We start from the raw sequence: 57,671 nt of genomic DNA on the forward strand, positions 1-57,671 counted from the left end.
ACATATAAACCTTCTAATTCGTCGCCCGCTTCATTTGTTAATAAGATACACACCTATAATATCCCGCTCCCTTATACCGCCATCCCCACTTTCTAAAACCTGCTGGCGGCCGCCGCTTTCGGCGGCGGCCGGTCCGAGAAGCAGAGCTATGCTTTCTGCGCCCAGGTCCTGCGCGATTGCGAGCTCTCCGACAAGGCCAATGTCTCGGCCGGCGCTCTCACTCTGCTCGATCGCAAGCGGCTGGAGTTGGCGCGCGCGCTGGCGTCGGATCCGAAGCTGCTGCTGCTGGACGAGATCGCGGGTGGGCTGACCGACGATGAATCGAAGGCGCTGGTAGCGCTGGTGCGCCGCATCCGCGACCGTGGCATCACCATCGTGTGGATCGAGCATGTGTTGCACGCGCTGCTGGCGGTGGCCGACCGGTTGTTGGTGCTGAACTTCGGCGAGAAGATCGCTGAAGGCGTGCCCGCCGAAGTGATTGCGCTGCCCGAGGTCCAACGCGTCTACATGGGGATCGAGGCATGACGGCCGTTCTTTCCACCCACGGGCTATTGGCCCGCTATGGCGATTTCCAGGCGCTCTACGGCGTCGACATCGAGCTGCACCAGGGTGAGGCCGTGGCCTTGATCGGCGCCAACGGGGCAGGAAAATCTACACTCCTGCGTTCGATCATGGGCCTGCTCCCGGTCCGGCGCGAGATGGTGCTGCTGCACGGGGAGGCCGTTGGCGGCACCACCACCGACCGCATGGTGCAGAAGGGTGTCGCCATCGTGCCGGAGGGCCGCCGGCTCTTCACCGGCATGTCGGTCGAGGACAATCTGCGCGTCGCCATCGACCAGGCCGCGCGCATAGGCGCCAAGGGCGGATGGACGCTGCCGCGGTTGCATCAGCTGTTCCCGATCCTCAAGGAGAAGGCCCGCACGCAGGTCCAGAGCCTCTCGGGCGGGCAGCAACAGATGGTGGCGATCGGCCGCGCGCTGCTCTGCCAGCCGCGCGTGCTGCTCTGCGACGAATCAGCCTTGGTCTTGCGCCGAAGGTGATCCGCGAGATCTATGCCGCCTTGCCCGAAATCCGCGCCACGGGAACGGCGATGATCGTGGTCGAACAGGATGTCGGCCTCGCCCGGTCCGCCTCGGACCGCCTCTACTGCATGCTCGAGGGGCGCGTGACCCTGACCGGCAGGTCCGCCGAAATCACGCGCGAACAAATCGGCAAAGCCTATTTTGGAGCAGGCCATGGAGTGGTTTGACGCCTTGGTGCAAGGGATCCTGCTGGGCGGCATGTATGCCCAGTATGCGCTCGGCATGGCGCTCATGTTCGGCGTCATGCGGATCGTCAACATCAGCCATGGCGATCTTGTGATCCTTTTGTCGCTGATCGGCATCTCGATCGCCACGGCCTGGGGTCTGGGGCCGCTGCCTGTGCTGATCGTACTGGTGCCGCTCGCGGTGCTGATGGGCTGGGTGCTGCAGAAGGCCGTGCTGAACCGGGTGGTAGGGAGCGATCCGCTGCCCTCGCTGATCGCGACCTTCGGACTGTCGATCGCGCTGCAGAACCTGATGCTGCAGATATGGTCCGCGAACAGCCGATCGTTGCCCGGCCATGGAATCGAGAGTCAATCCATCGAGATCGGCGGTATCTATGTCGGCCTCCTGCCGCTGATCGTGCTGGCCGTCGCCACGGGGTTGACAGGAGGCCTCGACCTGACGCTGAAGCGCACGCGCTTCGGCCGGGCGCTCCGCGCCGCGTCGGCGGATGTCGAGGCAGCGGCAATGACCGGCATCAATCCGCGCGCCGTCTATGCGATGGCGACAGCGGCAGCGGTCGGCATCCTCGGTTTTGCAGCCGTCTTCCAGGCGTTGCGGTCGACCGTCGCGCCGGCCGACGGACCTGCCCAACTGATCTACGCCTTCGAAGCGGTGATCATCGGCGGCATGGGGACGGTATGGGGCGCCTTCGCCGGCTCGATGGTCCTCGGCATCTCGCAGGCCGTCGGCTTCCGCATCGATCCGGGCTTCGGCGTGCTCGCCGGACACATCGTCTTCCTGATCGTGCTGGCGACCCGCCCGCAGGGCCTGTTTGGAAAGGCATTGTCATGAGTGCGATCCCCTATGTGGCAACCGAGGTGCCTGAGGTCCTGGTCCAGCGCCAGACCCGGTCCGGTCGCATCGCGATGACGCTGGCTGTGCTGGCGCTGATCGGTGTCGCCGCCATGCCGTGGTGGGCCTCGACCGGCACGATCCGGTCGATTCTGGTGCTGTGCTGCTACATCGCCGTCGCGCAGATGTGGAACCTGCTAGCCGGCTATGCCGGCCTCGTCTCGGTGGGCCAGCACGCCTTCATGGGTGCTGCCGGCTATGCGCTTTTCGTGCTGGCGCAGACTTACGGCATCAATCCGTTTGTGGCGGTCTTCCTTTCGCTGCTGGCGCCGGCCGCGCTGGCCGTGCCGATCTACCTGCTGCTGCATCGCCTGGATGGCCCCTATTTTTCGATCGGCACATGGGTGGTGGCCGAGGTATTCCGGCTGGCCGCCTCGAATCTCCCGCTCGTCAATTCCGGCGCGGGGATGTCGCTTCGCGTGATGAAGGACTATTCGGCCTTCGAGCGGAATGTCGCCATGTCGCTGCTCTGCGCGGGGATGCTGCTCGTCACGCTGGGCGGCAGCTATTGGCTGCTTCGCTCGCGCTTCGGCCTTGCGCTGATCGCCATGCGCGACAATCCGGTCGCGGCCGCGAGCCAGGGCGTGAATGTCGTCAAGCTGCGCTTCCTGATCTACGTCGCGTCGGCGGTCGGCTGCGGCCTTGCGGGCGCCATCTATTTCATGGCGCAACTGCGCATCACCCCGGGTTCGGCCTTTGATCCGATGTGGGCGAACGTCGCGATCTTCATCGTCATGGTCGGCGGGATAGGGTCCATCGAGGGCGTTCTGATCGGATCCCTGATTTTCTTCATCGCGGACCGCTGGTTCGGTGAATACGGCGCGAGCTATTTCGTCGTCCTCGGCCTGATGACGCTGCTGGTGGCGCTCTACGCCCGCACCGGCATCTGGGGCCTGATCTCGAAACGGTGGGATGCGCCATGGTTCCCGATCCGACGCAGGCTCGTCGATCCGAACCGCTGAGAGGGAGGGTTTTTATGAAAGCAGCCATCTTCGATACGGTCGGCAGTCCGCTGCGGATCGGCACGGTGCCGGATCCGACGCCGGCGCCGGATGAGGTCGTCTTGCGCATCGCAGCCTGCGGCATCTGCGGCAGCGACCTGCATATCACCGAGGATCCGGTGCCTTTCGGCATCGGTGGAGGTTTCGTTCTTGGCCATGAATTCGCCGGCGACATCATCGCGCTGGGATCACGGGTGGCGAGCCTTCGGATCGGTGAGCGTGTGGCCGTCGTGCCGATGCACGGCTGCGGGCACTGCCAGGCCTGCAGGCGCGGCGATCCAGGCCGCTGTCCCGACATGGTGCTGATTGGTGGCGGCTATGCGCAATACGCGGCCGTCGCCGCGCGCCAGTGCCATGTCTTGCCCGACGACGTTGCGCTGGAGGATGGCGCGCTGGCCGAACCGCTCTCGGTCGCGCTGCATTGCATCATCCGCTCGGGTATGAAACCGGGAGACCGGGTCGCCATCCTGGGCGCCGGGCCGATCGGCCTGCTCGTCGCCTTCTGGGCGCGGCGGCTGGGAGCGTCGTGTGTGGTCGTGGCCGATATCCACAGCCATCAGCGTGACCGTGCGCTTGCGCTTGGCGCGACCGGTTTCGCGCTATCGGGCAACAGGCTGGCGGAGAACCTTGCCGATCTCTGCGGCGGTGCAACCGATATCGTCTTCGAATGCGTCGGCAAGCGCGGCCTCATCGACGCAGCGGTCAAGGCGGTCCGGTTGCAGGGCACGGTGGTCGGCGTCGGCCTGTGTATCGGCGGCGACGAATGGGATCCGTTCGTCGCGCTGACCAAGGAAGTGAACCTGCTCTTCTCGGTCTTCTTCCATCAGCGCAACGAATTCGGCGTCGCCCTCGATGCGCTGCGCGGCGGACCTTTCGCACCGCAGGCGCTGATCACCGATCGGATCGACCTCTCGCCGGTTCCGCAGATATTCGAGAGCCTTCGCCGCCGCACCACGCAATGCAAAGTGCTGATCCAGCCGGACCTTGTTTGAGGAGAGTGAATATGGCCGTTCAATTCGAAACGCTCGAATACGATGTCGGTGGCACGAAAACGGTGGTGAAGGCCATCGGTCAGGGCAAGCCCGTGCTGTTCCTGCACGGCGCCTCGACGCTTGAAGGTTTCGACTTCGCCGAAGGCCTCGCCGACCGTTTCCGCGTGCTTTGCGCGAGCCATCCGGGCTTCGGCTTTTCGGGCGCTGCGCCGCATGTGACCGGGATGTCCGACATGGTTCTGCACTACCTGAACCTGCTCGATGTTCTGAACCTGCCGGAGAAGCCTCATCTCATCGGCTTTTCCATGGGCGGCTGGATGGCGACGGAGCTCGCCGGCCTTGCGCGCGAGCGTTTCGACAAGGTGGTGCTGATCGCGCCGGCAGGGCTCAACGACCCCGCGCATCCGGCCACCGATCTGGGCGCGGTCGCGCCGCAGGAGCTGCCGGCCTATCTGGCGCATGACGTCTCGGTGGCGCTGCGCTATTTCCCGGACGGCTCGGATCCCGCCTTTGCGGAGGCCTTCGGCGCCGATCGCGCCCGCGAAGGAGAGACGCTCGGCCGGTTGCTGGCGCCGTTCGGCATGGGCCATCCGAACCTGCGGCGCTTCCTGGCGCGCATCGCCAATCCGACGCTGGTCGTCTGGGGCACCAGGGACCGTCTGCTGCCAGCTGGCCAGGCGCCGCTCTTCGTCGAAGCCCTGCCCGACGCACGCCTGATCCTGGTCGAGGATGCCGGCCATTTCGTCATGCTGGAGAAACCCGAAACACTCAGGAAGATCGGCGATTTCCTCGCCGGCTGACCGCATTTGAAAAGGAGGAGAAGACAATGAACAAACCCATCAAGCACGGCTCGTGGGGGACGACCACCGACTATCGCGACTTGCTCAGCAAGATCGCGGAGATCGGGCCGGCCCTGGAAGCCAACGCCACCACCGATGAGGAGAATGGCGAACTGACTGCGGCCACGTTCGAGCTGCTGAAGCCGCTGCGCATGTCGCATATCTTCGCCGCGGAGAGCCTCGGCGGTGCGCAGCTGCGACCCACCCAGGGTCTCGAACTGCTGGCGGCGATCACCTGGCACTCCGGGGCGGCTGGTTGGGTTTCCATGGTGCATTGCTGCATCGGTGCGATGTCGGCTGCCTTTCTGCCGGACAGCGCAGTCGAGCGGCTTTTCGCGCCGGGCACCGAAAACCGGTTCTCGGGGCAGGGCGCGCCGCTCGGTATGCTGAAGAAAGTCGATGGCGGCTACCGGCTGAATGGCAAGTGGAGCTATGGCAGCGGCTTCAGCCACGCCACCTACAGCCACAGTGCCGCCTTTGTCGACGACGGCACCGGCAAGCCCGCCAAGGACGAGAAGGGCAACTTGATCATCATGTGCGCCCATGCCCCGATCTCTCAGCACAAGCAGCTCGGCAATTGGGACGTTCTGGGCCTCGGTGGCACCGGCAGCATCGACTATGCGGCCGAGGACGTCTTCATCGCCGACGATCTCGTTTTCCCGATCCTGACCGCACCGCCGCTGCGTCAGAAGGAGTTCTTCAGTCTCGGTGTCGTCGGCCTCGCCGCAATCGGGCATACCGGTTGGGCTCTCGGCACTGGGCGGCGGATGCTGGACGAGATCGCCAAGTTCGCCCGCACGAAGTCAGGCCGCGCTGGGCTGATCGGCGAGAGCGAGAAGTTCTGGCACGACTATGGCCGCGCCGAAGCCCGCTATCGCGCTGCCCGCGCCTTTGTCTTCGAAGTCTGGCGCGACATCGAGGCGACGGTCGAAGCCGGCAACAGCGTATCGACGCGGCAGATCAGCCTTGTCCATCTGGCCAAATCCGAGATTCACGAGGTTGGCGTCGATATCTGCAACTTCGCCTACCGCGCCGGCGGCGGCGCGTCGCTGCGCGCCGGCGTGATCCAGCGCACCTTCCGCGAGATGATGGTGGCGGCCAACCATTTCACGATCGCGCCGTCGATCGTCACCTCGGCCGGTCGCGACATCGGCGGCCTGTGGAGCGATCGCACCTGGCAGTTCTACGACCTGATCGAGAAGAAGTAGTCCGCAAGGGCCGGACGGCGGACGCCGTCCGGCCCTTATTCACGCTGCAGAAGAGAGACGTCGATGAGCTTCCCGCATCCGATGACCAACGCCTTCCGCGAAGCCTTTCGCCACCATCCGGCCGGTGTTGCCGTGATCACGGCCGATCCCGGCGACAGACCGGTGGCGATGACCGTATCCTCGCTGATCTCGGTAAGTGCTGCGCCGCCGGTCGTCGCTTTCTCGCTGTCGATGAAATCGACTTCGTCAGAGCCCTTGCTACGGGCCGAGACCATGGTGATCCACCTGCTGCGCTTCACCGATATCGACCTGGCGCAGCTCTGCGCGTCGAGCGGCGCGGAACGTTTCCCGCCGGGAGGCGCCTGGGCGCGGCTGCCTACGGGCGAACCGCGCTATACCGGCGTTTCGACCTGGTTCCGCGCCCGTCGGCTCGGCATCCTGCCGATCGAGGGCGCGACGCTGGTCGCGGCCGAACTCCTTGACGGCGAGGTGCAGCCGGACGAGGTCCCCCCGGGGGCGCATTCGCTTGTTTATCTCGACCGTCGCTGGCATCGCCTGCACAAGGAACTGGACGGGGTGGCTGAGCTTCTTGAGTCGTCGCGTTTTCTTTGAACGGCGCCGAAGCGCGGGTTGTCCGGTCGTTGCGCACGGGACTTGCAAAGCCAGTCGAAGCGCGTTCGGCGTCAGTCGTACCGCGCTCCCTGGCTCGCCGCGCAGGGTTGAGGGTCATCCGGTCAGTTGGGCATTGGCCGGAACTTCGTCCCGCATCGGATGCGGTACGAGTGGATGGCAATTTTTGTCGCAGATGACGTCAGACTTTTCCGCAAAAATATCTCACATGTTGACGTTAACTTAACATGCTATTATGGTCTGTTTACCGCGTCGGATGCGTCGCTTTTGTATCACCGTTGCTCGTTGATTGTCGTCATGTCTGTCATCCCTATCCCAACCTGCAGGTTAGCCTTGCAGCGCCCTTCACCAGTTGCTGAAAGCGGCGGCGCCCATGCCCAGTCTGCTCGGAATCGATAACGGTCTCACGGTCACCAAGGCGGTGATCTTCGACGCCGATGGCACGCAGTTGTCCGTGGCGCGCCGGCGGGTGCCGCAGTCGATGCCCCATGCGCGGTGGGTGGAGCGCGACATGGCCGGCCTCTGGCAAGCGACCGCCGACGCGATCAAGGAGGCGATCGCGCTGTCCGGCCGCCCGGCGGACGACATCAGGGCGGTGGCGGCAACCGCGCATGGCGACGGTCTCTATTTGCTCGACAAAGATCGTCGGCCGCTAGGCCCCGGAATCCTGTCGCTCGACAGCCGCGCCGGCGAGATTGTCGAACGATGGTCGGCGGATCGGGTCTTCGAAGACGCCTTGGCGCGCACGGGCCAGACGCCGCACGTGTCCGCGCCGTCGGCGCTGCTGGCCTGGATCAGGAAGAACCAACCCGACCGCTATGGGCGCATCGGGCATATACTGGCCTGCAAGGACTGGCTGCGCTTTTGCCTGTCGGGCACGATCGGTACCGACCGTACCGAGGCCAGCACCTCATTCACGGATTTCCGCACGCAAGCTTTCGCGCCGGAAGCGATGCGCATCTTCGGACTGGACGATCTATTTGACGCGCTGCCGCCGGTGGCGCATTCGGCTGAAATCGTCGGTCACGTTATCGCCGAGGCCGCCGAAATGACCGGCCTTGCCGTGGGAACACCGGTCGCGTGCGGGCTGCATGACGTGACCGCCTCGGCGCTTGGTATGGGCGGCCATGAGGAGGGCGTGCTCGCCATCGTCGCCGGGACCTATTCCATCAACGAAGTCGTTTCGTCAGAGCCGCGCGTCGACCCGCGCTGGTTCTGCCGCAACGCCATCGACGCAGGCCGTTGGAACAACATGGCGATCTCGCCCGCCTCGACCGCAAACTACGACTGGTTTCTGGACACGTTCTGCCGTTCTGAGCAGGACAAGACAGGTGCCGATGGAGGCTCCGTCCACGACTTGCTGGCCGCGGAGATCGACGCGGCGCTGAAGAAGCCCTCGACCATCCTGTTTCATCCCTATCTGTTCGGCTCCCCCTTTGGCGACGTCGCCAGCGGCAGCTTTGTCGGCCTTCATGGCTGGCACAATCGCGGCGATATGCTCAAGGCGGTTCTGGAGGGCATTGCTTTCAATCATCGCACCCATGTCGAAGCCTTGCGCGAGGGCTTTGCCATCAGCAAAATCCGCCTCACCGGCGGCGGCTCGCGCAATCCGGCCTTCGTCCAGATGTTTGCCGATGTGCTGAACGCCCCGGTCACCGTCACCTCGGCCGACGAGGCCGCGGCCTTTGGCGCTGCCCTTTGCGCGGGTGCCGCGGTTGGCATCTTCGCGACGCCGCAACAAGGCGCCAGACAGGTCGGCATGACGGCACGCCAATACGAGCCTGTGCCGGCCTCAAGTGCTGTGTTCAACGAGCGTTTTTCCCTCTATGGCCGCATTGCCGGTGCGCTGGAACCGCATTGGCCGGAGATCGAGAAGCTGGCGCGGCAAGACATTGGGGTAAGCGCATGATCAAGGCCGACGAACGGCGCGAAGAGATCGCCGACTATGTGATCAAGCTCGGCCAGGTGCGCATCGACGATCTCGTCGAGCATTTCGGCGTATCGCGCATGACCATCCATAGGCACATCGACCGGCTGGCGCAGCAGGGCGTGCTGCGCAAACTGCACGGTGCGGTGACGGTTCAGCCTTCCGGCCTCTACGAAAGCGCCTTTCGCTACCGGGTGACGGTCAACCGGGCCGAGAAGGATGCGCTGGCGCGAGCAGCACTCGATTATGTCGAAGCCGGCCAGGTGGTGATGCTGGACGATTCCTCGACGGCAAACGCCGTCGCCACGCTGCTGCTCGACGTCAAGCCGCTGACCGTCATCACCAACTCAGTGGCGACGGCTGCACTGCTGACCAATGTCGACGAACTCGACTTCATCTGTCTCGGCGGCCAGTACCACAACACCTACAACGCCTATATCGGCATCGTCTGCGAGAACGCCGTGGCGCAGCTGCGCGCCAATGTGCTGATCTGTTCGGCTTCGGCCATCACCGGAACCACGGCCTTCATCCAGGATCCCAATGTCGTGCGGGTCAAGCAGGCGATGATGGCCGCATCGGTCAAGCGCATCCTTCTGATCGACCATGCCAAGTTCGACAGGATCGCACTGCACGTCTTCGACGATCTGACCAGCTTCGACGTCGTACTGGCAACCGAAGGCCTGGGCGATGTGCGGGCGCAAGCCCTAGAACGGGCCGGCGTGAAGCTGCGCATCGTCAAGACGAAAGCGCCATGAGCTCAAGCGAAGGAACACGTACGGAAAACCCCGCCGGGGGTTTGGCCGCCATGGCCGGGACCGGCGAGGTCGACGTCGTCATCCTTGGCGCCGGCATCAACGGAGCAGGGCTGTTTCGCGACCTGTGCGCGCAGGGCGTGAACTGCCTGATCGTCGACAAGGCGGATTTCGGCTCCGGCACCAGCGCCGCGCCATCGCGGCTCATTCATGGCGGTCTGAAATATCTCGAAACCGGCGAGTTCGGGCTGGTGGCGCAGTCGACGCTCGAACGCAATTTGCTTCTGAAAAACGCGCCGCACTATGTCAGCCCGCTGCCGACCGTCATCCCGATCTTCTCCTGGAGCAAGGGCATGCTGGCGGCGCTGCGGACGCTGTTCGGCTCGACCAGCGCGCCGCGTAGCCGCGGCGCCATCCTGATCAAGATCGGCTTGATGATCTATGATTTCTATGGCTCGCGAAACCAGGTCATGCCGCGCCACCGCATGGTCGGGCGGCGGCAGGCGCTCAGTGAGATGCCAGCACTCAATCCCTCGATCGTCGCTACCGGCACCTACTACGACGCCAAGATAAGCCGCCCCGAAAGGCTGGTGCTCGAACTGATCCTCGATGGGCTGCAGTCAAACGCGGCCTCGGCCAGCGCGAACTACACGGCGCTGGTGAAGTCCGCCAATGGCGTGCTGACCTTCCAGCCGGAAAACGGCGCGGTCTTTTCGGTGCGGCCGAAGCTGGTGGTCAATGCCGCCGGTCCCTGGATCGATGCCGTCAACGATCTGCTTGGCGCGCCGTCGAAGATGATCGGCGGCACCAAGGGCTCGCACATCCTGTTGAAGCACGACGAACTGGTCAAAGGCCTTGCCGGGCGCATGCTTTATTTCGAAGCTGATGACGGCCGCATCTGCCTTGTCTATGACTATCTCGGCCTGGCGCTGGTCGGCTCCACCGACATCAAGGCCGACAATCCCGACGAGGTGCGCTGCGAGCCTGACGAAGTCGAATACCTGCTCGACAGCGTGCGGACGCTACTGCCGGGGATGGCGTTCGAGCACGACCAGATCGTCTATGCTTATAGCGGCATCAGGCCGCTGCCAGCCTCGGATGCATCGCTGCCCGGCTTGATCAGCCGCGATCACTCGGCGCCGGTCGCCGAGCCAGCTCCCAGCAGACCCTTCGCGGTCATCTCGCTGGTCGGCGGCAAATGGACAACCTTTCGTGGCTTTGCCGAGGAAGTCGCCGACACCGTGCTCGGTCGTCTGCAGCGCAGCCGCAAGGTATCAACGCAAGCCATGCCGATCGGCGGCGGCAAGGATTTTCCTGCCGATGCCGCAGCGCGAGCAAATTGGCTAGCGCAGGCTCACTCGGAGACGGGCGCTGAGGAACGACGTCTCGATGAGCTGCTGTCGCGATATGGCACCAGAGCCACGCAGGTCGCCACGCATGGGCCGGATGACGAGCATCGACTGCCGGATTCAGCAAGCTACAGCCGGTCGGAAATTGATTACATCGTTCGCAACGAGTTCGTCGAACATCTGGCTGATATCGTCATGCGCCGCAGCACCCTGGCGATATCAGGTTCTCTGACAGGCCGGGATCTGCAGCAGATTGCCGCGATTACCGGACGGGCTCTGGGCTGGAGCGCCGGGCGTCTTGCAGAGGAAGTCAAGGCCGCAATTGTGGAACTCAAGGGCCGGAACCTGATGCGGCTGGACTGATCACTCCGTCGCCGCTGCTCTTCCCAAGGCAATCCGGTTGGTTGCCCACGGAAGCTCCGCATGCGCAAAATCGCCCAACTCACAGGCAGATTGGGAATTTGCTGATACCAGGTATTATACATTAAAAACAAATAGTTAATGAAAAATTGTATGGCCAATGGCTGTGCAATACTGCTGGTTCCGGTAAGAGATAACACAGATTGACGTTAAATTAACACAGTCGTATGATCGGATAACATGCGTACCTCCTAATGGGTCGATATTGCCTGCCGAAACGCCGGCAGACCGGCGTTTCGGGAAGAAGCGAGACTGTGAATTCCCCGCATGCGAATGCGCCAAACTCGACGAGGGATTGACAGCGATGCCGGGATGTGAAAATTTTTGCACACAGAGATAATAATATCATCCTGGGGAGGAGATGGCTTGAAATCCGGCGGAACCGCTAACCGCGACCATGAGTCCAGCCTCGCCACGCGCGCGGCCTGGCTTCACTATGCCGGGGGGCTCACACAGGCCCAGGTGGCCAAGCGGCTCGGCCTGACCAGCCTCAAGGCGCATCGGCTCATCACACGGGCCACCCAGGATGGCCTTGTCAGAGTGATCATCGACGGCGACGTCGGCGAATGCATCGACCTCGAGCAGCAGCTGATCGATGCTTACGGGCTCGACTATTGTGAGGTCGTTCCTGATCTCGATCAGGACGAATTGCCGCTGAAGGCGCTTGGCATCGCTGGCGCTCAGTTTCTGAAGCGGGAGATCGATCGCGGCGAGGATATGCTGATCGGCGTCGGCCATGGCCGTACCCTTGCCGCAAGTGTCGAGTATCTGACGCGCACAGCCGCCGCCCATATCCGTTTCGTCTCGCTGCTTGGCGGCGTGACGCGCAAATTCGCGGCCAACCCGCACGACGTCATGCATCGTCTGGCCGAGCGGACTGGCGCGCAGGCCTATGTGATGCCGGTGCCTTTCGTCGCCAACACCGCCGAGGACCGTGAGGTGCTGCTTGGCCAGCGCGGCATCAGCGACGTCTTCGATCTGGCAAGCCGGTCCGACCTGATGTTCGTCGGGATAGGGACCGCCGAGCGGGAAGCCTCGCTGGTCGCCACCGGTATGATCGAGCATTCCGAAATCGATGAGGTCAAACGCGATGGCGGCGTCGGCGAGCTGCTCGCCCACTTCTTCGATGATAAGGGGCGCCCGGTGGAAACAGCGCTTTCGGAAAGAATTCTGGCGCTTCCGCGGGGCCAGTTGAAAGGCCGCAGGATCGTCGCCGTCGCCGGCGGCAAGATCAAAGTGCGTGCCATCAAGGCGGTGCTCGAAAGCCGTTACCTGAGCGGCCTGATCACCGATGAAAGCACTGCCCGTGCCCTTGTCGAACAGAACCAATCCAATGGTGCCAAGCGCCATGTGAACGGAGGATCGTCAAATGCGTGACAAGCGCAGATCAGCTTTGCCGGCGGTTGCGTCATGAGTGCGAAGGCTGCCACCGCACCAACCAGGCCGGCTTCGCCCGGCTTGCGCCGGGCAATTGCCGGCGCCGCGGTTGTCGTCCTGCTCGGCGCGATGGCGCTCGACACCAAGGTGGTCAGGATCGGATCCGCCGGCGACGTTCGCAGCGCCGTCTTTTCCGCGGCCGACTACGGCAAGTCGGAGTTTCCCAAGGTGCAGGCCGATGTCGAAGCGCGTGCCGCAGACGCGGTGACGGTGGCGACGGCGATCGCCAAGGACAGGGCGACGGCAGAGAAGGAATACGGCGTGCCTGCGGGTGTCGGGCCTGTCATTTCCGTCAAGTTCAGCGGCGTCGTCGGCGAAGGAAAATCGGGCATCTACAAGGTCGCCGTCGAGGGCGTGCCGGATACGCTGATGATCCGCGTGCAGACCGGGCCGGCGATCAACGGAACGGAGCTGCGCGACGCCACCGGCAAGATCACATTCGGCCAGTTCACCAACCAGATCGAGTATCAGGACGCCGGCTCGGCGCTGAACAACGAGATGAAGAAGGAAGTCTTGGCAAAGCTCGATACGAGCGCCTTGACCGGCAAGACGATATCGGTGGTCGGCGCGTTCAAGCTGGTCAATCCGAAGAGCTGGCTGGTCACTCCGGTGAGGCTGGAGGTCAAATGAGCGCGGCTGCCGACACCGGACCCGCGAATGGCGACGCCGTGCTTTCGGCGCGCAACATCGTCATGTCGTATGGCGGCGTCCATGCACTCAAGGGCGTCAATTTCGACATCCATCGCGGCAAGGTCACCACGCTGTTCGGAGAAAATGGCGCCGGCAAGTCGACGCTGATGAAGATCCTCTCCGGCGTGGTCACGCCGACATCCGGCGACATCGTGCTCGACGGCAATCTCGTCAGTTTTTCCTCATCCTCGGACGCACGCGATCGCGGCATCTCGATCATTCACCAGGAACTGAGCCTGGCGCCCAATCTCAGCGTTCGCGACAACATCTTCATGGGCCGCGAACTGCGCACCAGGACCGGCCTCGACTTCGCCGAAGAATCGCGCCAGGCGCGCGCGCTGATGGCTGATCTCGAAGAGGACATCGACCCGATGACCCTGGTCGAGGATCTGCGCCTGGGCCAACAGCAGATCGTCGAGATCGCGCGGGCGCTGTCGGTCGATTCGCGCATCCTGATCATGGACGAGCCGACCTCGGCGCTCAGCGCCACAGAGGTGGAGGTGCTGTTCAAGGTGATCCGCGATTTGACCAGCCGCGGCGTTTCCATCGTCTACATCTCACATCACCTCGAAGAGGCGCTGCAGATCACCGACTACGCCGTTGTCCTGCGCGACGGGGCGATAACGGCGACGGCTGAAGCCAGAAACATCGACCTCGAGTGGATCGTCCGCAACATGGTCGGCGAGAACTTCGATCTCGGCTCGCCGCCGACCGGCCATGCGTTCGGTGAGGTCGCCCTGTCGATCGAGGATGTCAGCGTCGTCGACACTTCGGGCTCGGGCTATTCCGTCGTCGACCACCTGTCGCTGGATGTCCGGGCAGGCGAGATCGTCTGCATCTATGGGCTGATGGGCGCCGGGCGCACGGAATTGCTGGAAGCCGTCGCCGGACGGGTGCCGATGGCGGGCGGCCGCGCGCTTCTGGAAGGCGAGGACGTTTCGGGACTGAGCATTGCCCAGCGCATCTCCAGAGGTCTTGTGCTGGTCCCCGAGGACCGCCAGCGCGACGGGCTGGTGCAGACGATGACCGTCGGCCGCAATCTCTCGCTGGCCAGCATCGAGGCGTTCGCCAAGGGGCTGTTTCTGTCCCGTTCCAAGGAGCGTGGGCTGGTCGAGGATTCGATCCGCAAGGTGACCATAAAGACCGCAGGCGGCAATGCCATGATCGGATCGCTGTCGGGCGGCAATCAGCAGAAGGTCGTCATCGGCAAGATGCTGACGACCAACCCAAAAGTCATCCTTCTCGACGAACCGAGCCGTGGCATCGATGTCGGCGCCAAGGCCGAGGTCTTCCGCTTGCTGAGCGAACGCGCCGCGCAAGGGCTTGCGGTCGTCTTCTCGACCTCTGAGGTCAACGAATGCCTCAGCATTGCCCACCGCATCGTCGTCATGCGGCGTGGCAGGATTTCAGCTGAATTCGGCGCCAACGCCACCAAAGAGCAGATCATGGCCGCCTCTGGCGAAGCCGTGGTCGCCTGATCACCAGAATTTCGGAGCCCAGACCAATGACCGACGTCAGCCAGGCCAGAAAACAGTCCAGTCCAAGCGCGGGCGGCGAAGGCTTCGATCTCGCCAAGCTGCTGCTCGAGGGTCGCGCTTTCTTTGCCCTGATCGTCATCATCGTCGTGTTCTCGATCCTGTCGCCCTACTATCTCTCGGTGGCGAATTTCCTGACCATGGCCTCGCATGTCGCCATCTTCGGAATCCTCGCGATCGGCATGCTGCTCGTCATCCTCAATGGCGGTATCGACCTGTCGGTGGGGTCGACGCTGGGCTTGGCCGGTGTCGTTGCCGGGTTCCTGATGCAAGGCGTGACGCTGACCTGGCTGGGTGTCGTTCTCTATCCGCCGGTCTGGGTGGTCGCGGTGTTGGCCTGCATGCTCGGCGCCGTCGTCGGACTGATCAACGGCGTGCTCATCGCGCGCTTCAAGGTTCCGGCTTTCGTCGCCACGCTCGGCGTCATGTACATGGCACGCGGCCTGGCGCTGCTGATGACCAGCGGCCTGACCTATAACAATCTCGGCGGCAAGCCCGAGCTCGGAAACACCGGCTTCGATGCGCTTGGCTTCAACCGCCTGTTCGGCGTGCCGACGGGCGTCGTGGTTCTCGTGGTCATCGCGCTCATTGGCAGCATCGTCTTGAACCGCACCGCTTTCGGGCGCTGGCTCTACGCCTCGGGCGGCAACGAGCGCGCGGCCGAACTCTCCGGCGTTCCGGTCAAGACGGTGCAGATTTCCGTCTATGTGCTGTCGGGCATCTGTGCCGCCATCGCCGGCCTGATCCTGTCCTCGCAGTTGACGTCGGCTGGACCGACCGCCGGCACCACCTACGAACTGACGGCCATCGCGGCCGTCGTCATCGGCGGCGCGGCACTGACCGGCGGGCGCGGCAACATCCGCGGAACCCTGCTTGGGGCCTTCGTCATCGGCTTCCTGTCCGACGGTCTGGTGATCATCGGCATCTCATCCTACTGGCAGACAGTGTTCACGGGCGCGGTCATCGTGCTCGCCGTGCTCCTCAATGCCGTTCAGTATCGCCGCCGTAGCAAGCTCCCAAGCGCGTCAGGTGGCCAACCGACTTCTCAGAAACGGGGGAAGGCCGAACCGGCCAATCCTGCCCAAGGGAAGACTGCCAGGTGAACTGGCAGCAACACCGCGTAATCATTGGAGGAATGTACATGAAAACCATGCTGAAAAGTCTGCTCGCCGCCGCGATGGTCGTCGGGTTCACGGCCGCCGCGTCAGCCGCGGGCCTGATCTCGATCATCGTCAACGATCCGGCCAACCCCTACTGGCTGACCGAGGGCAACGTCGCCAAGGCCGAGGCTGAAAAGCTTGGCTATACGGCCAATGTCGGTGCCCACAAGGGCGATACCAATACCGAAAGCAATTTGATCGACACCGCCATCACCAACAAGTCGGTGGCGATCATCCTCGATCCGGCCAACGCCGACGGCTCTGTCGGTGCGGTGAAGAAGGCGATTGCAGCCAACATCCCGGTGTTCCTCGTCAATGCCGAGATCAATCAGGAAGGCCTCGCCAAGGGTCAGCTCGTTTCCAATAACGCGCAGGGTGCTGCTCTCGGTGCCCAGCAGTGGGTGCAGGCCGTCGGCGAAAAGGGCAAATATGTCGAACTGCTCGGCGCCCCGTCTGACAACAACGCCGCCACGCGCTCGAACGGGTACGCGACTGTGCTGAGCCAGTACCCGGATCTCGAAAAGGCTGCTTCGCAGGTCGCCAACTGGGATCGTACCCAGGGCCACGACAAGATGCAGAGCATGCTGCAGGCCAATCCCGACATCATCGCCGTGATCAGCGGCAATGACGAGATGGCGCTTGGCGCGGTTGCGGCGCTGAAGGAAGCCGGCAAGCTCGCCGGCATCAAGGTCGGTGGCTTCGACGGCTCCCCGGATGCGGTTGCGGCGATCAAGTCCGGCGAACTGCAGTACACCGTGCTTCAGCCGGTCGCCATCTTCTCGGCCAAGGCCGTGCAGCAGGCGGATTCGTTTATCAAGACGGGTGCCACCGGTGCGGCGACCGAGAAGCAGCTGTTCGATTGCCTTCTCATCACCAAGGACAATGTCGACAAGTACACCGCACCCTTCGTGTTGTCTGAGTAATACCTGTACAGGGGGTGTCCTTGCGGACACTCCCTGCCTCTTCTACGAAATGACTGCCCTCGTGAACCGCCTTCGCAACCAACCGGAATTTGCGGCATGAAAGACCTGCTGATCGGCATCGACGCGGGAACGTCGGTGATCAAATCGATCGCTTTCGACCTGTCCGGGCGGCAGCTCGCCATGACGTCGGTGCCCAATAGCTTCGTCACGCTGGAAGGCGGCGGCGCCGAGCAGGACCTCGACCAGACCTGGCGCGACATGGCGCGGACCGTTCGCGATCTCGCGGCCAAGGTTCCCGACCTCGCGCAACGAACCGCGGCGGTGGCCATCACCGGGCAGGGCGACGGAACCTGGCTGATCGATGGCGACGGCTTGCCTGTCTCGCGCGCCTGGCTGTGGCTTGATGCCCGAGCTGGACATCTGGTGGACGAGATGCGCGCCGATCCCCGGGATCGCAGGCGGTTCGAGCTGACCGGCACGGGGCTGAATTCCTGCCAGCAAGGCGCCCAGCTTGCCTTCATGAAAAAGAACCATCCCGACATGCTGGAGCGGGCGGCGACCGCACTGCATTGCAAGGATTGGCTCTACTTCAAGATGACGGGCGAACGCGCCACGGATCCCTCCGAGGGAACCTTCACCTTCGGCGATTTTCGGTCGCGCAGCTATTCCGACGAAGCCCTCGACATCCTGGATCTGACGACGCATCGCCGCCTGGTGCCTCCCATGCTCGAAGGCACCACCGACCATCATCCGCTGTCGCGATCGGCGGCGGCAGAGACTGGCCTGCTCGAAGGCACGCCGGTGGTGCTGGGTTACGTCGATATGGTCATGACGGCGCTCGGAGCCGGCCTCTATGATCCCTCGGGCAATGTCGGCTGCACGGTCATCGGCTCGACCGGCATACACACACGCTTTGCCGCCACTCCCGACGATGTCGTGCTGAACGACGATGGCTCCGGCTACACGATCGCCATGCCTATTCCAGGCGCCTTTGCACAATTGCAATCCAACATGGCGGCGACGCTCAACATAGACTGGGTGCTTGGCCTTGCGCGCGACGTGCTCGCGACGGCTGGCGGCAAGCCTTCTCATGACGAGTTGCTGAAGGCCCTCGACGCTTGGGTGGAAGCATCGGAGCCTGGTTCGCTGATCTACCAGCCCTATATATCGCTGGCCGGTGAAAGAGGACCGTTCGTCGATCCTGACGCACGCGCTGGCTTCATCGGCCTTTCGGTCAAGCACGGCTTTGGCGATCTGGCACGCGGCGTCCTCGAGGGACTGGCCTTCGCCGCACGCGATTGCTACCAGGCGATGGGCGCCGTGCCGAGCGAGATCCGCCTGTCGGGCGGCGCCGCGCGCAGCCCCTCCCTACGCCGCATCATCGCGGCGGCGACCCGGGCGCAGGTGCGCACCAGCAGTCGCCAGGAAGCCGGCGCGGCAGGCGCCGCGATGATGGCGGCCGTCGGCCTCGGCGTCTATGGCTCGATGGAAGACTGCGCCGCCGAATGGGTGACGCCGCTTCTCGGCGACTGCGATGCCTATGACGAGGCGCTTTCGCATACCTACGATGCCCTCTTTCCTTCCTTCGTTGCAGCGCGTCAGGCGCTTCGGCCGGTGTGGAAGGGCATGGCGCACCGCACAGGAGCAAGATCTTGAGCAATACAACAGATGTCGTCGATCTCTTCGTGATCGGCGGCGGCGTCAATGGAGCCGGCATAGCGCGTGATGCGGCAGGTCGCGGGCTGTCCGTCATCCTGTGCGAAAAGGACGATCTCGCGCAAGGCACGAGCTCGCGCTCCGGCAAGCTGGTGCATGGCGGCCTGCGCTACCTCGAATATTATGAATTCCGGCTGGTTCGCGAAGCACTGATCGAACGCGAGGTGCTGCTCGAGGCAGCGCCGCACATCATCTGGCCGATGCGCTTCGTTCTTCCGCACAGCCCGCAAGACAGGCCGGCATGGCTGGTCCGGCTCGGGCTGTTTCTCTACGACCACCTTGGCGGCCGTAAACGCCTGCCGGGGACACGAACACTGAACCTCAGGACTGCGCCGGAAGGCGCGCCGATCAAGGACGAATTCAAGCGCGGTTTCGAATATTCCGACTGCTGGGTCGACGATGCGCGCCTGGTGCTGCTCAACGCCCTGGATGCCAGGCAGCGCGGTGCCAGAGTGCTCACGCGCACCGCCTGTGTCGCGGCCCGCCGCGAAAACGGACTATGGTCGATCGACATGCAGGATGGTCGCACGGGTGCGGTGACGAAGGTCCGGGCGCGGGCGCTGGTCAACGCGGCCGGGCCGTGGGTCAACGACATTGTCAGCCGAGTCGCCGGGCAGAACTCCACCCGCAATGTTCGCCTGGTGAAAGGCAGTCATATCGTCGTGCCCAAATTCTGGGAGGGGCGGCAGGCCTATCTCATCCAGAACAACGACAAGCGAGTGATCTTCGTCAACCCCTACGAGAACGATCTGGCGCTGATCGGCACGACCGACATTCCCTACGAAGGCAGGCCCGAGGAAGTGGTCGCCGAGGCAAGCGAAGTCGATTACCTGATCAAGGTGGTCAATCGCTATTTCAAGCGACAGCTGACGTCACAGGACGTGGTCCATAGTTTCTCAGGCGTGCGTCCGCTCTATGACGACAATGCCGACAATCCAAGCGCGGTGACGCGCGACTATATTTTCGAACTCGACGCCTCCAATGGCAACGCGCCGCTGCTGTCGGTGTTCGGCGGCAAGATCACCACCTTCCGCAAGCTGTCGGAACATGCGCTGGAAAAGATCCAGCCGTTTTTTCCGATGATGAAGAAAGCCTGGACGGCCAAAATCCCCTTGCCGGGAGGCGACCTGCCCAATGCGGACTTCGAGCAGTTCCTGAGCGATCTGCATTCCGAGTTTTTATGGCTCAGCCCGTCGCTGGTGAAGCACTACGCTCGAAGCTACGGCACCCGTGCCAGGCAATTGCTCGCCGGCGCACAGCGCGAGGCGGATCTCGGCCGCCGCTTCGGTCCCGACCTGTATGAGCGGGAGGCAAGGTTCCTGGCCGAGACCGAATGGGCCGGCACATCAGCCGATATTCTGGAACGCCGCACCAAACATGGCCTGCATCTCAATGCGGCCGAGCGGAAAGCATTCGAAGACTGGTTCGATAACATCATGGCGACGGCAGACTGATGGCCTTCACGCTTTCCCTCAACACCAATCCGCTGGTCAACCGTTTCGCCGATCCGGACGATTTGATCGACGCGATTGCCTATGGCATCGGTATCCGCGACGTGCAGCTGACGCATGAATTCGTCAATCCGGGCTGGCCGGCGGCAACGATTGCCAAATTCCTGCGCCTGTTCGACAGGGCGCTTTCGCGGACCGGCGTGCGGATCACCTCCGGCATGACCGGACCTTATGGCCGGCTCAATCACTTCGGCCATCCGGACGCGGATGTCCGGCGCTACTATGTCGACTGGTTCAAGACCTTCGCCGATATTTCCGCGGAACTCGGTGCGTCGGGCATGGGCACGCAGTTCGCCATCTTCACCCACAAGGACTTTGACGATCCGCAACGGCGGGCAGTGCTTCTCGATATCGCCCTCGAATGCTGGCGCGAGGTGGCCGAACACGCCAAGGCGGCGGGTCTGACATACCTGTTCTGGGAGCCGATGTCGGTCGGCCGCGAGTTCGGCCACACGATCGAAAGCTGCGCCACGCTGCAAGGCGCCATCGACGCGGCGAAGCTGCCCATACCGATGAAAATGATGGTCGACATCGACCATGGCGACGTCACTTCGCCCAACCCTGCCGACACCGATCCCTATGCCTGGGCGAAAGCGTTTCCCTTGCAATCGCCGATCATCCACATCAAGCAGTCGTCGATGAATAAGGGCGGGCACTGGCCGTTCACGGCCGCCTACAACAAGGATGGCCGCATAGTGCCGCAGAAGTTGCTGGACGCGGTTCGGCAGGGCGGTGGAACCGACAATGAAATTTGCCTTGAACTTTCCTTCAGGGAGAGGGAACCAGTCGACCATCAGGTTATCGAGATGATCCGCGAGTCGGTGGATTTCTGGGCGCCTCATATCGACAGCGGTCGCGACAGTCTCAAGCCTCGGGCTTGAGTGAAATGCTGGCTAGACGCCGGCACCGATGGTGGCCAGGAAAAACGCGCGTTGAAGGAGAAAAGAATGACCCCATATTGGGTCGGCACGAGCTGGAAGATGAACAAGACGCTTGCCGAGGCGCTGCAGTTCGCCGATGCGTTGGCGGCCTTCGTGCCTGACTTCGATCAGGCGATACAGCCTTTCGTCATTCCGCCGTTCACCGCCGCGCGCCAGGTCAAAGCGGCGCTGGCCAACACCCGCGTGAAAGTCGGCGCCCAGAACATGCATTGGGCCGACGCCGGTGCCTGGACGGGAGAGATCTCGCCAGTGATGCTGAAAGACTGTGGGCTGGATGTGATCGAACTCGGCCATAGCGAGCGTCGCGAGCATTTCGGCGAAACGGACGCGACTGTGGGACTGAAAACGGCGGCCGCTGTCAGGCACGGGTTCGTGCCGCTGATTTGCGTCGGCGAGACGCTGGCTGAGCGTGAATCAGGCCGCGCCGAGGCGGTGTTGACGGCACAGGTTCTCGGCGCGCTGCAAGAGCTGAGCGGCGATCAACTGAAGGCTGAAATCCTCTTTGCCTACGAGCCCGTCTGGGCGATCGGCGAGAAGGGCATTCCCGCCAGCGCCGACTATGCCGACAGGCAGCAGGCGCTGATCAAGCAGGTTGCCGCCGACCGGCTGCCGGCTGCCCCGCCTGTGCTTTACGGCGGCAGCGTCAATCCCGGCAACGCGGCCGAACTCATCGGCCAGCCGCATATCGATGGCCTGTTCATCGGCCGCTCGGCGTGGCAAGCGGAAGGCTATATCGACATTCTGAAAAAGGCGTCGGCCGCCATCGCGCGCTGACCGCTAAAAGACCAAGCAAAGGAGCTCATCATCATGAAGATCGCACTCGGAGCCGACAGCGCCGGCAAGCCGTTGCTCGACGTCATCGCCAAGCATCTCGCCACCAAGCCGGAACTGCAGGTCGTCGACCTAAGCCAGGCCGGATTCTACGCCGATATCGCCGCCTCGGTCGGCCACGAAATTCTCGACGGCAATTACGACCGGGCCATCCTGTTTTGCGGCACCGGCATCGGCGTCAGCATCTCCGCCAACAAGGTCCCGGGCATTCGCGCCGCATTGACCCACGACACCTATTCCGCTGAGCGCGCCGCCAAGTCCAATAACGCCCAGATCATCACCATGGGCGCCCGCGTCATCGGTCCCGAACTGGCGAAATCGATCGCCGACGCATGGTTGGCCTCGGAGTTCGATCCGAATGGCCCCTCCGCCACAAACGTGCAGGCCATCGACAAGCTCGACGCCAAGCGCTGAGGCGCGGAAGGCCCGTTACTGATCAGGTGGTCAAGGCGACCCGCATCGCCTCGATCACGGTCACGGCGGAGGCGGCGCCCGGGTCCATGTGGCCAAGCGAGCGTTCGCCGAGGCGCGATGCCCGGCCCTTGGTGGCGACCATCGACTTGGTCGCCTCCGCGCCGGCGTTTGCCGCTTGTGCAGCAGCTTCGAGACTGCCCGCCAGATCCTTGCCGGAGGTCAGCGCTTCGCCCGCCGCCTGCGCAGCCGGCGCCCATGCATCGATCATCGTCTTTTCGCCTGGCTCGGCCTTGCCGCGATCCTGAATGCCTTTGGCCATCGCCTGGAACAGAGTGACCACGTCCGCGTCGTCGAGCGTCGTCTTGCCCTTGACGGCTGCCGCGGCGCGCATGAACGCGGTCGCATAGAGCGGACCGGAGGAGGCGCCAACCGCATTCAGGAACGACTTTGCCGCCGTGTTCAGCAAGGTGGTCGGATCAGTGGCCTCGGTGTCCAGTGCGGCGACTGCATCGCGTGCCGCGGAAAATCCAAGCTCCATCGCGATGCCGTGGTCGGCGTCGCCGATAACTCCGTCAAGCGCGCATAGTCGGTCCCTGTCGGCCGACATGGCGGTTGCGATCGCCGCGAACATCGCGACAAGGCGGGCGGTGTCGATTGTCGTCATGTCTTAGTCCTTGCCACAGAAGTGGGTTTAGCCGGCGCGAAACATGGCGCAGTCGCAGGGGTGGTCCAGCATCGTCTGCAACTCGCCGTCCAGCCGATGCAGAGTGATCGAGGCCCCGGCCATTTCGAGCGAGGTGCAGTAATTGCCGACCCAGCTTGCGTGTATGGACACACCGATCTCATCGAGCCTCTGCTTCACGCGCCGGTTCATGATGTAGAGTTCCATCAGCGGCGTCGAGCCCAGCGAATTGACGAGCACCGCGACCTTGTCGCCGCGCGCCGGCGCCATCTCGTCGAGAATCCTGTCCAGCATCTCGTCGGTGATCTCGTCGGCTGTTTTCAACTTTTCGCGCGCGATGCCGGGCTCGCCGTGGATGCCCATGCCGATCTCCATCTCGTCCGGGCCGATCTCGAAATTCGGCCGGCGGGTCTGCGGCAGCGAACAGGGCGACAGCGCCACGCCCATGGTGAAGGTATGGTCGTTGGCCTTGCCGGCGACGCGCTCGCATTCGTCGAAGGACAACATCCGGTCGCAGGCGGCGCCGGCCGCCTTGAAGATGAAGAAATTGCCGGCGACGCCGCGCCTCTTGTGCCGCTGGTCGCGCGGTGCCGAGGCGACGTCGTCGGTGCTCAGCACCGTGCGCACCTCGATGTCGTCCATGGCGGCCATCTCGGCCGCCATGTCGAAATTCATCACGTCGCCGGCATAATTGCCGTACATGAAGAGCACGCCGGCGCCGCCGCTGACTGCCTTGGCGCATTCGAGGATCGGGTCCGGCGGCGGCGAGGCAAAGACATTGCCGATGGCCGCAGCGTCAGCCAATCCCTTGCCGACAAAGCCGAGAAAGCTCGGCTCGTGGCCCGAACCGCCGCCAATCACGAGGCCCACCTTGCCCTGGCGCGGTCCGTCGCGGGCGATGATGGAGCGTGGACTGCCGTCCACGCTTTTGAGATGGCGGGGATGCGCTGCCAGGATGCCTTCCAGCATCTCGTCAACGGCGCGGTTGCCATCGTTGATGATCTTCTTGGTCTGCACCCGACGTCCTCCCGATTTCGGCATTTTCGCAGATAGTACCGGGTGTTACCGGGATTTCCACCCGGCAAGGCGCATTTCGCGTGTTGAAGTGCTCTCGCACAGCGGCTCCTGAAATCCAGGTGTCGGCTGGTTCAAGTGCCGAGGCCGTCGCGGATGGCTGAGAAATAGCGATCGGTTCCGACCTGGCCGCCCTTGAGCGCGACCTCCAAGCCGTCGATCGCCTTGACGCGCGAGTGGGCAACGCAGAGCGGCGAGCCAGGCGAAGCGGGCAGCGGCATGCGAATTGTCAGGGCATCGACACCCATCTCGCCGAGTGCGTGGCTCGACGTGTCGCCGCCGGCAATGACCACGCGCCGCAAATTCTGTTCGATCGTCAGGCTGCGAAGGATTTCTCCAAGGCCGCGGCCAAGCCTGTGGCGGGCGCCTTCCTGCCGGTCGATTTCGGCGCCCCTGTCGGCATCGGGGCCAAGCGCGGTGTAGAGGATGACGCTGCGCCCGGCTTGCAGACTGGCACGGCCGCTTGCCGTTGCGCGCGCGATCGCCTGCTGCGAAGACTCCGAAACCAGCTCGACGGGATCGACCTCGATGCCGTCGAAACCGTCGGTCAGGGCATGCCGGATCTGCCGCTCGGTGGTCGGCGAACAACTGCCCGACACGACGGCTATCCGCTCGGCTGCGCCCGGCGGCGTAAAACCTTGTCCAGCGCCGACAATGTCATTCGACGCCCATTCGGCCAGCAATGCATACTCGACCCCGGACGAGCCGACGACAAAAGAACCGCCTGGCTTGCGAACGCGCCAGATCTCCTTGCCGGCCAGAGCCTGCGTTTCCAGATTGTCGACATCGAGAAGCACGATGGGGGTGCCGTTTCCGGTCAGGCGATCGAACGCGGCCGATCGCGACGCGGACTGCAGCGTTGCAAGGTCGATCAGCCCGGAGCTCAGCGCCGTCTGCCGCGACAGATGGATCAGGAGATCGGCCTCATCCATCGGCGTCGTCGGATGGCGGCTCATCACAGGGTGGCGATCGATGCGGAAATATTGGTCGCGATAGGCGGCGAATAGATGGCCGAAGGCGGTGTAGCGCTTGAGCTGCGGCGCGCCGACCAGCAGCGGCACACTATCCTGCGCGAACACCGAGCGGCCGACCTCGATGGCCCGGCCGATGCTGCCGACCGTTGGGCTGGAATCGAAGGTCGAGCAAACCTTGTAGTGGCAGATCGCGGCGTTGAGTGTCTTCAGCCAGGCAAAGGCATCGCGCAGATGCATGTCCATCCACTGCGGCGTCTCGCTGCGGCTGGTGCCGGCGAGGCCGATCGCCCGGCAATGGGCAAACCGCGAAAGCAAGGCATCGTCCGGCTGGCGCATGAACAGCACGGTCGGCACGCCGCCGAGCTCAAGCGCCTCCATGACATCGGTCGAGCCGGTCAGGTCGTCGCCATAATAGCTGAGAAGCAGGTTCTGCATGGCTTCAGGCTGCCTTGCCGTCGCCGAATTTTTCGATCGACCGCGCCAGTTCAGGGTGGTTCAGGGCGAAGTCGGCAAGCGGAATGCCGTCGACCGCCGCCTGCCAGGCTTGCTGCACGGCACGCACGCCGGCGCCCGGCCCGTCCGGATGGCTGACGATGCCACCGCCGCAGAGATAGAGAAGATCGACGGTCCGGCCGGTCCGCGCATATGTCTCGGGCGCCTGCCCGCCCCACTGGCCGGAGCCGGCGACCGGCAAGGCGCAGTCCTCAGGTGAGAAGATCGGCGTCGTCACCGCCTTGAACGACTCGACGAAGGAGTCATCCGGCTCCCAATATTTCGAGGCGATGCCGTTGATCTGGAATTGGTCGACGCCGAGCAGTCGCCAGAATTGCTGCCAGACCTTGAAGCCCATACCTAGCCCGGGGTGCCGGGTGAGGATGTCCCAGCCGTTGCGGTGAGCATGCAGCACCAGACTGGAGCGCTTCCTCAGGAACGCCATGCCACTGAGCCCGATCGAATTGATGTTGACAACAGCGCAATTGCCGCCGGCCTTCGCCACCAGATCGTGGTTGCGCATCATCTCATCCGGGTCGGCATGCGAAATGCCGAAGGCATACATCACTTTCTTGCCGGTCTTCTGCTTATGGTCGAGGATCAGCGGCATGATTGCCTTCACCCGCTCCGACAGCGGCGAATAGGCCGGGCTCATCAGCTTCTCGTCATCCTTGATGAAATCGACGCCGGCGGCGATCAGTTCCGCCACCATTGCCGCCGTCTCGTGCGGCCGCAGCCCGAGCGCCGGCTTGACGATGGTGCCGATGATCGGGCGGTCCGTCACACCGGTCAGTCGGCGGCTGCCGGCGACACCGAACTGTGGGCCGGGATGCGCGCCGCGAAAATCCTCCGGCAGCTTCATGTCGACGACGCGGATCCCGGTGAGGCCCTTGATCGAATAGGTGCCGCCGATGGCGATGGTCATCAGCGCCGAAAGGTCGGTGCCGATGGCATCGAACGGAAAGGCGATGTCGACATCGGCGCGTTTGAACGGCCCGCTGCCGTCATCGGGAAGTGACGGCCGCTCGGCATCGGGCAGAGGCCGGATCGCCAGCACGCGCGCCGCCACCCGGGCCTTCAGCTCTTCGGTCTCGCCGGGCAGCGCGACGAAGGTGCCGGTCGACTGGTCGCTGGCGATCTTGGCGGCCAACGCTTCGATGCTTCCAGGCGTTTCGATGCGATAGGTGAGGGTGATCATGGTCTGCTGTCTTAAGCCGAGGCGTTCGAAAAAGGTTCACCGGTGTTCTAAATCTGGTATAATGAGTACATAAGTATTGCAAGGCATATCCGGCTAGAAGTTTTAGGCAGATCGACAGGCGGCAATTTCCGGGAAATGTGGCGGCAGTGTTAGATAGGGCCGGCTCAAGGGAGTGATTCGCGACGATGAACCGTTCGGAACCGATTGTCCGGCGCAAGCTTTCCGACGAGGTCTTCTTGCGGCTGAAGCGCCTGATCACCAGCGGCGAATTGATGCCGGGTGACGACATGCCGTCGGAGCGCGAACTGATGGAGCGCTTCGAGGTCGGCAGGCCGGCGATTCGCGAGGCGATGCAGGCGCTGAGCAATATGGGCCTGGTCGCGATCTCGCATGGCGAGCGCGCCAAGGTGCTGCAGCTCACGGCAAAGTCGATCATCAAGCAGGTCGATGGCGCCGCCAAGATCATCCTGTCGTCATCGAAGGACACGCTTGAGCACCTGAAGACCGCGCGCATCTTCTTCGAGCGCGGCATGGTCAGGGAAGCCGCCGAAAAGGCCACCGCCGAGGATGTGCAGCGCCTCAGGGCCACCGTTGCCGAACAGCGCGGCTTCCGTGGCGATTCCGAAGCCTTCATCTCCGCCGACATGAAATTCCATACCCAGATCGCCGCGATCTCAGGCAATCCGATCTATGTCGCCGTTAGTGAGGCGATGCTCGGCTGGCTGAAGGAATACCACACCGAAATGCTGATCTGGACCGGCAAGGAAAAGTTCACGCTGACCGAGCACGAAGAGATCATCGGCCGCATCGAGAAAAAGGATGCGGATGGCGCCGAGAAGGCGATGATCAAGCATCTCGAACGCTCGCGCGCGCTCTATGTGATGAATTCCGAAAAGTAACTTCAGCCGAGCCGGGTGATCGCGTAAGGCGTCATCACGAGATGGCCGCGGCCAAAAGCCGAAATGTCGACCGGCACTTCGTCCGCCGTCAGGTTCGCCAGCCACGCGATTGTCTTGCCCGAGGCGGAGCGCCCGGCCAGCGCCAGCACCTTGGTCTCATCGCTCGTCCTTGCCGACACATGCGCAAGGCCGGCCAGTTCGCAAAGCCCCTTGATGGCCCTGAAGAGCGGCCGGGGTGTTCCTTCCGCGACGGGTTCTCCAAATGACGCCAGCACGCCGAACGGTCCGGTGAAGCTGGAGAGCGTGAGCTGTTCCAGCCCAGCGGGCGCGATGCGCGCGGCATAGCCGATCGTCCATGCCGCCGCGAACTGGCCGGCATGGCGCGGGTCTCGGTCGGCCATGGCGATGCGCTGTCCCCCGGGATTGGGCTTGGTCGCGCCGCCATAGGGGTTCTGCCGCATGGCAATCGTCGATGGTCCGATCCGATAGGGTTTCGCCCCGAAGATCGCCCGCGCCGATTGGGTGATGAAAGGCAGCGCCTCCAGCGATTGCATGATGCTGAGATCGTCGGCGGCGTGAACGATCGGGCAAGTACAATGGGTGACGAAATCGAGCTGGTCCTCCGGCACGCGCTTGCGGTTGAGTTCGGTGAAATAGCTGAACATGCCGCCGCCGAGCCGGATGTCCGGAAAGGCGCGCCGCGCGGCCGCGTAAACGTTCTCGAGCGGCGGACAGTCCGGCCACGTGCTGCCCGGCGGTGTCGACTGCCGGTCGACCGAAGGCGACACGGCAATGGCCGAGAGTTTTAGCCCGGCCTCGCGCACCAGGCCGGCGACACCTGACATCTCGGCGTCGAGATCGCCAGCGCAGGCAACGACGCATTCGAGGGTCGTTTCGGCTGCGTAGGCAGTTGCCAGTCGGGCGAAAGCGCGCAAGGCGTCGAGCCCGTGGCCACGCGTCGGATCGTAGTGAAACAGCAGCTGTTGTGGGCCGAGTGCCGCCAGCGTGGAGAGGTTCGCCAGCGCCGTCTCGACATCCTCGGGATAGATGACCACGCCGACATCGGGCAGCCTTGGCCCGACCTCGCCGAGTCCAACGCGGACCGGTTCGCTGGTCACGGTGGCAGCCGGTGCTTTGCCTTCACCTGCGATGCGCAGGCTGATCGTCTGGCGCAGGGTTTGGCCGGCAGGCAGCACATACGGCCATGGCAGCGCCAGCGGCCGCACATAGGTCTTGTAGGATGCGTCAGACCAGTTGCGCTGGTCCTCCATTTCGAAAGTATCGCCTTCCATCCGGCATTCGGCGGTGACGCCAGGCCGAACCTGATGGGTGATGGCGCGGATATCCTTGAAAGGCTGCCAGGGGTCTATCAGTTCGGGAAGCTTTGTCGCCTCCACGCTGCCGTCCGTATGCTCGACCTTGACCGGGCTGCCGGCGAGGTCGGCGATAGGATGCAGGATGCAGAAGCCGCAGCGGTTGGTTTCGAAATCGCTTTCGGGAAGGGCGCTGACCTCGAAGGCCAGATGGCTATCGGCAGAGCCTTTGATGGTGGCGCGGAAGCCGAGCCGGCTTCCATCGGGGGCCAGGCAGCTTGCCGAATAGCTGACCGAAAAAGCGTCGGCCGCCTGGTTGATGATCAGGTCCGTCAAATTTGGCTCATAGGTGCCCCAGTCGCGGTCACGCACGATATAGGCGATGGCGCGCAGCACCTCGGTGCCGCCATGCCGGATGGTGCGCAGATTGCCGTTGACGAAGTCGGCGCTGAGCGCGCCTGCGCGTAGCCTGATTGGTTCGGCCTCGACGGCATGCGTTCCGTAGAGCAGGAATGCGTCGGCGGTCATTTAAGCAAGGCGTCGAGCTGCACCGGTTGCCGGCTCGCGGCACCGGTGTAAGCCGCCTCGACCAGTGCGAACGTCTTGAGATTGTCGGCGCCCGAGGTCGCCGGTTCGATTCCCTTCGCCAGGCAGTCTACCCAATGCTGCTGGATGGCGACGACGCTTTCCTGAATGTTATGCCAGGGCCGCGACGCCCATGGCAGCAGCGGCGGCGAGACGTCGGTGACGACCGTGCCGTTCTTGCCGGTGACGGTGAGCCGGTATCCCTGCGCCAGCCGGATCGTTCCGTCGCTGCCGTCGATCTCGATCAGCGTCTCGGGAAACGGCTCGGTGGCAAGCTTCGTCGCATAGCTGCAGTCGACCACGGAGGTCGCGCCGCTCTTGTGGTCCAGAAGCATCGTCGCCACATCCTCGCCCGCGATACTAGGATTGACGCGGGCGGTTCGCGACGTGATGGTCGAGACGTCGCCGAGCAGGAAGCGGGCGATATCGAGGATATGGATGCCGAGGTCCTCGATGATGAAGCGCTTTCCCGTCGCTAGATAGGGCTGGCCGGAAAACACGTCATAGCCGGAGCGGAAGGAGATGCGCCCGAAGAAAGACGTGCCGATCTCGCCGCTGTCGAGCACGGCGCGCACCGCCTGGATCGGCGACTGCCAGCGAAAATTCTCATGCACCATCAGCGGCACGCCGGCTTCCGCGCATGCCCCGACCATTGCCTTGGCGTCGGCGAGCGTCGGCGCGAACGGCTTTTGGCAGATCACCGGAACGCGATGAGCGGCCGCCATTTCGACAAGCGGACGATGGCTGGGCGCGGTGGTGGCGATGTCGACGAAGTCCAGGCTTTCGCCGGCAAAAAGTTCCGCCGCATCGGTATAGCGCTTCGCTATGCCGAACTGGTCGCCGACGATCTTGAGCCGTTCCGGGTCACGGTCGCAGATAGCAACGATCGAAGCGCCCGCAATGCCGCGCCAGGCGTGCATCTGGTTGACGGCAAAGAAGCCGCAGCCGATCAGCGCTCCACGCAACTCCGCCATGCTCAACCCGCCTTCGCCATCTGCATCAAGGTGACGCGCTGTTGAAGCCGGCGTTGTGCCTGGTCGACGACAACGGCGACGATGATGACGAGACCCTTGATCACCATTTGCCAGAACGAACTCACACCCATCATCACCAACCCGTCCGAAAGAATGCCGATGACGAAGGCGCCGACGATGGTGCCGCCGATCGTGCCGCGCCCGCCCGACATCGAGGTACCGCCGAGCACCGCCGCCGCAATGGCGTTGAGCTCGAAACTTTCGCCTGTTGCCGGATGCGAGGCCATCAGCTCGGACGAGATGATCAGGCCGACGATCGCCGCGCAGAAACCGGAGAACATATAGACGAACATCTTCACCATGTTGACACGGACGCCCGAAATCCGCGACGCCCGTTCATTGCCGCCGACGGCGAAGATATGGCGGCCGAGCGGTGTGTATTTGGCGAGATAGGCGGCTCCCAGTGCAACGACGATCAGGATCCAGATCGCCACCGGCAGGCCAAGCAGCCGGCCTGCACCGAGGAAACCGAAACCGGTGGTGCCAAGCTCCGGCTTGCCGACGAGGTTGGGAAAGGTGCGGCCATCCGACGACAGCAGCGCCAGGCCGCGCGCGACATAGAGCACGCCAAGCGTGGCGATGAACGGCGCGACGTTCAGCCGGGTGATCAGCAAGCCGTTGACGGCGCCGATCAATATGCCGACGGCAAGCGTGATCAGCGCGATCTCGAAGACGTTGAAATAGATGGTGTAGCCGATCTGCAGGTCGATGCCATTGAGCACGAGATAGCCGGCCACCATGCCGCACAGGCCGACGATCGAGCCGACCGAAAGGTCGATGCCGCCGGTGATGATGACGAAGGTCATGCCCATCGCCAGGAACGCGTTCAGCGCCACGTGCTTCGACATCAGGATCAGATTGGCGGTCGACAGGAAATTCGGCGCCGCGATCGAGAAGAAGATCAGCACGGCGATAAGCGCGATGAAGGTCCTGAGCTTCATCAGCGTCAACAGCACGGAGCCGCTGGAAGCGGAATGAGCGGCCGCCTTGGCTGGGATGTCAGTCATGGGCGGTGCTCTCCGTGTGTGGGACCGGTCCGTGGCCAAGCGCCGAAGCAGCGACGAGTGCCGCCTCCGTCGCCTCGGCACGGTCGAACATGCCGGTCAGTTTTCCGTTGCTCATCACCGCGATGCGGTCGGACAGCGCCATCACCTCATCGAGGTCGGAGGTGGCGAACAAAATCCCCAATCCGTCGCGGGACAGTTTGCGCATGGTGCGGAAGACGTCTGCCTTGGCGCCGACATCGATGCCTCGGCTGGGTTCGTCCATTAGCAGCACCTTGGGTTCGGTGAGCAGCGCCTTGCCGATCACCACCTTCTGCTGGTTGCCGCCCGACAGCGAAGACACTTCCTGCGCCGGGTCGGCGACCTTGATCGCCAGTTCCCGCACCATCTGCGTCACCGCCTGCCTTTCGTCGGCGCCACGGATATGGAACAGGCGGGCAAATCGCGACAGGCTGGCTAGCGTCAGATTGCTGGCGACCGAGAGGATCGACACCAGCCCTTCGCGCTGGCGATCCTCGGGGATCAATGCCAGGCCACGCCGGATGCGCCGCGTCGTGTCGCGCTCCTTGACCTTTTTACCGCCAATGAAGATCGCGCCTGTCGAATGGCCGTGGCGGCCCATGATGCAGTCGAACAATTCGCTGCGACCGGCGCCCATCAGGCCGTAGATGCCGAGGATCTCGCCGGCGCGCAGCGACAGCGAGACATGGTCGACGGCAAGCCCGCCGATAGCGCGCGGCAGGCAGATGTCCTCGGCTCGAAAGATCTCCTCGCCCGGAAGATGGCCGTCAGCCTTGGCGAAATCCTTGGCGTCGGAACCGATCATCTGGCGAACGATCCATTGCGTGTCGACGTTCTTCATCTCCTCCTGGCCGGTGATGCGGCCGTCGCGCAGCACGGTGATGTAGTCGCCGATGCGGATCAGCTCTTCCAGCCGGTGCGAGATGTAGACGATGGCCACGCCGCGCGCCTTGAGGTCGGCGATCACCTTGAACAGGATCTCGACCTCCGCAGCGCTCAGCGCCGAGGTCGGCTCGTCCATGATCAGGATTCGCGCATCGAGCGAAACCGCCTTGGCGATCTCGACCAACTGCTGCTGGCCGATGCGCAAATCCTCGACCAGCATGTCGGGCCGTATGCCGGCTTGCAGGCGTTCCAGAAATTCAGCCGCACGGCGCTCCTGTTCCTTGCGGTCGATCTTGCCGAAGCGGTTGGTGATCTCCCGGGTGGCGAAAATATTCTCGGCGACGCTCATGTTGCCGAACAGGTTCAACTCCTGGAACACCATGCCGATGCCACGGTTCACCGCATCACCGGATGACGAGAAGGAAACCTCTTCGCCTTCCAGCAGGATGCGGCCGGCGGTCGGCCGTTCCACACCGGCGATGATCTTCATCAGCGTCGACTTGCCGGCGCCGTTTTCACCGACCAGCACGTTGACCGCGCCCTTGCGCACCTCGAAATTGGCGCGCTTGACCGCAACGGTGCCAGAATAGACCTTGGAGACGTCCTCCAGCTTCAGGATGATTTCGCGCTCTGCTGTCGCGCTCATGGCTTCGGCCCGATCTCTGCCTCCGCCGGCGTCACCAGCGGCAGGTCCTGGCCGCTCCCCAGCGTATAGGCGCCCAGCACTTTGGCACTGCGGCCTTCCAGCGCCTCGCGCGGCAGCTTGGACAGCACCGTCTTGTCGGTGTAGCTGTTGAACGCCTTGCCGAACTGGGCGAAGTCGATCTGGTTGGTGAAGTCGTTGAACTGGATGAAGTCCAGGCTGTCGCGCAGCGCGGTGCCGCGCACCGCCGGTCCGATCTGCACCCGTGCATCGGCCTTGCCGTCGCCGTCGACATCGACGTCGACGGTTGCCGCCCGCGACTGCGTGTTGGCCGCGACGATCTTGCCTTCCAGGCGAACCGCGAAAGTCCAAGGCGAATTCGCCTGCTTGTTCGGATTGCCGTATTTGGCGCCGGCAGCCGATGGATCGGTTGTCGCCAGGGTGTGAACCTGCGCAAACGGTCCGGCTTTCTGCTGGAGATAGGGCACGACCTTTGCCGCCCATGTCTCTTCGACCATCTTGTCTGGATTGAAGGCGGGAGCGTTGTCTCCGGCTTCCGATTTCGTAGGCAGGATCTTGCAGGCGGTCAGGCTGATGCCGACCATCACGGTAAGGATCGGCCAGTTCGGCTTGGTGTTCAGCATGGCGGCCTGTCGTTCAGCATCGTGGGCGGCCCACGGAAAATGGCGGCAAGGGGCGAAAACCGATGTTCGCCCCTCGCTATTGAAATCACGCTGACTCAGTTCGTCAGCGCGAAGGTCTCCAGCTTGGCGGCATTGTCGCCATTGATCAGAACGCAGTCCATCAACTGCTTTTCCTTGGCCGGCGACTTCTTGTTCTTGATGAAGTCGTTGGCCTGCTCGACCGCCATCTGCGCCTGCGCGAAGGCCGGCTGCAGCACGGTTGCCTTGACACCGCCGGCGGTGATGGAGTCGCGCACGTCGTTCGATCCGTCGAAGCCGACGACGATGACGTCCTTGCGGTTCGCCGCGGCAAGTGCCGCATAGGCGCCCATCGCCATCGTGTCGTTGCCGGAGATCACGCCCTTGATGTCGGGGTTGGCCTGCAGGATCGATTCCATCTTGGAATAGGCTTCCGTCTGGCTCCAGTTGGCCGACTGCTGGGCAACCATCTTCAGGTCCGGATAGTCATCGATGACGTCGTGATAACCCTTGGAACGAATGCCGGCATTGGTGTCGGATTCCTTGCCGACCAGTTCGACGAAATTGCCCTTCTCGCCCATCAGTTTGACGAACTCCTGCGCGCCGAGCTGGGCACCCTGGTAGTTGTTGGAGACGATCTGCGCCACGGCGACGCCGGTGGCGTTGATCTCGCGGTCGATCAGGAAGGACGGAATCCCTGCGTCCTTGGCCTTTTGCACGGCGGCGACGGTGGCGTCGGCGCCGGCATTGTCGAGGATGATCGCCTTGGCGCCGCGGCCGATTGCGGTGTCGATCAACTCGGACTGCTTGTTGGCGTCGTCGTCATGGACCAGCACCAGCGCCTCATAGCCGAGTTCCTTGGCCTTGGCTTCGGCGCCGACGGCTTCCGCCTTGAAGAACGGATTGTCGTGCGAGGGCGTGATGATGGCGATGAGATCCGCCGCGTAGGCGGGCACGGCCGTGCCAAGCGCCAGCATGCCGGCGAAAGCCGCAAGCGTCATTCTGCGTGTGAGTTTCATGAAGTCCTCCCGTTTGAAAATTGCCTTGATCGGCCAATGGCTTCGTCTGCATCCGAACTCGTCAGGCAGCGCGGGCCGCGGATCGCTTGGGTCAAAAAACCGTTGCCGGCTTACCCCAGGCGGATCGTTGCTCCCCAGCCATCCTCCACTCGCCAGGCTTCGAACTCCCTGCGAAACCCTGTCGATCCGAGCCATGAACAGCTAAGCCAACTGGTATGATGAGTCAACCACTAATTCAGGTGACATGTACCTGATGAGCTACCAAAACCGAGGGTCGGCAATGACAGGCCGGGCCCTCGAGGTGCTGCGTCAAGCACCTGTCTTCTCTCAGGTGATCCGCTGAATGCTGGCGGCGATCTCTTCCGGTTCGAACACCCGCTTCCAGTCGTCACGCATCAGCACCGGCTTGCCGAACTCGATCGCCTTGTTGCAGGCGTCCGAGAAAACGCCCTTGGTCTCGCCGAAGATGACGGCGCCGAGCACGTTCATATGGCCGAGCAGGAAGTCGAGCGCCGCCTGCTTGTCGACACCGCGCGCCACGACTTCGTCGACGGCTTCCTTCATCACCACCAACAACGAGGCGCACACCGTCTCCGAAAGGCCAGGCTCGAGCAGCGCCATCTGTTCGACGCTGACGCGGTGCGAACGCATCACCGGCGCCCATATGATCTTCGCGATCGCCTCGCCCTTGGCGTAGTCCTCTTCCGGCCCCTGCATCAGGGCGCTGACCATATGCTGCTTGGCCTTCACGCCGCCGAAATAGTCCTTCTTCGCGGCCATGTCCGTCTCGTCATTGAAGATCGGCGGATGGCAGGGGTGGGTGACGAAATAGGTGAGGTCCGGCCGCTTCGGCAGATGGCCGGCGAAGGGTGCTGCCGCGTCTAGCACCACCACCATCGTGCCTGATACCAGCTTGCTCTCGATGCTGGCCGCTACCTTGCCGATATGCGTGTCGGGAACGGCCAGGATCACCACATCGGCGTCCTTGAGCGCCTCGTCGGCACTGACCGTATCGAAACCCAGTCCGGTCTTCAGCCGTTCGCGGCCGGCATCGCTGACCTCGACATGGCGTATCGTGTAGGGCGACCCGCGAAAGTTGGTCGACAGGCGGTAGCCCATTTTTCCGCCAGCCCCGAACAGCGCAATCGTTGTCATCTGGTCACCACTCCTGTTCTTCGCCGACGGCATCGCCCGTCGTCAACTGATCAACTGGTATAATCACGCTACCAGATTTTGGCAATCTGATAATGACCATGCGATGCGTGCGCCGCGTCATCGGCTGCCGACGGCAAGCTCCAGCACGAGAACCATGGATGGCGCGCTCTGGATACGATTTCTAGATCACCAGAAGAAGCCCGCGCTTGCCCGCTGAGTGCGCATGGGCGCTGCTCTGCCATCCCTAGAAATAGGAGGCATCTGTTGGGGGTTGGAGGTGGGGCCGGGCGCTACTTCAAAAGGTCGACCAGCATGTCGAAAGCCGCATCGATATCGCCGCGAACCGCCGCCTGAACTGCCTGCTCGTCCCGGTCGCGCAGGGCCGCAAACATCTGTTGATGGTATGTGTTCGCGGTCGAGTAGGACCCATGCAGCATATTGAAATAGGGGCTGATCTGCAGCCATAGGTCCTTGATGATCTTGAGCAGGGTTTCGGATCCTGCTGCTCGGTAGATTGCGAAGTGGAAGGTGTAATTCGCCCTCAGATAGGCCTTTACGTCGTCCGCGCCATTCGCGCGTTCCAGCGAGTCCAGATCGCGCGCGAAAATCGCAAGATCCGCATCACTCCGGTTCTGTGAGGCCCAGCCGGCGGCGATGGCCTCTATCTCAAAACGTACATTGCGCAAATCGGTGAGCCGCTCGCGGCTGAGCGCCGGAATACCAATGGAGCGCCCGGATACCACGGTCAGCGCGTTGGCTGCCGTCAGGCGCCGCAGCGCTTCCCTGACCGGCATCGGGCTGACGCCAAAGGCGTCGGCGAGGCTCTGAACCGTGACCATCTCGCCCGGTACGATGCTGCCGTCGAGGATCAGTTCGGTGACCTGATTATAGACCCGGTCCTGCAGAGTTTCCTTGGACAGTGGAATGATCTCGACACCAGGCTTCCTGAACGCCGATCCAGCCATCTCCGGTCAACCTTCCCGCCCAAGGGCGACACTATTGCTTGTGTCGGAATGCAAGGTTCGTGGTGCCACGTCAAGCGGCTGACATAGCCGTTTTGATATAAACGATTTCATCATTGATATTTGATCAAATCATGTTACGGTCGCTGGCATCGAATGGCAAAGGTTACGTTTTGTGCCCTTGGGAGGCATTCGGTCGTTCTGTTTGGGAGGAGTTTCACATGGGTATCGGATCGAAAGTCCGGCGGCTCGCGCTGCTGGCTGGGATGGCTGCATGCGCCTTCGGCCTGTCCGCCGCGCAGGCAGCCGAGAAGCACAAGATCTTTCTCAGCATGAGCTACATAGGCAATGATTGGCAAGCGGAGGCGGCCAACATGGTCAAGGCCATGGCCGCTCACAAGAGCCTGGCCGACAAGGTCGACCTGCAGGTCCAGGTCGCTGGCCCCAACGCGCAACGCCAGATTCAGCAGATCAACGCAATGGTGCAAAGCGGCGCCGAGGCCATCGTCGTATATCCGATCTCGCCGACCGCGCTCAACCAGGTCGTCAAGAATGCCTGCGACAAGGGCGTGAAGGTCTTTGCCTACGACGCCGAGATCACCGAGCCTTGTGCCTACAACGTCCACATCGACCAGCTGGAAGCCGGCAGGGTGACCGCCGAATGGCTGGTCAAGAAGCTCAACGGCAAGGGCAACATCATCGCCATCACGGGTGTCCCGGGAACATCCGTCGACGATCAGCGGACAAAAGCCGCCAAGGAAGTCTTCGCCAAATATCCTGATATCAAGATCGTCGGCGAGGCTGTCGGCATGTGGAGCCAGGCGGTCGCCCGCACCGAACTTTCGAAAATCCTGGCCACCCGCAATTGGGACGACATCAACGGGCTGTGGATGCAGGTCGGCTGCTTCACCGCCAACTCGATGCAGCTCGAGGCCGGCAAGAAGACAAGCGAACTCCTGCCTTGCGCCGGCGAAGGTTCCAATGGCGGCCGCATCCAGATGCTGCCGGAGGGCACCGAAGTCGAAGGTGCGGCCGCCCCTTACGCGCCGGCCGGCGCACAACGCATTTCCTACGCCTCGCCGCCTTATTCGGGTGCGCTGGCGCTGAAGCTTGCCGTCGAGGCGATCGAAGGCAAGGACGTGCCGAAGACCACCATCCTGCCGCTGCCGCTCGTCACCAATGAGACGATCAAGCTGTGCGACGAAGGCACATGGGCGGAGATGAAGGCCGGCTGCAACGCCTTCAAGCCGTCGCTGGTCTCCAATCCGGGCTGGTTTGCCTCGATCTTCTCGGACCAGACACCCGAGGTCGGCCTTAATGCTGCCCTCGTCGGACAACCGGAGAACTAAGCCTCCCAAGGCGCGTGTGACGATGCACGGACTGTTGTCCGTGCATCGTCAATCCATGCCAAGCCCGGCGATCGAGGACAATGACAGAACATTCCGAGCTCCCCGCCATCGAGATCGACGGTATCAGCAAGGCGTTCGGCCCGACCGTCGCGCTGGACGGCGTGTCGTTTGCGATCGCGCCCGGCAGCGTCCATGCCCTGCTCGGTGAAAACGGAGCGGGCAAGTCGACACTGGTGAAGCTGCTGTCCGGACTGGTCCGGCCGAGCCAAGGCCATGTCCGTGTCTTCGGCAAGGAGATCGCTTGCGGCGCACCGCGCGCAGCACATGCGCTCGGTATGCAGACAGCATTCCAGGAGATGACCCTGGTGCGTGACCTCTCCGTCCTCGACAACATGATGCTGCCTTACGCCCCCGTCGGCATCTCCGGCCTGATCCGCCGCGGTGCCGCCCGCAAGGCCGTCCGCCGCCATATCGAAGATCTCGGTTTTTCCGTCGATCTCGATGCCGAGGTGAGTGAGCTCGAGCTTTCGGTGCGCCAGAAGATCGAGATCGCGCGTGCCGTCTACCGCAAGCCGCGCATCCTTTTGCTCGACGAACCGACCTCGACGCTCGCCGGCCGCGACGTCGACTGGCTGGGCGACATCATCGCCAGGCTGAAGGCGGCCGGCACCACCATCGTTTTCATCACCCATCGCATGCGCGAGGTCCGTGCCTTCTGCGAGACGTTGACGATCCTGAGAAACGGCCGCCACATCGTCACCGCGCCGGTTGCCGATGTCTCGGATGGCGACGTCATCGAAAAGATCATCGGCCGCAGCATCGAGCAGACCTTCCCGCCCAAGCCGGACAGCGCCCAGGCCTTCGGCCCGCCGGTTCTGGGCGTGCGCGATCTCAAGGTCGGGCGCAAGCTCGACGGCGCTGGCTTCGATCTGCGCAAGGGCGAAATCCTCGGCGTCGCGGGGTTGCAGGGCATGGGCCAGCAGGACCTATTCCTGGCCTGCTTCGGCATGGCCGAAATCACCCGCGGCCACATCCTCGTCGACGGCCGCAAGGTCTGGCTCGGTTCGCCGGCCGATGCTTTGCGCCCCAACATGGCCATCGGCCTGGTGCCGGAAGACCGCAAATCCGAAGGCCTGTTCCTGAAACTGTCGGGCAGCCAGAACGCCACTCTGCCCGTGATATCGCGCTTCACACGGCTAGGTCTTGTCGACGGGCAAGCCGAGACCCGCTCCGTCGAGGCGGCATTCGCCACTGTCGAGGTCGACCGCCGCGCGCTTTGGACGCGGGCCGGTGCGTTTTCCGGGGGCAACCAGCAGAAAATCGCCATCGCCAAATGGCTGGTGGCGCAGAGCCGCATCCTGCTGTTGTTCGATCCCACCCGAGGCATCGACGTCGGCACCAAGCACGAGCTTTATGTGATGATGCGAAACTACGTGGCTTCGGGCGGTTCGATCCTGCTGCACTCGACCGAGATTCCCGAACTCGTCCATCAATGCGACCGGGTCCTGGTTCTCTACGATGGGCGCATCGCCGCCGAACTCGAAGGCGACGCCATCACCGAACCGGCCATCATGCGCCCGGCGCTCGGGCATGCCGGGGAAGCCGCCGCATGAGCAGCGCAGCAGCCTCATCCCCCGCTACCGGCGGCGTCGGACTGCGCCGTGCGCTGATGCGCAATCGCGGCGCGCTGATCGCCGCGGCCGTCCTGGCGATCCTGCTCTTCGTTGTCGACTGGATCAGCGCCGGGCCGTTGACATATTTCGACGTGTCGTTCCTGTCGAGCGGCGGCGCCACCTCGGCGCTCGCGGCGATCGGCCAGACCATCGTCATCCTGTCGGGCGGCTTCGACCTGTCCGCAGGCGCGGTGATATCGCTGGTCAATGCCGTGCTGGCATCGAGCATGGACCCAATGGCGCCAGGCGCCAGCATCATCTTGTGGACCGCCGTCGGCATCGGCGTCGGCATGGCCGTGGGCGCCTTCAACGGCTTCTTCATCGCTGTGCTGCGCATGCAGCCCATCGTGGTGACGCTGTCGACCATGTTCATCCTGCAAGGCGTGACGCTGCTGGTGATGGACAAGCCCGGCGGCTTCGTGTCGCCCGATCTCGGTACCTTCTATCTTGGCGACGCGATCGCCGGCTGGCTGCCGATGCCGCTGGTGGGGATCGGCGTCGTCCTGCTCGCCTGGTTCTGGCTGAAGGGAACCCGCTTCGGCACAGCACTTTATGCGGTCGGCAGCGATGCGGAGTCGGCCGCTTCCGTCGGCATCAATGTCGTGCTGGTGCGCTTTGCCGTCTATGTCATCGCCGGCGGCTGCTATGGCCTTGCCGGCGTCTTCATCAGCGCCCAGACCGGCAGCGGTGATCCGCTGGTCGGCAATCCGCTGCTGTTGTCGATGTTCGCGGCGGTCGTCGTCGGCGGCACGCGCCTCGGCGGCGGGCAGGGCGGCCCGGTGGGCTCTGTCTTTGGCGCCTTTATCCTGATGATCGTGGTGAACATCCTACTGGTGCTCAACGTATCGGCCTATTATGCGACCATCGCCGAAGGCACCATTCTGGTGCTGGCAGCACTTGCCGGCTCCATCTCGCACGCATCGGTGCTTGCCGTGCAGTTGCGCGCCGCGCGTGCCCGGCTCGCCGCCTGGCGCGCCGGCATACTGCCCTCGCAACTCGAGCGCGTGGACCGGCGTCTCAAGACCGCCGAACCAGCCCATGCCCAGCGCAGTCCGGCATCGCCGCGCCCTGCCTTCCATCTACGCAACGCGGAAACGTTGCGCTATGCGCTGCCCGCCTATGTCTGCCTGTTGCTCATCGTGGTCGTCACGCAGGTCTGGCTCGGCCGCGCCATCCTCAATCCGGGTTACTGGAATTCGCTGCTGGTGCTGTCGTCCTTCCTCGCCGTCCTAGCGCTCGGGCAGGGAACCGTCATCCTGACCGGCGGCCTCGATCTCTCCGTGCCGTGGACGATCGGCATCTCCGGCATCATCCTGGCCGGCATGGTCAACGGCTCCGACGCGGCCCTTGTCTACGCCTTGCCGGTCGTTCTGGTGATGGCTTGCGCCATCGGCTTCGCCAATGGTTTCGGCATCGTCTATCTCGGCATATCGCCGATCGTCATGACGCTTGCCACCAACGGCATTCTGCAAGGCTGTGCGCTGCTCTATTCGCAGGGAACGCCGGCCGGGTTTTCCTCGCCGATGCTGCGCTGGGTCATGACGGCCAAGCTTGCCGGCCTGCTGACCCCAATCGTCCTGCTGATGGTCGTCTTTGTCGTCGCGGCGGTACTGCTGCTTGGCCGCACGCCGTTCGGACGACGCGTCTACGGCATCGGCAATGGGCTGCGCGCGGCGCGCTTGTCGGGCATCGGCGTCGAGCGCACGCTGATCCTGGTCTATATGCTTTCGGCCGTCTGCGCGGCTGTTGTCGGCATCATGCTGACCGGCTTTTCGGGTCAGGCAAGCCTTGGCATGGGCGACGACTATCTGTTGCCGTCGATCGCCGTGGTGGTGGTCGGCGGCGCGCTGATCACCGGCGGACGCGGCCACTATCTCGGCATGCTCGGCGGCGTGTTGTTGCTGACGGCACTGCAGATGCTGCTCGCCGGCACCACGCTTCCCTATGCCACGAGGGCAATTCTTTACGGACTGGTCGTTCTGGGCGCCGTCATGGCGTTGCGCGAACGGCGGCTGCAATGAAAAGGACAGGACCATGAGCACAAGGGCGCCGGCATCGGCGGACGAATTTCTGACCGGGCTGAAAGGCCAGCGCGTGCTGGTCACGGCGGGCGCCGGCGGCATCGGGTTTGCCATAGCCGACACGCTGTCACGCCTCGGCGCTCGCATCGTCGTCTGCGATGTTTCCGACGAGGCGTTGGCCGCTGCTCCCGGCAAGATCGACCTTGTCGCTGCGGTCAAGGCCGATGTCTCGCGCGACGAGGACGTCGACCGCCTGTTCGAGGCGGTCGAGAAAAAACTCGGCGGGCTCGATGCGTTGATCAACAATGCCGGCATTGCCGGGCCGACCGGCGGTGTCGACGAGATCGACCCTTCCGATTGGCGGCGCTGTATCGACATCTGCCTGACCGGCCAGTTTCTGTGCGCCCGTCGCGCCGTGCCGCTGATCAAGGCGGCGGGCGGTGGTTCGATCGTCTCGATGTCGTCTGCCGCCGGCCGCCATGGCTACGCCTTCCGCACACCCTATTCGGCGGCCAAGTTCGGTGTCATCGGTTTCACGCAGAGTCTCGCCAAGGAGCTCGGGCCGCACGCCATCAGGGTCAACGCCATCCTGCCCGGCATCATCGAGGGGCCCCGCATCGAAGGTGTTATCTCGGCGCGCGCCAAGCAGGTCGGTATCAGCCACGAGGAGATGACCGGACGCTATCTGCAGAACATCTCGCTGCGCCGCATGACCAGCCCCTATGATGTGGCGTCGATGGTCGCCTTCCTGCTCTCCGATGCGGGGATCAACATTTCCGGCCAGTCGCTCGGCGTCGACGGCAACGTCGAAACACTTTGAGGAACAAGCCATGGCTAATGTCGCGATCGTCGGAAGCGGGTTTATCGGGCGGGCCTGGGCAATCAGCTTTGCCCGTGCCGGCCATGACGTGCGGATGTGGGATCAGTCGCCCGCTGCGACCGGCGGCGCCCGCGACTACATTGCCGGCGTGCTCGGTGACCTTGCCGCAAACGACCTGCTGCGCGGTCAGTCCGTCGACACTGTGCTTGGCCGGATCACCATTGTCGCGGAGCTGGCAAAGGCGCTGGCGGGTGCGGTCCATATCCAGGAGAACACGCCTGAAAACCTCGAGGTGAAGCGGGAGGTATTCTCGCTGATCGACACGCTTGCCGATCCGCGGACAGTCATCGCCAGTTCCACCTCGGCGCTGTTGCCGTCGAAATTCACCGACCATCTGCAAGGACGGCATCGCTGTCTGGTCGTGCACCCGATCAATCCGCCCTATCTCATTCCGGCGGCCGAAATCGTGCCGGCGCCATGGACGTCCGCCGAGACGGTCGAGAGAACCTGCGCCTTCCTCATCGACGCCGGTCATGCGCCCCTGGTGATGAAGCGCGAGCTCGACGGCTTCATCATGAACCGCCTGCAAGGCGCATTGCTTGAGGAGGCTTTCCGGCTTGTCGCCGACGGCTACGCCAGCGTCGAGGATGTCGATATCGGTATCCGTGACGGACTGGCGCTGCGCTGGTCGTTCATGGGTCCGTTCGAGACCATCGATCTCAATGCACCTGGCGGCGTGCGCGACTATGTCGAGCGTTATCAGTCGATCTATTCGAACATTTTCCCGCAGATGCTGCGGCGCGTCGACTGGGCGGGCGAGGTGATGAAAACCGTCGAAGCCGACCGCCGCGAGCGCCTGCCACGCGAAAACCTCGGCGAACGGCAGGTATGGCGCGATCGTCGGCTGATGGCGCTGGCGGCACACAAGAAAAAATCGGACCAGGAGTACGGACAATGATCGAAACGAGCCGCAAGCCAAGTGCTGCGCAGACCAGGGGCAAGGTCATCATCACCTGCGCGGTGACGGGCGCCATCCACACGCCGACCATGTCGCCCTATCTGCCGATCACGCCTGACCAGATCGCTTCTGAGGCGATCGCGGCTGCCGAAGCCGGTGCCGCAATCCTGCATCTGCATGCGCGAGATCCGGAAACCGGCAAGCCCGACCAGACGCCGGAGGCCTTCGCTCGCTTCCTGCCGCGCGTCAAGCAAGGCACCAACGCCGCCATCAACATCACCACCGGTGGCAGCCCGTACATGAAGGTCGAGGAGCGCGTGCGCCCGGCCGCCAAGTTCAAACCGGAAGTCGCCTCGCTCAACATGGGCTCGATCAATTTCGGGCTCTATCACCTCGCCGACAAATACGAGACCTTCAAGTTCGACTGGGAAAAGCCGCATCTGGAAGCGACCCGCGACCTCGTCTTTCGCAACTCGTTCAAGGACATCGAGTACATTCTGGCGACCTGCTACGACAACGGCACGCGCTTCGAGTTCGAGTGCTACGACATCGCCCATCTCTACAACCTCTCGCACTTCGCCGACCGCGGGCTGGTGAAGCCGCCTTTCTTCGTGCAGTCGGTGTTCGGGCTGCTTGGCGGCATCGGCACGCACCCGGAAGACGTCGCCCATATGAAGCGCACCGCCGACCGGCTGTTCGGCGACCAGTTCCGCTGGTCGGTCCTCGGCGCCGGCGCCAGCCAGCTGCGCATCGCCGCGCAATCGGCCGCACTTGGCGGCAACATCCGCGTCGGGCTGGAGGACAGTCTCTGGGCGGGCAAGGGCAAGCTTGCCAAATCGAACGCCGAACAGGTCTTGCTGGCACGCAAGATCATCGAGGGGCTCGGCATGGAGGTGGCGACGCCCGACGAGGCGCGCGAAATCCTGTCATTGAAGGGCGGCGACAAGGTCGCTTTCTAAATCGTTGCGTGGCGCCAATTCCGAGGAGGACGGCATGAAGATCGAAGTCGTGGTGGACGTGAAGACCACACTGGGCGAAGGACCGCTGTGGGACGTCGAACAGGAACGACTCTACTGGATCGACAGCTTCGACGGGCGCGTGTTTCGGGCGACCGCCGACGGACGCGAGATCCGGTCATGGGACGTGCCGATGAAGATCGGCTCAATGGCGCTACGCAAGGACGGTAGCGGCGCCGTGGTGTCGCTGCAGCGCGGTTTCCATCTGCTCGATTTCGCCTCCGGCGATGTGACGCTGATCCACGATCCCGAGCCGGACAGGCCAATGAACCGGCTCAACGACGGCAAGGTCGACCGGCGCGGCCGCTTCTTCGCCGGCTCGATGGACACGATGGAAGAGGGGCCGTCCGGCGGTCTCTACAGGCTGGATCCGGATTTCTCCGTCACCCGGATCGATTCCGGCATCATCTGTTCCAACGGTCCATGCTGGAGCCCCGACGACCGCACCTTCTATTTCGCCGACACCTGGACCGGCGAGATATGGGCCTACGACTACGACATCGCCACCGGTGCCGCCACCAACAGGCGTACCTTCGTGCGCGTCGACACCAGCCGGGGCGGTGCGGCGGACGGCTCGACCGTCGATGCCGAGGGCTATCTGTGGAATGCGCTGGTCTATGACGGAAGACTGGTGCGCTATGCGCCCGATGGCAGCATCGATCGCATCATCGACATGCCGGTCAAGAAGATCACCAGCGTCATGTTCGGCGGACCGAAGCTAGATATCCTTTACGTCACCTCGATGGCCAAGCCGCCGTTGCCGCGTTTTCCCGGCGACGGCGTTTTGCGCGGCAGCCTGTTCGCCATCACGGGCCTTGGCGTCAAAGGCGTTGCGGAGCCCCGCTTCGGCAGCTGACGCCAGACAAGCGAAGCGCCCGTAGCATACGCGGATCAGGCCTTCGCGCAGGCATCCCAATGAGCGGTCAACGGATCATTGGCCAAACAGGTCCGGGCGAGCCACGTTGAGCCGTTGCACCGTGCGCAGCACTTCGCGCAGATGCGCCGCCATACGCGCGCCTGCCTGCTTTGCCTCGCCGGTCTCCACGGCCTCGAAGATCGCCACATGCTGAGCGAGCAGCGTTTCGAGGTGACCCGGCTCGGGCAGGCTCAGATAGCGCACACGGTCCATCTGCAGCTTGACCACTTGGATCACCCGCCAGCTCTTGGGCAGGCCGGCCTCTTCGCAAAGGCTACGATGGAAGCCCTCGTCGAGCTCAAGAAACAGCTCGCGGTCGCCCTCGGCCACTGCCTTGGCCTGCTGGGCAAGATTCACCCTGCCTGCCGCGATGAAGGCGCTCGAACCGTGTCCGGCCAGCTTCTGCACGACGGAGACCTCGAGTGCCTCGCGAATGAACTGCGCTTCCTCGACGTCACTTAGCCGGATCGGCGCGACGAAGCTGCCGCGTTGCGGCAGGATGTCGATCAGCCCTTCATCGGCAAGCCGGATCAGCGCCTCGCGCACGGGTGTCCGGCTGACACCGAGCTGCTGGGCTAGGTCCTGTTCGCTGAGCGCTTCCGACGGCAACATCGCCAGCGTCGTGATGGCGCGGCGCAGGCGCTCGTAGATCTGCGGTGAGATCGGCATGCGATTGTTGACCGGCTCCAGCACCCGCGAGGGTTCGCGCTGACCGGCGGTTTTCAGCCTGGCAGCACTGCCTGAAAATCTGGTCGCCCCCGAAAGCTTGGTCCCCATGACGAATCCGTTGCTGTGAATGGCGCTGCACTGCTCCGGTCATGACACCGCGCACGTCCCAACTCAAGCGGCAAGCAGGATTGAAGCTGTGTTGACATACTACCATGGTAGTGTGTATGACGCCAGCAGGCTAGGGGAGAGGAGCCGGCATGAAGATCACGGACATCAAGGCGACCACCATCACCGTTCCGCTGGAAGCAGCATTGCGGCACAGCAACGGTACGCATTGGGGACGCTTTGTCCGCACCGTGGTCGAGGTCGAGACCGACGAAGGCATTGTTGGGCTCGGCGAGATGGGCGGTGGTGGCGCCGGCGCCGAACTCGCTTTCGCCGGCCTGAAATCCTACCTGGTCGGCCATGACCCTTTCGATCTCAACCGGATGCGCTACGCCATCTGCAATCCGACGGCGTCGCTCTACAACAACCGCACGCAGCTGCACGCAGCGCTGGAATTCGCCTGTCTCGACATCATCGGCAAGAAGCTCGGCGTGCCGGTCTACCAATTGCTTGGCGGGCGCGTGCGCGACCGGATCGGCTTCGCCTCCTATCTGTTCTTCCGTTATGCCGACCGCCGCAGCGGCAAGGGCGAAGTCCGCACCATCGATCAATTGCTCGAGCATGCCCGCGCGCTCAAGGCCGAACATGGTTTTCACGCCCACAAGCTCAAGGCCGGCGTGTTTCACCCCGACTATGAGTTGGAATGTTTCAGGGCGCTCGCCGCCGAATTTCCTGCCGATACGCTGCGCTACGATCCGAACGCAGCCCTGTCGGTCGAAGAGGCGCTGCGTTTCGGCCAAGCCATCTCCGATCTCAGGAACGACTATTTCGAGGACCCGACCTGGGGCCTGGCCGGCATGCGCCGCTTGCGCGAGAAGCTCTCCATCCCGCTGGCCACCAACACCATCGTCATCGATTTCGAACAGCTCGCCACCAATGTGCGCGACCCTGCGGTTGACGTGATCCTGCTCGACACCACCTTCTGGGGCGGCATCCGCGCCTGCGTGCGCGCGGCGCAGATCTGCGACACGTTCGGTCTCGGTATTGCGGTGCATTCCTCTGGCGAACTCGGCATCCAGCTCGCCACCATGCTGCATCTTGGCGCAGTGCTGCCCAACCTCGTCTTCACCGCCGACGCGCATTATCACCACCTTGCCGACGACATCATCGTCGGCGGCAAGATGCTCTACGAGAATGGTGCGATCGCGGTGCCGGAGGCACCGGGCCTCGGCGTCGAACTCGATCGTGACAAACTCGCCACCTATGCCGAACTCTATCGCTCGCTGGGCGGCTATGCCTACGACCGCGATCCCGGCCGTCCGGGCTGGTATCCGCTGCTGCCCAACACTAATTTCGCCGACCATTTGAACGATGCCGTGCCTGATCTCGGGCTGGGCTGACATTTTCCGTTCGAAAGGATCGTCGGGAGGACGCTATGACTTTCAACCGGAGGAGAACAACAATGAGCAAGACCACAGCCTTATTCATTGCAGCCATGCTCGGCTGCACCAGCTTTGCAGCGCTGGACGCGCGCGCCTATGAAGGCGTCGCCAAGGGCGACACTTCGGCCAAGAAGATCGCCTTCAGCAATTCCTACGCCGGCAATTCCTTCCGCCAGGTGATGATCAAGAGCTTCGAGGAAATGGGCGCCAAGGCCGTGGCCGACAAGCAGATCGCCGCAACAGCCGTCGTCAGCTCGAACAATTCGGTGACCGAACAGGCGAGCCAGATCGAGAACCTGATCCTGCAGGGCTACGATGCGATCATCGTCCTTGCCGGCTCCGACACCGCGCTCAATGGCGCCATCAAGGATGCCTGCAATGCCGGTATCACGGTCGTCGCCTTCGCCAGCGGCGTCACCGAGCCTTGCGCCTATGTCGTCGACTACAACCTCGATTCCTATGCCAAGGCCGAACTGGATTTCATCTCCAGCAAGCTCGGCGACAAGCCGGCCAACATCCTCGAGATCCGCGGTATGGCCGGCGACGGTTTCGACAAGCGCCTGCATGAGGGCGTCGAGAAAGCGATGAAGGCGCACGCCAGCTACAAGGCTGTCGGCGAGGTCTATGGTCAGTGGACGGCCACCGTGGCACAAAAGGAAGTGTCGGGCATCCTGCCGTCGTTGCCTCAGGTCGATGCGGTGCTGACGCAGGGCGGCGACGGCTATGGCGCGGCGCAGGCATTCAAGGCCGCCAGCCGGCCGCTGCCGATCATCATCATGGGCAACCGCCAGGACGAATTGGCGCTGTGGAAGCAGGAGCATGATGCCGGCGGCTACGAAACCTTCTCGCTGGGCGCCACGCCCAGCGTCTCGCAGGTCGCGTTCTGGGTCGCGCAGCAGATCCTGGCCGGCAAGCAGGTGCCGAAATTCGTCGAGGTGCCGCTCCTGCAGATCAATCAGCCTGACCTCGACGCCTGGCTGAAGACGGTTCCCGCAGGCGGCGTGGTCAATGCCGAATACCCGCAGGAGCTGGTGGCCAAGATCATCGACGCCAACGTGAAGAAGGAGCCACTGCCGGGCGTTCCCGCGCCGAAATGAGCAGCATGGCCGAATGATGAACGATCCCACGTCGCCCAAAAGGGACGCAGCAGAGACGGTCAATGCCGACGGCCTCCTCATCGAGGTGCGCGATGTCCGCAAGCACTATGATGCCGTGCATGCCCTGGGCGGCGTGGATTTTCATCTCAAACCCGGCGAGGTCGTTGGCCTTGTCGGTCACAACGGCGCCGGCAAGTCGACGCTGATGAACGTGCTGGCCGGCACCATCGAGCGCAGCAGCGGCAGCTTTCGCCTCGGCGGACGTGAGATCGGTGCCTGGAGTGCGGCCAGTGCCCAGCAGGCCGGTCTGCGCTGTATCTTCCAGGAACTGTCGCTCTGCGCCAATTTGACGTCGGCGGAAAACACCCGCATCGTGCACAGGTCCTTGCGTGGGTTGGGCTGGCGGCGGCGCGCGCGCCAGGTGATTGGTCCGGTGCTGGACGAGATCTTCCCTGGCCACGGCATCGATCTCGACAGGAAGGTCGCCGACCTGCCGATCGGCGAGCGACAGATGGTCGAGATCGCCCGCGCCTTCACGCAGACCAGCATCAAATTGCGCGCCGTCATTCTCGATGAGCCGACCTCGGCGCTCGGCCATGAGGCGACGGAACAACTGCTCGCCCACATTCGTCGTGCCGCAGGGCGTGGCATCGCCTGCATCCTGATCACCCATCGCCTCAACGAGATCCTCGCCGTCTGCGACCGCACCGTCGTCATGGTCGACGGCAAGGTCGTCGCCGAGCGGCCGACCGCCGGCCTGTCACGCGCCGCGCTGGTCGAGTTGATGGGAAGCATCGAACGGCCGCGTGAGCGCACGGCCGGCAAGGTGGCCTCGGTGCAAGCTCCGGTTATCCGGCATGCGGGTCGCGACACCACAGATCTGACCATCGACGTCGGCAAGGGTGAGGTCATCGGCTTCGCCGGGCTCGACGGCCACGGCCAGCGCGAGCGGCTGCGCGCGATGTTTTATGCCTCGCGCCGGCAACGCGAGGCCTTGCCGGGTGCCTATGTCGCCGGCGACCGCGGCTCGGAAGGCGTGTTTTCGCTGTGGTCTATCGCCGACAATCTGACCATCCGCAGCCTGAATGCACTGACGCGGGGCGGCATGATTTCAGGCGCCGCCGCCCGCAAGCTGGCCGAGACCTGGTCGAACAGGCTCAACGTCAAGGCGCCTTCGATCGACACGCCGATCCTGTCGCTGTCCGGCGGCAACCAGCAGAAGGTGCTGTTCGCCCGCGCGCTGTCGTCGGACGCCGAGGTGATCTTCCTCGACGATCCGATGCGCGGCGTCGATGTCGGCACCAAGCAGGAGGTCTACCGGCTGATCCGCGCGGAAGCCGAGAACGGACGCGCCTTCGTCTGGTACACAACCGAACTCGAAGAGCTGACCAATTGCGAGCGCATCTATGTCTTCCGCGAGGGCCGCGCCGTGACCAGGTTGGAAGGCGAGGCCATCGAGACCGGCCGTATCCTGCAGGCGTCGTTCGGAGGCGACCATGTCTGACGCGCCTGCCCGAGTTCCGGCCCGTTCTCCTTCCAATCCGCGCTCGGCCTTGCTCAATGCGATGCAGGTCGGCCTGCCGGCAATCGCGCTGCTGGTCATGCTGGCCATCATCTTCAGCATCCGCCCGGCGGCGATGAGCTATTTCGGCTTCCATCTGCTGTTCAAGCTCTCGGTGCCGCTGGTCTTTGCCGCACTGGCGCAGATGATGGTGATCATGCTGGGCGACATCGACCTGTCGAACGGCGCCTTTGTCGGGCTGATCACCTGCATCACGGCGCTCTATCTCGGGGATGCGCCGGCAATTGCGGCGCTGTGCTACCTGGTCCTGATCGCCGCCTATGCCGGTTTAGGCCTGCTTATTCATGCTCGGCAATTGCCCTCGATCATCGTGACGCTGGGCATGTCCTTCATCTGGCTAGGCATCGCCGTCATCCTGTTGCCGGCACCGGGTGGCTCGGCACCCGCATGGCTTGCCGCCTTCATGAGCTGGCAGCCGCCTTTGATGCCGCTGTCGATCTGGCTGGCGGCACTGGCGGCGCTTGCCGGCCATCTCGTCATCTCACGCTCCTCCTATGGCGTGGTGTTGCGCGGCGCAGGCGGCAATCCGCGCGCCGTCCAGCGCGCCGGCTGGTCCGTTGTCGGCATCCGCGTCGCTGTCTATGCCGCCGCCGGCCTGCTCGCCTGTCTGGCCGGGCTGACGCTGACCGGCCTCACCACATCGGGCGACGCCAATGTCGCGCCGGCCTATACGCTGCTCGGCGTCGGCGCGGTGATCCTCGGCGGTGGCGCTTTCACCGGTGGCGTCGTCTCGCCGGTCGGCACGGTGGTCGGCGCTCTGACGCTGTCGCTCGCGGGCTCGCTTTTGTCTTTCCTGCAGGTGCCGCCGACATGGCAGATTGGTGCCCAGGGCGTTATCCTGTTTCTCGTGCTGGCCGGGCGCGTGCTTTTGTCGGAGCGGGCGCGATGACCCGAAGATTGAGCCTCGCGCCGTGGACCTACGGCTTCATCGTGGCGCTCGCAATGTGGGTGGTGACATCAGCCTATTCCGGTATCGACAGCGCCGGCGCCACGCTCTCGGGGGCGCTCGCCTTCGGTGCCTTCAGCGTTGTGGTGGGAACCGGGCAGATGTTCGTCGTCGCCTCCGGGCCGGGCAATATCGACCTGTCCGTGCCATCCGTGCTGACGCTGGCCGCCTATGTATCGATAACGGTCATGCAAGGGTCCGACGGCATGCTGCTGCCTGGCCTGCTTGCAGCACTTGCCGTCGGCGCCGTCGCGGGTGCCGCTAACTTCCTTGCCATCGTCGCGCTCAGGCTGCCGCCGATCATCGCAACGCTCGCCTGGAGCTTCGTCTTCCAGTCGCTTGCCTTTAATCTCGGCGGCCAGGCGACACTGAAGCCGCCGGCCGGCCTTTCCCGGTTTACCTTGATGAACCTTGGCGGTGTCCAATTCATGCCGATCGCGGTGATGGTGCTGACGCTGGTCGCCATGGTCGTCCTCAAACGCACGGTCTGGGGCCGGCAATTGCTGGCCACCGGCCAGAGCGAACCGGCGGCGCGGCTCGCCGGCATCAACGTCGCCCGGGTGCGGTTGATTGCCTATATGCTGTGCGGCACGGCGGCAGCGCTCGCCGGCTTCCTGCTTGCCGGCTTCAGCGGCGGGGCAGCACTCAACATGGGTGACGCCTATCTGATGGAATCGATCGCCGTGGTGGTGCTTGGCGGCACCAGCGTCGCCGGTGGACAGGCCAACGCGGTAGGCATATGGGGGGCTGCGCTGTTCTTCAACCTGATGTCCACCATGCTCAACACCTTTGGCATCCAGGCAGGCGTGCGCTTCCTTTTGACCGGCGTGCTGATCATCCTGATCGTCGCTCTCGTGCCGAGGCCTCGCGTCAGATGACACCCGCCACCGATACGCTCGCCGGGCTGTTCGAAACAAAGGCAGTTTCCTTCGTCGACCTGACGCATCCGATGAAGCCCGGCATGCCGGTGTGGCCGACGCACCCGCATTACTGCCAGGAGATGGTGGAATCCTATGACCGCGGCGACGTCGCCTGCAACCATGCGTTGGCTATGAGCGAGCACACCGGCACGCATTTCGACGCGCCGGTCCATTTCATCCGCGGCGGTGCTGCCATCTCGGACATTCCGGTCGAGCGTTTCTTCGGCCGCATGGTGACGATCGATGCGCGGGACTGCGCGCCCCGGCAGGCGGTCGAGCCGGATTCTATCTTCGCTTTCGAGGCCGAACAGGGCTGCGTACGGCAGGGCGACGCCGTGTTCTTCCGTTTCGGCTGGGACCGGTTCTGGGACGATCCGGCCGCGTTTCTCGCCGACTGGCCCGGCCTGTCGCGGCAAGCAAGCGAATTGCTGGTCGAGCGCGGTGCGCGCATCGTCGGTTCGGACTGCCTGTCGATCGATTGTTTCGGCAGCGAGGATTTCCCGGCGCACAATACGTTGCTTTCAGCCGGCATCCTGATCGGCGAGAATTTCGCACGGCTTGGTGACTTGCCGCCTCGGTGCTTCCTGATCAGCTTGCCGCTGGCGATCGAAGGCGGCACCGGATCACCGCTGCGCGCCATCGCGCTGGTCGAGGGCTAAACCGGCTCAAGAGAAATCCAGCTGGACCTTGAGCGTGCGCTGAGGTTCCTTCTCGATCAGGTCGAAGGCGGCGCGCGCCTCCGTCGCCGCGAAGACCTGTGTGATCATGCCTTGCGGATCGAGCCGCTTGTCGGCCAGCCATTCGACGACGCGCGGCAACAGCCGGCGGTTCAGGCGCGAGCCGACGATGGTCAGTTCCTTGCGCACCACTTCCTGCTGGCTGAGGTTGGATGGGGCGTCCGAAAAGCCGAGCAGGCCGATGCGGCCCGCCGGGCTGGCCAGCCGGCAAGCCTCGTCAAGAAGTGCGGGAATGCCGGCGCCGTCAATGACCAGCGTCGGGCCAAGACCGTCATTTTCACCGCGCACCGCGGCCGGCACGGGATCGCGCACGGAGTGAATCACCCTGTCGGCGCCGAAGCGGAGCGCTCGCTCCAGGCGGGCTTCGTCGATATCGGCAACGATGCAGCGTGCGCCCTTGAGCTTGGCGACCTGCAGGACAGTGACGCCGACCGTGCCGGCGCCATAGATCAGCGCCGTGTCCTCGGGTCCGCAACCGGTACGATCAAGCACATTGGCGGCGATGGAAAACGGCTCGGCCAGTGCCGCCAGCCCAAACGGCATATCCCTTGGAACCGGTATGACATTTGCCGCCGGCACCGCCACGAAGGCGCGAAAACCGCCGTCGCGGTGAACGCCCATCACTTCGAGGTTGGCGCAGACATTGGAGCGGCCGACCCGGCAGGGATAGCAGTGGCCGCACGACACCACGGGATCGACCACCACGCGGTCTCCCACCGCTATGCCGGTCACATTGCGTCCGAGCGCTGTTACGGTGCCGGCGAATTCATGGCCGATGATGCGCGGATAGACGGCGAACGGATTGGAGCCGTGCAATATGTGAATGTCGGAGCCGCAGATGCCGGCACGGCTGACATGAACGACGACTTCGCCAGTGCCGGGCTCTGGCATGGCGCCCTGCCGGACTTCCAGCGACTGCGGTGCGCGAACGAGAACTTCAAGCATGGCCTCACCACTTGTATACTAGTCGACAAGTGGCTCAATCTCGCTGTGCCGTCAAGACGCAAGCGCTCATGGCGGCGGTAAGACGGCCTCTTACCTGACACGTTCCTTCACGAAATCGGGACGGGCGTCCGCTGAAACGCAAATGTGCCTGGCGACGGCAGTTCGGACTCCCAATGCGCTGTCCTGCCGATCTCCTCTCGAAGGGGTCGGCAGTCAAAATTTGTTGACTTCCATCAAAGAGGAAATGACTACCGCTTGCCTGCTTGTCGGACCATAAGACAGGCCGTGTGATCGGGCCTCGGCTGGCTTGCCGCACGGAAGGCGACCTTGCCTTTGAACGCGGACGCGCCACCTGGAATAGAGCAGCCGCTTGCATGACGGAATTGGCAATAGAATTGGAACAGCCTCAATTTGCCACCGAGCGCGACCCGAGGCTGAGATTGATCATCCCAATCATCGTCGCCATCGCCTTTCTGATGGAGCAGCTCGATTCCACCATCATCACCACCGCGATCCCCGCCATCGCACGCAGTCTCGACACGACGCCCGTCAGGCTGAACCTGGCGATCACCACCTACATTCTGACGCTGGCCGTATTCATTCCCGTCAGCGGCTGGTTCGCCGACAGGTTCGGTGCGCGAAAAGTGTTCGCGCTGGCGCTTTTCACCTTCACCCTCGGCTCGGCGCTGTGCGGCATGGCCAACAGTTTCGGCATGCTGCTGGCGATGCGCGCCCTGCAGGGGCTGGGCGGCGCCATGATGACGCCGGTCGGGCGGCTGATCCTGCTGCGCAGCTTCCCACGCAGCGGGCTGATCACCGCCATGACCTACACGACCTTGCCCGCCATCATGGGGCCTGTGATCGGGCCGCTGCTCGGCGGCCTGTTGACCACTTATGCCTCATGGCGCTGGATATTCTATGTCAACGTGCCATTCGGTTGCCTCGGCATTCTGGCGGCGCTGCGCTTCGTCGACGATTTCCGCGAGGAAGCGGTGCAACGCTTCGACTTTGCCGGGTTCCTGATGGTCGGATGCGGAGTCGCGCTGCTGCAGTTCGGACTGGAAAGCATCGGTAGGCCAATCATCTCCGTTTCGGCGACAGCGTTGGTGTTGGCCGCGGCGATCCTGCTGCTGCTCGCCTTCGGGCGCTATGCGCGCCGCGTCGTTGCACCGGCAGTCGATCTGACACTGTTTCGATTTCGCTCGTTCTGGGTCGGTACGCTCGCAGGCGGCCTGTGCCGCGTTGGCCTCAATGGCGTGCCTTTCCTGTTGCCGCTGATGCTGCAGGTCGGCTTTGGCATGAGCCCGGTCACCTCGGGCTCGCTGACATTCGTCGGCAGCTTCGGCGCCTTGCTCATTCGGCCGCTGCTGTCGCCGCTGTTGCGGCGCTTCGGTTTCAATGTCGTGCTGATCGGCAGCGCGGTGGTTGGTTCCGCCGCTGTCGGGGGCTTCGCCTTGATCGAAGCCGATACGCCGCACTGGATGATTGGCCTTTACGCCTTTGTCTTCGGGGTCATCCGGTCGGCGCAGTTCATGACCTCCAACACGCTTTCCTACGCCGACCTGCCGGCCGACAAGCTCAGCCGCGCCACCAGTCTCGGCGGCGTCCTGCAGCAACTCAGCGTTTCCCTGGGCGTTTCGATCGCCGCCATGGTGCTGGGCCTTGTCGCAGGAGAAACCCACATCGTGACAGCGGAACGCTTCCACCAGGTGTTCCTGCTGACCGCGGTCATCCCGTTGCTGTCCGTCCCCGGCTTCCTGTACCTGCGTGCCGAGGACGGCGTGCAGGTCAGCGGTCATGTTCGATCGGGTAATTCTCGCAAATGATGCCAGATGCATTCTGCGTTCAAAAAGGATTGCCTCGCCGGATCGGTCGATTATCATGAACGGCGATACCGTATGGCTGAGGGCAGCCCCACAGCGCTCTTGGCGGCGGATAGTGGGAAATGATCGCGCTGGCGAAACGGGAAAACGCGATGGTGTGGGTTAAGAAGCCTTCGGCTGACGAGAAGCTGGCCATGGCTGCCACTTGCGAGCGTTTCATCGCCGAGGTTCTGAAGCCTCGGTTCATCCACGGCCAGCCGAATCGGCTCGACCATCCGCTAGACATTTTCGGCAAGTGGCGAGGAAGCAAATACGGTTTCTCAGCGCGCTACCGTTCGGATGACGGTGAAGAATTCAACGCTCCCTTCGCCCGGCTCGATCATGTGGAGGAGCATCTCGCCGAGACCCGGTTCGACCTCATGTGGCACAGGCACACCGGAGCATGTGGGCGGCTGCATGCGACCGTTACGTTGGACGAAGCCCTGCGTCTCATCTCGGCTGACTCGAGGCTCCAGCCGCCACTATGAACCGCAAGAACAGCCGACCCCGTTTCGATGTCGATGCCCTGCGCGATCTTGTCGGCACCAAGGTGTACTCGCGCGGCGAGGCCTACTGGCGTGACGGGCTGGTGCAACTGCTGACCGTTGGGCCCAAGCGCGTGCTGGCGCAGGTTGCCGGCACGGAGGACTACCGTGTTGAACTGACGGGGCGTGGCGAGTCGGTCGACGGTTCGTGTTCCTGCCGCGCCTTCGGCGACTGGGGCTATTGCAAGCATTTGGTGGCGACGGCGCTGGCGGCAAACGCGATGGGCAGCGACACGGAAGCGCAAAGCATCGATGTGTTCACGCGTATACGCGAACATCTGGAAGGCAAGAACAAGGCGGCGCTTGTCGATATGATCATGGATGTCGTCGAGCGCGATCCTATCCTGTTGCGTAGGCTGGAAATGGCCGCGCTGACTACGCAAGACGGCGACGAGGCGGCCATCGAGGCGCGTCTCGGCAAGATGATCGACGGCGCAACCGCCACGAATGGCTTCATAGATTACCGCGAGGCGCCCGACTGGGCCCAAGGTGTGGACGAGGCGCTCGATGTGATCGCCTCGGTCTCGAGCAAGCATGCGGGCATCGTTATACGGCTCGCTATGCGAGCCATCGATCGGATCGAGGCTGCCATCGAGGTCGTGGACGATTCCGATGGCCATTGCGCCCCACTTCTCGACCGGGCATGCGAAATTCACTGCAACGCTGTCTCGGAGGCGCCTTGCGAACCCTTGTCCCTGGCGCGTGACCTGTTCGCGCGCGAGATGAATGGTGGCTACGACACCTTCGGTGGCGCGGCTGAGCGCTATGGCGATATCCTCGGCGAGGAAGGATTGGCCGAATACCGTCGCCTGGCCAACGAAGCCTGGAATGAACTGCCCGCAACCGCCGGCAAGAATCGGATAGGTCACGGACTGTCCGGCGACCATTTCAGGCTGCAGGAAATCCTCGACTTCTTTGCTGACCGCGATGGCGACCTCGAGGCACGCATCGCCCTTCGCGCCAAGCATCTGTCCTCACAGCAAGCCTATCTGCAAGTCGCCAAATTCTGCCTCTCGCACGGTCGCGCCGAA

Annotated in this window: 51 protein-coding genes and 1 pseudogene (1 of these 52 running past the window's edge); 38 read left to right on the forward strand and 14 right to left on the reverse strand. The window is 63.5% G+C overall.

What is annotated here, in order from left to right; genetic code table 11:
• Nucleotides 1-246 precede the first annotated feature (246 nt).
• The 21 genes and pseudogenes from NKI99_RS00005 to derI all read left to right on the forward strand — a co-directional run bounded on the left by NKI99_RS00005 (nt 247) and on the right by derI (nt 22,435).
• On the forward strand, nt 247-525 hold the full coding sequence (locus NKI99_RS00005) for an ATP-binding cassette domain-containing protein (protein WP_352609296.1): 279 nt from the start codon (nt 247-249) through the stop codon (nt 523-525).
• Nucleotides 522-1,249 (forward strand): annotated as a pseudogene (locus NKI99_RS00010) (ABC transporter ATP-binding protein). The gene NKI99_RS00005 and the pseudogene NKI99_RS00010 overlap by 4 nt, the downstream one beginning before the upstream one ends.
• Entirely contained in the window at nt 1,236-2,099 is an 864-nt protein-coding gene (locus NKI99_RS00015) for a branched-chain amino acid ABC transporter permease (protein WP_352609297.1), read from the forward strand. The pseudogene NKI99_RS00010 and the gene NKI99_RS00015 overlap by 14 nt, the downstream one beginning before the upstream one ends.
• On the forward strand, nt 2,096-3,121 hold the full coding sequence (locus NKI99_RS00020) for a branched-chain amino acid ABC transporter permease (RefSeq protein ID WP_352440104.1): 1,026 nt from the start codon (nt 2,096-2,098) through the stop codon (nt 3,119-3,121). Before NKI99_RS00015 ends, NKI99_RS00020 begins: the two co-directional genes overlap by 4 nt.
• A gap of 14 nt (nt 3,122-3,135) precedes the next feature.
• Nucleotides 3,136-4,152 carry a zinc-dependent alcohol dehydrogenase gene (locus tag NKI99_RS00025; protein WP_128302313.1) on the forward strand — a complete coding sequence of 339 codons (1,017 nt, stop codon included), beginning with the start codon at nt 3,136-3,138 and terminating at the stop codon, nt 4,150-4,152.
• Between the two features lie 11 nt (nt 4,153-4,163).
• Nucleotides 4,164-4,952, forward strand: coding sequence for an alpha/beta fold hydrolase (locus NKI99_RS00030; protein ID WP_352609298.1), 789 nt, complete (start codon nt 4,164-4,166; stop codon nt 4,950-4,952).
• Nucleotides 4,953-4,978: 26 nt separating this feature from the next.
• Nucleotides 4,979-6,199, forward strand: a complete 1,221-nt coding sequence (locus NKI99_RS00035; protein ID WP_128302315.1) for an acyl-CoA dehydrogenase family protein — start codon at nt 4,979-4,981, stop codon at nt 6,197-6,199.
• 81 nt (nt 6,200-6,280) lie between these two features.
• Nucleotides 6,281-6,811, forward strand: coding sequence for a flavin reductase family protein (locus NKI99_RS00040; protein WP_352609299.1), 531 nt, complete (start codon nt 6,281-6,283; stop codon nt 6,809-6,811).
• Between the two features lie 391 nt (nt 6,812-7,202).
• Nucleotides 7,203-8,738 carry an FGGY-family carbohydrate kinase gene (locus NKI99_RS00045; RefSeq protein ID WP_352609300.1) on the forward strand — a complete coding sequence of 512 codons (1,536 nt, stop codon included), beginning with the start codon at nt 7,203-7,205 and terminating at the stop codon, nt 8,736-8,738.
• The gene (locus NKI99_RS00050) at nt 8,735-9,511 is read left to right on the forward strand and encodes a DeoR/GlpR family DNA-binding transcription regulator (protein ID WP_352609301.1); all 777 of its coding nucleotides are present in this window, start codon (nt 8,735-8,737) and stop codon (nt 9,509-9,511) included. Before NKI99_RS00045 ends, NKI99_RS00050 begins: the two co-directional genes overlap by 4 nt.
• Nucleotides 9,508-11,220 (forward strand): glycerol-3-phosphate dehydrogenase/oxidase, encoded by a 1,713-nt coding sequence (locus NKI99_RS00055; protein ID WP_502895791.1) that lies wholly within the window; start codon nt 9,508-9,510, stop codon nt 11,218-11,220. Before NKI99_RS00050 ends, NKI99_RS00055 begins: the two co-directional genes overlap by 4 nt.
• Before the next feature lie 423 nt (nt 11,221-11,643).
• Nucleotides 11,644-12,654, forward strand: a complete 1,011-nt coding sequence (locus tag NKI99_RS00060) for a sugar-binding transcriptional regulator (protein ID WP_352609302.1) — start codon at nt 11,644-11,646, stop codon at nt 12,652-12,654.
• A gap of 33 nt (nt 12,655-12,687) precedes the next feature.
• Nucleotides 12,688-13,344 (forward strand): DUF2291 family protein, encoded by a 657-nt coding sequence (locus tag NKI99_RS00065; RefSeq protein WP_352609303.1) that lies wholly within the window; start codon nt 12,688-12,690, stop codon nt 13,342-13,344.
• Nucleotides 13,341-14,882 carry a sugar ABC transporter ATP-binding protein gene (locus NKI99_RS00070; RefSeq protein WP_127296543.1) on the forward strand — a complete coding sequence of 514 codons (1,542 nt, stop codon included), beginning with the start codon at nt 13,341-13,343 and terminating at the stop codon, nt 14,880-14,882. The genes NKI99_RS00065 and NKI99_RS00070 overlap by 4 nt, the downstream gene beginning before the upstream one ends.
• A 26-nt stretch (nt 14,883-14,908) precedes the next feature.
• Entirely contained in the window at nt 14,909-16,042 is a 1,134-nt protein-coding gene (locus NKI99_RS00075) for an ABC transporter permease (RefSeq protein ID WP_128302320.1), read from the forward strand.
• 38 nt (nt 16,043-16,080) lie between these two features.
• Nucleotides 16,081-17,022 (forward strand): D-ribose ABC transporter substrate-binding protein, encoded by a 942-nt coding sequence (locus NKI99_RS00080; protein ID WP_013533072.1) that lies wholly within the window; start codon nt 16,081-16,083, stop codon nt 17,020-17,022.
• A 96-nt stretch (nt 17,023-17,118) separates the two neighbouring features.
• Nucleotides 17,119-18,678 (forward strand): FGGY-family carbohydrate kinase, encoded by a 1,560-nt coding sequence (locus tag NKI99_RS00085; protein WP_352609304.1) that lies wholly within the window; start codon nt 17,119-17,121, stop codon nt 18,676-18,678.
• Nucleotides 18,675-20,192, forward strand: a complete 1,518-nt coding sequence (locus NKI99_RS00090; RefSeq protein ID WP_128302322.1) for a glycerol-3-phosphate dehydrogenase — start codon at nt 18,675-18,677, stop codon at nt 20,190-20,192. The genes NKI99_RS00085 and NKI99_RS00090 overlap by 4 nt, the downstream gene beginning before the upstream one ends.
• Entirely contained in the window at nt 20,192-21,130 is a 939-nt protein-coding gene (locus NKI99_RS00095) for a sugar phosphate isomerase/epimerase family protein (protein WP_023808905.1), read from the forward strand. Before NKI99_RS00090 ends, NKI99_RS00095 begins: the two co-directional genes overlap by 1 nt.
• 66 nt (nt 21,131-21,196) lie before the next feature.
• Nucleotides 21,197-21,964: a triose-phosphate isomerase gene (locus NKI99_RS00100; protein WP_023808904.1), complete on the forward strand. Its 768-nt coding sequence runs from the start codon at nt 21,197-21,199 to the stop codon at nt 21,962-21,964.
• Nucleotides 21,965-21,997: 33 nt separating this feature from the next.
• Nucleotides 21,998-22,435, forward strand: a complete 438-nt coding sequence (gene derI / locus NKI99_RS00105) for a D-erythrulose-4-phosphate isomerase (RefSeq protein ID WP_013533067.1) — start codon at nt 21,998-22,000, stop codon at nt 22,433-22,435.
• Between the two features lie 22 nt (nt 22,436-22,457).
• On the opposite strand, the gene dhaL is transcribed toward derI, so the two are convergent.
• The 4 genes from dhaL to oiaX all read right to left on the reverse strand — a co-directional run bounded on the left by dhaL (nt 22,458) and on the right by oiaX (nt 26,855).
• On the reverse strand, nt 22,458-23,099 hold the full coding sequence (gene dhaL / locus NKI99_RS00110) for a dihydroxyacetone kinase subunit DhaL (protein ID WP_023808903.1): 642 nt from the start codon (nt 23,097-23,099) through the stop codon (nt 22,458-22,460).
• 27 nt (nt 23,100-23,126) lie between these two features.
• Nucleotides 23,127-24,134, reverse strand: coding sequence for a dihydroxyacetone kinase subunit DhaK (locus NKI99_RS00115; RefSeq protein WP_023808902.1), 1,008 nt, complete (start codon nt 24,132-24,134; stop codon nt 23,127-23,129).
• A 131-nt stretch (nt 24,135-24,265) separates the two neighbouring features.
• Nucleotides 24,266-25,600 carry a four-carbon acid sugar kinase family protein gene (locus NKI99_RS00120; protein ID WP_023808901.1) on the reverse strand — a complete coding sequence of 445 codons (1,335 nt, stop codon included), beginning with the start codon at nt 25,598-25,600 and terminating at the stop codon, nt 24,266-24,268.
• Nucleotides 25,601-25,604: 4 nt separating this feature from the next.
• The gene (oiaX, locus tag NKI99_RS00125) at nt 25,605-26,855 is read right to left on the reverse strand and encodes a 3-oxo-isoapionate-4-phosphate decarboxylase OiaX (RefSeq protein ID WP_023808900.1); all 1,251 of its coding nucleotides are present in this window, start codon (nt 26,853-26,855) and stop codon (nt 25,605-25,607) included.
• Nucleotides 26,856-27,040: 185 nt separating this feature from the next.
• Between oiaX and NKI99_RS00130 the strand changes: the two genes are divergently transcribed.
• A complete protein-coding gene (locus NKI99_RS00130) occupies nt 27,041-27,754 on the forward strand; it encodes a transcriptional regulator NanR (RefSeq protein WP_023808899.1) in 714 nt (237 codons plus the stop codon).
• Nucleotides 27,755-27,756: 2 nt separating this feature from the next.
• On the opposite strand, the gene apnL is transcribed toward NKI99_RS00130, so the two are convergent.
• From apnL to NKI99_RS00170, 8 genes are all read right to left on the reverse strand, one after another.
• Entirely contained in the window at nt 27,757-29,595 is a 1,839-nt protein-coding gene (gene apnL, locus NKI99_RS00135) for a D-apionate lactonase (protein WP_352609305.1), read from the reverse strand.
• Nucleotides 29,592-30,626 carry a Gfo/Idh/MocA family protein gene (locus NKI99_RS00140; RefSeq protein WP_352609306.1) on the reverse strand — a complete coding sequence of 345 codons (1,035 nt, stop codon included), beginning with the start codon at nt 30,624-30,626 and terminating at the stop codon, nt 29,592-29,594. Before NKI99_RS00140 ends, apnL begins: the two co-directional genes overlap by 4 nt.
• A gap of 2 nt (nt 30,627-30,628) precedes the next feature.
• Complete coding sequence (locus NKI99_RS00145) at nt 30,629-31,693, reverse strand: ABC transporter permease (RefSeq protein ID WP_023808896.1); 1,065 nt, start codon at nt 31,691-31,693, stop codon at nt 30,629-30,631.
• Nucleotides 31,686-33,242 carry a sugar ABC transporter ATP-binding protein gene (locus NKI99_RS00150; RefSeq protein ID WP_023808895.1) on the reverse strand — a complete coding sequence of 519 codons (1,557 nt, stop codon included), beginning with the start codon at nt 33,240-33,242 and terminating at the stop codon, nt 31,686-31,688. The genes NKI99_RS00145 and NKI99_RS00150 overlap by 8 nt, the downstream gene beginning before the upstream one ends.
• Nucleotides 33,239-33,883, reverse strand: a complete 645-nt coding sequence (locus NKI99_RS00155) for a DUF2291 family protein (protein ID WP_352609307.1) — start codon at nt 33,881-33,883, stop codon at nt 33,239-33,241. The genes NKI99_RS00150 and NKI99_RS00155 overlap by 4 nt, the downstream gene beginning before the upstream one ends.
• A 95-nt stretch (nt 33,884-33,978) precedes the next feature.
• On the reverse strand, nt 33,979-34,920 hold the full coding sequence (locus NKI99_RS00160; RefSeq protein ID WP_352609308.1) for a D-ribose ABC transporter substrate-binding protein: 942 nt from the start codon (nt 34,918-34,920) through the stop codon (nt 33,979-33,981).
• 327 nt (nt 34,921-35,247) lie between these two features.
• The gene (locus NKI99_RS00165) at nt 35,248-36,075 is read right to left on the reverse strand and encodes a phosphogluconate dehydrogenase C-terminal domain-containing protein (RefSeq protein WP_023808892.1); all 828 of its coding nucleotides are present in this window, start codon (nt 36,073-36,075) and stop codon (nt 35,248-35,250) included.
• 290 nt (nt 36,076-36,365) lie between these two features.
• Complete coding sequence (locus NKI99_RS00170) at nt 36,366-37,040, reverse strand: GntR family transcriptional regulator (RefSeq protein WP_013533053.1); 675 nt, start codon at nt 37,038-37,040, stop codon at nt 36,366-36,368.
• 218 nt (nt 37,041-37,258) lie between these two features.
• On the opposite strand from NKI99_RS00170, the gene NKI99_RS00175 reads away from it, so the two are divergent.
• The 7 genes from NKI99_RS00175 to NKI99_RS00205 all read left to right on the forward strand — a co-directional run bounded on the left by NKI99_RS00175 (nt 37,259) and on the right by NKI99_RS00205 (nt 45,730).
• Nucleotides 37,259-38,386, forward strand: coding sequence for a sugar ABC transporter substrate-binding protein (locus NKI99_RS00175; RefSeq protein ID WP_023808891.1), 1,128 nt, complete (start codon nt 37,259-37,261; stop codon nt 38,384-38,386).
• An 80-nt stretch (nt 38,387-38,466) separates the two neighbouring features.
• Nucleotides 38,467-39,999 (forward strand): sugar ABC transporter ATP-binding protein, encoded by a 1,533-nt coding sequence (locus NKI99_RS00180; RefSeq protein ID WP_352609309.1) that lies wholly within the window; start codon nt 38,467-38,469, stop codon nt 39,997-39,999.
• Nucleotides 39,996-42,080 (forward strand): ABC transporter permease subunit, encoded by a 2,085-nt coding sequence (locus NKI99_RS00185; protein ID WP_352609310.1) that lies wholly within the window; start codon nt 39,996-39,998, stop codon nt 42,078-42,080. Before NKI99_RS00180 ends, NKI99_RS00185 begins: the two co-directional genes overlap by 4 nt.
• Before the next feature lie 13 nt (nt 42,081-42,093).
• Nucleotides 42,094-42,900 (forward strand): SDR family oxidoreductase, encoded by an 807-nt coding sequence (locus tag NKI99_RS00190; protein WP_292694483.1) that lies wholly within the window; start codon nt 42,094-42,096, stop codon nt 42,898-42,900.
• 10 nt (nt 42,901-42,910) lie between these two features.
• Nucleotides 42,911-43,858, forward strand: a complete 948-nt coding sequence (locus tag NKI99_RS00195) for a 3-hydroxyacyl-CoA dehydrogenase (protein WP_023808887.1) — start codon at nt 42,911-42,913, stop codon at nt 43,856-43,858.
• Nucleotides 43,855-44,817: a 3,5-dioxohexanoate:acetyl-CoA acetone transferase gene (gene kce / locus NKI99_RS00200; protein ID WP_023808886.1), complete on the forward strand. Its 963-nt coding sequence runs from the start codon at nt 43,855-43,857 to the stop codon at nt 44,815-44,817. The genes NKI99_RS00195 and kce overlap by 4 nt, the downstream gene beginning before the upstream one ends.
• A gap of 34 nt (nt 44,818-44,851) precedes the next feature.
• Nucleotides 44,852-45,730, forward strand: coding sequence for an SMP-30/gluconolactonase/LRE family protein (locus NKI99_RS00205; RefSeq protein ID WP_023808885.1), 879 nt, complete (start codon nt 44,852-44,854; stop codon nt 45,728-45,730).
• Between the two features lie 75 nt (nt 45,731-45,805).
• On the opposite strand, the gene NKI99_RS00210 is transcribed toward NKI99_RS00205, so the two are convergent.
• The gene (locus NKI99_RS00210) at nt 45,806-46,567 is read right to left on the reverse strand and encodes a GntR family transcriptional regulator (protein ID WP_128302340.1); all 762 of its coding nucleotides are present in this window, start codon (nt 46,565-46,567) and stop codon (nt 45,806-45,808) included.
• 149 nt (nt 46,568-46,716) lie between these two features.
• Here NKI99_RS00210 and NKI99_RS00215 point away from each other — a divergent pair, with 149 nt between their 5' ends.
• The 6 genes from NKI99_RS00215 (at nt 46,717) to NKI99_RS00240 (ending at nt 53,210) form a co-directional block, all read left to right on the forward strand.
• Nucleotides 46,717-47,964 carry an enolase C-terminal domain-like protein gene (locus NKI99_RS00215; RefSeq protein ID WP_023808883.1) on the forward strand — a complete coding sequence of 416 codons (1,248 nt, stop codon included), beginning with the start codon at nt 46,717-46,719 and terminating at the stop codon, nt 47,962-47,964.
• A gap of 62 nt (nt 47,965-48,026) precedes the next feature.
• Nucleotides 48,027-49,103 carry an ABC transporter substrate-binding protein gene (locus NKI99_RS00220; RefSeq protein ID WP_023808882.1) on the forward strand — a complete coding sequence of 359 codons (1,077 nt, stop codon included), beginning with the start codon at nt 48,027-48,029 and terminating at the stop codon, nt 49,101-49,103.
• Nucleotides 49,104-49,116: 13 nt separating this feature from the next.
• Nucleotides 49,117-50,607: a sugar ABC transporter ATP-binding protein gene (locus NKI99_RS00225; protein WP_023808881.1), complete on the forward strand. Its 1,491-nt coding sequence runs from the start codon at nt 49,117-49,119 to the stop codon at nt 50,605-50,607.
• 61 nt (nt 50,608-50,668) lie between these two features.
• Entirely contained in the window at nt 50,669-51,574 is a 906-nt protein-coding gene (locus NKI99_RS00230) for an ABC transporter permease (RefSeq protein WP_031212319.1), read from the forward strand.
• Entirely contained in the window at nt 51,571-52,509 is a 939-nt protein-coding gene (locus tag NKI99_RS00235) for an ABC transporter permease (RefSeq protein WP_023808879.1), read from the forward strand. The genes NKI99_RS00230 and NKI99_RS00235 overlap by 4 nt, the downstream gene beginning before the upstream one ends.
• Nucleotides 52,506-53,210, forward strand: a complete 705-nt coding sequence (locus NKI99_RS00240; protein ID WP_023808878.1) for a cyclase family protein — start codon at nt 52,506-52,508, stop codon at nt 53,208-53,210. Before NKI99_RS00235 ends, NKI99_RS00240 begins: the two co-directional genes overlap by 4 nt.
• Before the next feature lie 6 nt (nt 53,211-53,216).
• Here NKI99_RS00240 and NKI99_RS00245 read toward each other — a convergent pair whose 3' ends face one another.
• Nucleotides 53,217-54,233: a Zn-dependent oxidoreductase gene (locus tag NKI99_RS00245; RefSeq protein ID WP_128302346.1), complete on the reverse strand. Its 1,017-nt coding sequence runs from the start codon at nt 54,231-54,233 to the stop codon at nt 53,217-53,219.
• A 395-nt stretch (nt 54,234-54,628) separates the two neighbouring features.
• Between NKI99_RS00245 and NKI99_RS00250 the strand changes: the two genes are divergently transcribed.
• The 3 genes from NKI99_RS00250 to NKI99_RS00260 form a co-directional block, all read left to right on the forward strand.
• Nucleotides 54,629-56,059, forward strand: coding sequence for a DHA2 family efflux MFS transporter permease subunit (locus NKI99_RS00250; protein ID WP_245486006.1), 1,431 nt, complete (start codon nt 54,629-54,631; stop codon nt 56,057-56,059).
• A gap of 119 nt (nt 56,060-56,178) precedes the next feature.
• The gene (locus NKI99_RS00255) at nt 56,179-56,583 is read left to right on the forward strand and encodes a DUF3024 domain-containing protein (protein ID WP_245273055.1); all 405 of its coding nucleotides are present in this window, start codon (nt 56,179-56,181) and stop codon (nt 56,581-56,583) included.
• A protein-coding gene (locus NKI99_RS00260) for an SWIM zinc finger family protein (RefSeq protein WP_352609311.1) crosses the window boundary here: on the forward strand, nt 56,580-57,671 show its 5' portion. 591 nt of this gene lie beyond the right edge of the window; 1,092 of the gene's 1,683 nt are visible here — the first part of the coding sequence; the start codon lies at nt 56,580-56,582; its stop codon lies off the right edge, out of view. Before NKI99_RS00255 ends, NKI99_RS00260 begins: the two co-directional genes overlap by 4 nt.

This window comes from Mesorhizobium sp. M0239 (assembly GCF_040321815.1).
GTDB lineage: Bacteria > Pseudomonadota > Alphaproteobacteria > Rhizobiales > Rhizobiaceae > Mesorhizobium.

Coding starts and splice junctions, on each gene's coding strand:
- NKI99_RS00030 (WP_352609298.1), top strand. CDS start 4,164: ATGGCCGTTCAATTCGAAACGCTCGAATACGATGTCGGTGGCACGAAA.
- NKI99_RS00180 (WP_352609309.1), top strand. CDS start 38,467: ATGACAGAACATTCCGAGCTCCCCGCCATCGAGATCGACGGTATCAGC.
- NKI99_RS00050 (WP_352609301.1), top strand. CDS start 8,735: ATGATCAAGGCCGACGAACGGCGCGAAGAGATCGCCGACTATGTGATC.
- NKI99_RS00155 (WP_352609307.1), bottom strand. CDS start 33,883: ATGCTGAACACCAAGCCGAACTGGCCGATCCTTACCGTGATGGTCGGC.
- NKI99_RS00215 (WP_023808883.1), top strand. CDS start 46,717: ATGAAGATCACGGACATCAAGGCGACCACCATCACCGTTCCGCTGGAA.
- NKI99_RS00120 (WP_023808901.1), bottom strand. CDS start 25,600: ATGCAGAACCTGCTTCTCAGCTATTATGGCGACGACCTGACCGGCTCG.
- NKI99_RS00205 (WP_023808885.1), top strand. CDS start 44,852: ATGAAGATCGAAGTCGTGGTGGACGTGAAGACCACACTGGGCGAAGGA.
- NKI99_RS00145 (WP_023808896.1), bottom strand. CDS start 31,693: ATGACTGACATCCCAGCCAAGGCGGCCGCTCATTCCGCTTCCAGCGGC.
- NKI99_RS00065 (WP_352609303.1), top strand. CDS start 12,688: ATGAGTGCGAAGGCTGCCACCGCACCAACCAGGCCGGCTTCGCCCGGC.
- NKI99_RS00020 (WP_352440104.1), top strand. CDS start 2,096: ATGAGTGCGATCCCCTATGTGGCAACCGAGGTGCCTGAGGTCCTGGTC.
- NKI99_RS00095 (WP_023808905.1), top strand. CDS start 20,192: ATGGCCTTCACGCTTTCCCTCAACACCAATCCGCTGGTCAACCGTTTC.
- NKI99_RS00245 (WP_128302346.1), bottom strand. CDS start 54,233: ATGCTTGAAGTTCTCGTTCGCGCACCGCAGTCGCTGGAAGTCCGGCAG.
- NKI99_RS00165 (WP_023808892.1), bottom strand. CDS start 36,075: ATGACAACGATTGCGCTGTTCGGGGCTGGCGGAAAAATGGGCTACCGC.
- NKI99_RS00235 (WP_023808879.1), top strand. CDS start 51,571: ATGACCCGAAGATTGAGCCTCGCGCCGTGGACCTACGGCTTCATCGTG.
- NKI99_RS00100 (WP_023808904.1), top strand. CDS start 21,197: ATGACCCCATATTGGGTCGGCACGAGCTGGAAGATGAACAAGACGCTT.
- NKI99_RS00170 (WP_013533053.1), bottom strand. CDS start 37,040: ATGGCTGGATCGGCGTTCAGGAAGCCTGGTGTCGAGATCATTCCACTG.
- NKI99_RS00210 (WP_128302340.1), bottom strand. CDS start 46,567: ATGGGGACCAAGCTTTCGGGGGCGACCAGATTTTCAGGCAGTGCTGCC.
- kce (WP_023808886.1), top strand. CDS start 43,855: ATGATCGAAACGAGCCGCAAGCCAAGTGCTGCGCAGACCAGGGGCAAG.
- NKI99_RS00230 (WP_031212319.1), top strand. CDS start 50,669: ATGCAGGTCGGCCTGCCGGCAATCGCGCTGCTGGTCATGCTGGCCATC.
- NKI99_RS00175 (WP_023808891.1), top strand. CDS start 37,259: ATGGGTATCGGATCGAAAGTCCGGCGGCTCGCGCTGCTGGCTGGGATG.
- apnL (WP_352609305.1), bottom strand. CDS start 29,595: ATGACCGCCGACGCATTCCTGCTCTACGGAACGCATGCCGTCGAGGCC.
- NKI99_RS00190 (WP_292694483.1), top strand. CDS start 42,094: ATGAGCACAAGGGCGCCGGCATCGGCGGACGAATTTCTGACCGGGCTG.
- NKI99_RS00055 (WP_502895791.1), top strand. CDS start 9,508: ATGAGCTCAAGCGAAGGAACACGTACGGAAAACCCCGCCGGGGGTTTG.
- NKI99_RS00185 (WP_352609310.1), top strand. CDS start 39,996: ATGAGCAGCGCAGCAGCCTCATCCCCCGCTACCGGCGGCGTCGGACTG.
- NKI99_RS00075 (WP_128302320.1), top strand. CDS start 14,909: ATGACCGACGTCAGCCAGGCCAGAAAACAGTCCAGTCCAAGCGCGGGC.
- NKI99_RS00225 (WP_023808881.1), top strand. CDS start 49,117: ATGATGAACGATCCCACGTCGCCCAAAAGGGACGCAGCAGAGACGGTC.
- NKI99_RS00080 (WP_013533072.1), top strand. CDS start 16,081: ATGAAAACCATGCTGAAAAGTCTGCTCGCCGCCGCGATGGTCGTCGGG.
- NKI99_RS00195 (WP_023808887.1), top strand. CDS start 42,911: ATGGCTAATGTCGCGATCGTCGGAAGCGGGTTTATCGGGCGGGCCTGG.
- NKI99_RS00035 (WP_128302315.1), top strand. CDS start 4,979: ATGAACAAACCCATCAAGCACGGCTCGTGGGGGACGACCACCGACTAT.
- NKI99_RS00015 (WP_352609297.1), top strand. CDS start 1,236: ATGGAGTGGTTTGACGCCTTGGTGCAAGGGATCCTGCTGGGCGGCATG.
- NKI99_RS00140 (WP_352609306.1), bottom strand. CDS start 30,626: ATGGCGGAGTTGCGTGGAGCGCTGATCGGCTGCGGCTTCTTTGCCGTC.
- NKI99_RS00070 (WP_127296543.1), top strand. CDS start 13,341: ATGAGCGCGGCTGCCGACACCGGACCCGCGAATGGCGACGCCGTGCTT.
- NKI99_RS00150 (WP_023808895.1), bottom strand. CDS start 33,242: ATGAGCGCGACAGCAGAGCGCGAAATCATCCTGAAGCTGGAGGACGTC.
- NKI99_RS00220 (WP_023808882.1), top strand. CDS start 48,027: ATGAGCAAGACCACAGCCTTATTCATTGCAGCCATGCTCGGCTGCACC.
- NKI99_RS00025 (WP_128302313.1), top strand. CDS start 3,136: ATGAAAGCAGCCATCTTCGATACGGTCGGCAGTCCGCTGCGGATCGGC.
- NKI99_RS00040 (WP_352609299.1), top strand. CDS start 6,281: ATGACCAACGCCTTCCGCGAAGCCTTTCGCCACCATCCGGCCGGTGTT.
- NKI99_RS00045 (WP_352609300.1), top strand. CDS start 7,203: ATGCCCAGTCTGCTCGGAATCGATAACGGTCTCACGGTCACCAAGGCG.
- NKI99_RS00240 (WP_023808878.1), top strand. CDS start 52,506: ATGACACCCGCCACCGATACGCTCGCCGGGCTGTTCGAAACAAAGGCA.
- NKI99_RS00085 (WP_352609304.1), top strand. CDS start 17,119: ATGAAAGACCTGCTGATCGGCATCGACGCGGGAACGTCGGTGATCAAA.
- dhaL (WP_023808903.1), bottom strand. CDS start 23,099: ATGACGACAATCGACACCGCCCGCCTTGTCGCGATGTTCGCGGCGATC.
- derI (WP_013533067.1), top strand. CDS start 21,998: ATGAAGATCGCACTCGGAGCCGACAGCGCCGGCAAGCCGTTGCTCGAC.
- NKI99_RS00160 (WP_352609308.1), bottom strand. CDS start 34,920: ATGAAACTCACACGCAGAATGACGCTTGCGGCTTTCGCCGGCATGCTG.
- NKI99_RS00255 (WP_245273055.1), top strand. CDS start 56,179: ATGATCGCGCTGGCGAAACGGGAAAACGCGATGGTGTGGGTTAAGAAG.
- oiaX (WP_023808900.1), bottom strand. CDS start 26,855: ATGATCACCCTCACCTATCGCATCGAAACGCCTGGAAGCATCGAAGCG.
- NKI99_RS00130 (WP_023808899.1), top strand. CDS start 27,041: ATGAACCGTTCGGAACCGATTGTCCGGCGCAAGCTTTCCGACGAGGTC.